Genomic DNA, 41,033 nt, shown 5'->3' with positions numbered 1-41,033 from the left:
GTGCGCCACCTGGTCTTCGGGTTGGGCGGCATGATCAGCTGGTCATCTCCGCCCACACGAATCCGGCCAGCTCGCGAGCGACCGCGACCACGGTGACGGCGGGAGACTTGCCGGCCTTGGCCATGCGCCGGAACTTGCCGCATAACCGCTGCTGGGCTTTCCAGGAACGAGCGAGAGTCTCAGCTGTGGCGTCCTGCTGGCGTCGCCGTAACGGGGCGCCGATCGTGGGCCGATGCTGGTAGGACCACGCCGATTCGGTCAGCGCGGTGCGCACCGGCTCCGAGCCGGCCTTGGTGATACCGCCACGGCGGATGCGGTCGCCGCTGGAGTATTCGGTGGGGATCAGTCCGCTGTAACTCATGAACGCCCGTGCTGAGGCGAAGCGGTGCCAGTCCACCACCTCGGCGGCCAACGTCAGTGCGGTCAGTTCCGCGATTCCTCGGTAGCAGCCGAGCCGGCTCACCGCCGCGTGTAGCGGCTCGCACTGCGCCAGCTCGTGCAGCTGTGCCTCCAGCGCCGCCAGCTCGGCCTCCCGCGCCATCAGAGCGGCTCGGTAGGTCGCCAGCGTCGCGGTCAGTGCAGGTTCGTCGAACACCTGGCTCGCCACCCACTGGCGATGGATCTTCGTCCATCGAACACCACCGCGCCAGACGCGTCCGTGCCGCAACAGGAACGCGTTGATCCGCTGCTGGGCGCGTCTGCGGTCATCGAGCAGATCAGCCCGGGTGCGTACCAGGTCCCGGACTGCCTCTTCGGCGATCGTGGGGACGCGGATCGCGGTCAGTTCCCCAGCGCGGTGCAACCTGGCCAGGCGGATCGCGTCCCGCCGGTCGGTCTTCACCCGCTCACCCGCGCCCTTGGGGATCAAGGACGGGGCGACCACGTCACAGGCCACCCCCATAGAGGTCAGCAGCCGATGCAGCTCATAGCCACCCGGCCCGGCCTCGTAGCAGGCCGCCAGCCGCGACCGGTCCCGGAACCGCCCGACCAGCCGGCGCAACGACGCCTCGTCATTGAAGATCCGGTCGACTACCGGGACCTCTTCGCCGGGGTGCAACACCCCGACCACGATCGCGTCTTTGGAGACGTCCATCCCTAGATGGATCCACTCCGCTCCCGATGTCACACTCGGCATAACGGTCGGCTCCCTTCTGCCTGCTGGCTCCGTCCGCCGCGGGATGCTTGTCACTGCCAGCGTCGGATGACCCACGACACCGGCCAAGTGCCATTACGGACAGAACCGGAGTCGGCCGTTTCATGCTGACTTGCCTGGGTCGATGGCGGGCGAGGTGATCAGGGTCCCCCGCCACCCACGAACCTCGGCTTGCGCACCTTGATCACCTCGGGGCCGGAGATCCCCCGCCGGAGGCAAAGAAAGACCGCAGCCCGCTACGGCGCGTCCGCGTGGTCGCGACGGTCGGCTTCCCGCGGGTGTCATGCGTCTGCCTGGGATCGGGCGCGGCTGGCGTCGGCGCGGACGGGACCGGCCCGAAGAGGCCGCACGCCCGGCCGCGTCCGAACGCGCCGCGCCACCGCCGCCCGGCACGGGCGGCGGCTTGATGGCCGCAGCGACGAGGGCGTCATCCCGCCTCCGGCCTGGGCCACCGTCGACCTGCTCACTGCCGCGATCCGCACCGCTGTCAAGGCCGTACGGCTGGATGCTCCCGACCTCGGCCAGCCGACCCGGCACCTGGTGTGGGGCGAGCAGGTCGACGTACGGCCCATCGACCCCGGCGACCTCCACGACGGACCACACCTGTCCGAACGCGCCGTGGCGGCCTACGTCGCCAAGTACGCCACCAAGGCCGCAGAGAACTCCGGCACCCTCGACCGGCGGATCAAGCCGCGGGACCTGCCCACGCTCCACGCACAGGGCGTCTCCGAGCACGCGGCCCGGCTCATCCGCACCGCCTGGACCCTCGGCGACCCCGACACCCACCCGGGCCTCACCGGGCTGCGGCTGCGCGACTGGGCGCACATGCTCGGCTTCCGCGGCCACTTCTCCACCAAGAGCCGCACCTACTCGACCACCCTGACCAGGCTGCGCCAGGCCCGGGCCGACTTCCGCCTGCGCATGACCTTCGCCCGGCTGCCCTACGACCCCGACAGCACGCTCGTCGTCGGCTCCTGGGCCTATGCCGGCCAAGGCATCACTCCCGGCGAGGCGGCGCTCGCCATGCAGCTCACTGACGACACAGCAGGAGGTAACTCGTCATGAACAACGTGATCTCGCTCGTTCCCCGGCAGGACGCTCCTGCCGCCCAGGCCGCCGAGGACGACCGGGCCGTCTACACGGTGCCGGAGGTCGCGCGGCTCCTGTCGCTGTCGCGGGGCAGCGCCTACGCCCTCGTCCGGGAGGGCACGATTCCGGCCCTGCGGATGGGCGGCCGGTGGATCATCCCCAAGCGGCGGTTCCACGCCTGGCTGGACGGCCTGACCGAGGAGGGGCGCCGCTGAGATGGGGCACATCGTGAAGACCAAGGCGGGCACCTACCGGGCCAACTGGCGCGACCACACCGACCGCCAGCGGTCCAAGACCTTCGCCACGAAGAAGGAGGCCACCGCGTTCCTCGCCGAGATCAGTAGCTCGCTCAACCGCGGCACCTACGTCGACCCCCACGCGGGGAAGGCCAAGTTCGGCCCGTACGCGACCAAGTGGATGCTGTCGCGCAACCACGAGATCACCACCGTTGCCCGCGACGACTCGATCATGCGGACGCACGTGCTGCCGCGTTGGCGGGACGTCCCCCTCGGGCGCATCGACCACAGCGCGGTACAGACGTGGGTCAGCGACCTGAGCAAGCGCCTCGCCCCCGCGACCGTGGCCGAGTGCCACCGGCTGCTGTCGACCGTGCTCAAGTCGGCCGTACGTGACCGGATCGTCGGGCCAACCCGTGCGAGGGCGTACGGCTGCCCAAGCGGCGGCGCAAGGCGGGCGACGACCGGATCATCAGCCGTGAGGACCTGGCCGTGCTGCTCCCCCACGTCCCCGGCCGCTACCGGGCGCTCGTCGGCCTGGCCGCCGGCACCGGCCTCCGCTGGGGTGAGTGCGTGGGCCTGCGCTGGGATGCCGTCGACCTCGACGCCGGAACCGTACGGGTGGAGCGGGTGGCCGTCGAGGTGGCGGGCACGGTGACGCAAAAGCCCTATCCCAAGTCCAAGGCCGGACGGCGGGAAGTCCCCCTTCCGCCCTTCGTCGTCGAGCTGCTCGCCGCGCACCGCGAGCGCTACCCGACCGGACCGGTCGGAGAGGTGTTCACCAACGCGGCGGGCGGTCCTCTCCGCCGCACGCTCTTCCGGTCTCGGGACTGGCGCCCGTCGCTCGTCCGGGCCGGGCTGCTGGGCGAGGTGGTGGAGGTCCGGCCGGGTGCCTTCCTCGGCGTCTGGCAGGACAAGGAGGGCCTGGAGCACCGCCAGGAGTTCCCGACCCACCGGGAGGCCGTGATGCACGTCGCCAAGCACGCGGCAGAGGGGCTGAGGTTCCACGATCTGCGGCACTGCTACGCCACCTGGCTCGTCTCCGACGGCGTCCCCGTGAACGACGTGGCGCGCCTCCTCGGGCACGAGCAGATGTCCACGACGCTCAACCGTTACACGCACTCCTCGCGCGACCGCTACGGCAGGGCTGGGGCGGTGTTCGCTGACTTTTCGCTGACTCCTGCTCCAGATCGGCCCCGGGAGCCGGACGCAGCCAGCACCGTTGACCTAGATCGGGAGGAGGACAACAGCTAACGCCAAAGCTTTGAACAGCGAAAAGGCCCGTTGGAGTGGTGGACTCCGACGGGCCTTGATCGTGTGGGCGATACTGGGATCGAACCAGTGACCTCTTCGGTGTGAACGAAGCGCTCTCCCGCTGAGCTAATCGCCCGGGTTCGTCTGCGCCTCGCGGCGCCGACGGGGAAAACCATACCGCACTCGAGGGGGTGATGGCGAAAGCGCGGCCCGGTCGGCTCGATCGTCCCGCCTTCGTCAACACCTTCGAAAGGTTCGCCAGAGCGTCCCCGGCGTGGGGGTGTGGTGTCATAGCATCGTGATGCTCCATGCTCGACCTATACGCACGACCTGAGATCATTCGCCCGCAATGGCATCGCCGACGCGGCCCCGCCGACACGCAAAGCAGAGGTAAGGACAAGCCTGTTGGTGATGTTTGAGCTGGTAGATGACCGAATGTCAAGCTGTGATGTGCGTTACAGAAGGGCCTGGAGGCGGAATCTTTCCTACGGGTCTCTTCGTTCGTCTCGTAGCACGAGCGCCCGGCGAGGCCCGACCGCACAGTGAAGACGCAGTGAAAGCCCCTGACAGGGGACCCGACGACGAAAAGGTTTGGCTGACGATGAACAGCACCACCGTCTCTGCCGAGCTAGGCCTTCGGCTTGTGGTCCCCGACCGTACGACCGTCCCCCTGCTCGCCGGCCTGAGTTATACGGCCGAGGATCCGTATGCCATCCGGATGGCGTTTCACGTGGGGAATGACGAGCCGGTCGAGTGGATCTTCGCCCGCGAGCTGCTGACCGTGGGCATCGTGCGGCGCGTTGGTGACGGCGACGTACAGGTCTGGCCTGCCCGTTCGGACGGCGAGCGGACGCTCAACATCAGCCTCACCTCGCCCTTCGGCCAGGCCCTGTTCGAGGTGCCCCTGGCCCCCCTCACCGAGTTCCTGCATCGGACCTACGAGCTCGTCCCCGCCGGTCGTGAGACCGACTTCATGGACCTGGACGAGGAGCTCACCAACATGCTCTGGAGCTCCTAGAACAACTGCCCCAGCCTCCGCTGGATCCCTCGCATCCGGGCGATCTCGATCTGCTGGCCGCTGAGGACGTCCTGGGCCATCGTCCGCATGGCCCGGTCGCGTCCCCGGCGCAGTTCCTGCGCCGCCATGGTCACCGCGCCCTCGTGGTGCCGGATCATCAGCGTGAGGAACAGCGTGTCGAAGTCGCGCCCGCGTGCCGTACGCAGCCGGTTGAGCTCCTCCTCGCCGGCCATTCCGTAGCCGCCCGGCCCGTGGTCGTGCGCGGGCGGCGCGGTGCGGCCGAGGCCCCGCAGCCACGACTCCATGACGGCGATCTCCGGGCGCTGCGCGTCCAGCACGCGTTCGGCCACCGCCGTCACCAGCGGGTCGCCGGTCCGCGCCGCGGCCAGCCCCGCCATCTCCAGCGCCTGCCGGTGGTGCGGGATCATCGCCTCGGCGAACCGTACGTCGGCCGCCACGGGCCCCGCCTGCGCCGGTGAGCGGGCCGGGGCGGACCCGGACTGCCCGGGAGCGCCGGGGACGATCACCGGGGCGTCGGCGTGCGCCGGCGGGGCGACCTCGGACGAGCAGGCCGCCAGCACCGGCGCAACTGCCAGCACAACCGTTACCAATCCGGTCAACAGCGGCCGCGGGCTCGACATAACTTCCATAGTGGGCGATGATCCACCGACATGGGGGCGACGTGAGCAGACCGAGGCTGAAGACCGCGCTGGTGGCGTCCGCCCTCCTCCTGGCCGCGGCCTGCTCCTCCGGCGAATCCGCGCCGTCCCCGCAGGCCGCTCCGACCGGCATCCCGGGCCGGGACGAGATCCGGCACAGCCCCAACATGACGCTGGTCGCCAACGTCCCCCTGGCGGCGCCGTTCGACGGCCCGGAGGACTGGGGCACCGACATGGCGTTCCAGGGCCGCTACGCGTTCGTGGGCAACTACAAGGGCTTCACGGTGCACGACATCGGCGACCCCGAGCACCCCAAGGCGGTCGCCCGGGTCGAGTGCCCCGGCGGGCAGAACGACATCTCGGTCTCCGGCGACCTGCTGTTCCTGTCGGTGGACGAGCCCCGTACGGACGACACCTGCGCGAGCGACGCCGGGGACCCGTCGGCATCGGGAGAGTGGGAGGGCATCCGCGTCTTCGACATCTCCGACAAGACCCATCCGCGCTACCTGAAGTCCGTACGCACGGAGTGCGGCTCCCACACGCACGCCATCGTGCCGGGGGAGGACGCCGGCACGCTCTACCTGTACGTCTCCTCCCCCGGCCCGGCGTCGGAAACGACGGGCTGCCCGCCACCCCATCAGAACATCTCGATCGTGGAGGTTCCCGTCGCCGAACCCGGCAAGGCGCGGGTCGTGGCCAAGCCGGAGCTGTTCGCGGGCAGGCCGCAGGGCGAGACCTCGGCGGGCGGCTGCCACGACATCACCGTCTACCCGGAGAAGAACCTGGCCGCGGGCGCCTGCTTCGGCGACGGCGTCCTGCTGGACATCTCCGACCCGGTGCGCCCCAGGCTGCTGCAGACCGTACGCGACGAGAAGAACTTCTCGATCTGGCACTCGGCCACGTTCAGCAACGACGGCACGAAGGTCGTCTTCAGCGACGAGCTGGGCGGCGGGATGGCCGCCACCTGCCTGCCCTCGGTCAGCGCGACCAAGGGCGCGGACGCGATCTACGCGCTGACGCCGGAGCGCAAGCTCGTCCGGCAGGGCTACTTCAAGATCCCCCGGGCCCAGAGCGACGAGGAGAACTGCGTGGCCCACAACGGCGCGCTGGTGCCCGTGCCGGGCCGCGACGTGATGGTGCAGGGCTGGTACATGGGCGGAGTCTCGGTCTGGGACTTCACCGACTCCGCCCACCCGCAGGAGATCGCCTACTTCGAGCGCGGGCCGCTGGCGCCGGATCTGCATCTCGGCGGCTCATGGTCGGCCTACTACTACAACGGCTACATCTACTCCAGCGACATCACCAAGGGCCTCGACGTGCTGCGTCTGGACGATCCCCGCACCGACCCCGCCAAGGCCGTCCGCCTCGACGAGTTCAACGCCCAGAGCCAGCACTCCTACTGACCGATCACGGGTCGAGGTCGGAGGCCGAACGCTCGGCGAAGACCTTCATGGCCGCCAGCGTGACCGGTCCGGGCGCCTGCGGCAGCGCCTTCCCGTCCACGGCCCTGATCGGCTGGATGTCGCGGGTCGTGGAGGTGAGGAAGGCCTCCTCGGCCTCGTACAGCGCCGAGAGGGGCACGTCGGCCTCCTCGCCGCCGCACCATTCGAGGGTGAGCGCGCGGGTGATCCCGGCCAGGCAGCCGGAGGCGAGCGTCGGGGTGATCAGCCGCCCGCCGGTGACGATGAAGATGTTGCTGCCGGTGCCCTCGCACAGGTTCCCGGCGAGGTTCTCGAAGATCGCCTCGGCGCCGCCGCGCTCCTTGGCGTACGCCAGGGCCTTGGCGTTGTCGCCGTAGGAGGTGCTCTTGACGCCGGCCAGCGCGCCGCGCTCGTTGCGGGGCCAGGGCACGACGGTGACGTCGGCCGTGGCGGGGAACGGCGCCTGCTCGCCCACGATGACGATGGCGTTCGTGCCCGCCGCGCCCCGGTCGGAGCCGAGCGGGCCCGGGCCGCTGGTGTAGGTGATCCTGATGCGCGCCAGCGGCCACTTCGGCGCGGCCTCCAGGCAGCGGCCCACGCCGTCGGCGATCGCGGCGAGATCGGGCTCGGGCAGGTCCATGCGCTTGGCCGACAGCGCCAGCCGCTCGAGGTGGCGGGTCAGCGCGAAGGACTCCCCGTTCACCGCCTTGACCGTCTCGAACACGCCGTCGCCGACCATCAGCCCGTGGTCGTACACCGAGATCACGGCCTTGTCGGGCTCGTACAGCTCCCCGTTCACCCAGATGGGTACAGACATCCTCTGCTCCGTTCCTTACCGATGTCGCGGCCCGTCCTCGGACCGTCCTCCGGAAGCGAGGCCGATGAGCCGGGCGGCCTTGAGCTCGGTTTCGCGCCATTCCCTCCCGGGGTCGGAGCCCCAGGTGATGCCCGCGCCCGTACCGAACCGGATCGTGTCGTGCTCGATCCAGAAGGTGCGGATGCCGACCGCCAGCGCCCCCTCGCGCCGGTCGGCGTCGACCCAGCCCACGGCCCCACAGTACGGCCCGCGGGGCTCCGGTTCGAGCTCGTTGATGATCCGCAGCGCCGACGACTTCGGCGCTCCGGTCACCGATCCCGGAGGGAAGGTGGCGGCGAACAGCTCCGGCCAGCCGGCGCCGCCGTCCAGCCGCGCCCGCACCGTGGACACCAGGTGCACGAGCCCGGGGTGCTCCTCGACCGCGAACAGCGAGGGCACGGTCACAGAGCCTACCTCCGCCACGCGGCCGAGGTCGTTGCGGACCAGGTCGACGATCATGAGGTTTTCGGCGTAGTCCTTGTCGAGGAGATCGTCCGCCGTCACGCCGGTGCCCTTGATCGGCCGCGACTCGATCACCTCGCCGCGCCTGGACAGGTACAGCTCCGGCGAGGCCGACACGACCGTCAGCCCCGGCACGTCCACGACGGCCGCGTACGGCGCGGGGTTGCCCTCGGCCAGCCGTACGGCGAGGGCGAGGGGGTCCGCGTCCGGCGAGGGCAGCGGCGCGGACAGGACGCGGCAGAGGTTGGCCTGGTAGACCTCCCCCTGCTCGATGTAGTCCCTGATCCGCTGGACGCCCCGCTCGTATCCCTCCCGGTCGAGGGACGTGGCCCAGGCGTCGCGGCCGGGTCCCCGCCACGGGCCGCGCGGCCGGGGCAGCGGAGCGCGCCGCACGTCGTCGAAGCGCGCGCAGACGACCTTCCCCTCGTACGACACCACCACGGCCCACCAGCCGGAGCCGTCGAGGGCGGCCAGATCGGTGGTCACCTCCCGCAGGCCGGTGGCCAGGTGACCTCCGATATGGGCGAACGCGTCGTACACGTGTCCATTGTCGCGCCCCCGGGCCGTCCCGTGCGCGGCCGGCCGGACGCCGCGAAACAGGCGGCCGGCCGATGCCGTGACGCGGACGCCGTCGCTCAGGCCGCTCCGCGGGCCAGCAGGCCGAGCAGCGCGCGGGCGGCGGGGAGCGGAGCCGTACGCGGCAGGGCCGCGTAAACGGTGCGGCGCGGCGCGAACTCGCCGAGCGACCGCAGCGCCACGTCCCCGCGTACGGCGGGCGCGGCCATGGCGGGCACCAGCGTGACCCCGAGCCCGGCGGCCACGTAGCCGAGCTTGCCGGTCCACTCCCCGATCCGGAGGTCGACCCTCGGAGCGAAGCCGGCCCGGGCGCAGGCGGCGCCGAGCATGGTCACGGTGCCGGGAGGGGCGCCCTCGATCCAGCTCTCGTCGCGCAGGTCGCGCAGGTCCACCCGGTCTTTCCCGGCCTGCGGGTGGTCGGCGGGGAGGGCGACGAGCAGCTCGTCCTCCATCAGGCGGGTGACCTCGACCTCGGGACCCGCGCCCAGCCCGGAGGGGTAGTCGCTCACGACCGCGATGTCGATCTCCGCGCGGCCGAGCCCGTCCATGAGCGCGGTGCTCAGGCCCTCCACCATGCTGACCGACACCTCCGGGCGGGAGGCCCGCAGCTCGCGCAGAGCGGCGGGGACCAGCACGGCGTTGGCCGTGGCGAACGCGCCGACCCGCAGCCGCCCGCCGCTGCCCTTGTGGATGGCGGCGAGCTCCTCCCCCGCCCGGCCGAGCCGCTCCAGCACCTCGCGGGCGTAACGGTGGAGCGTGCGGCCCGCGGGCGTCAGCCGCACGCCTCGCGGCAGCCGTGCGAACAGCGGGCCGCCCGCCTGGGCCTCCAGGGACGCGATGCGCCGGGACACGGCCGACTGGGTGTAGTTGAGCTGTATCGCGGCGGCCGTGAACGATCCCGTACGGGCCACGACGTCGAGCAGCACAAGCGCGTCGGTGTCGAACATGCTCCGATCCATGAGGGAGGGGAATGGTCGCCATGCAATCTAGTCGCTGGTGGAATGGTTTTTTCCTCCAATAGTGTCCAGGACATGATTGCTTTTCTTGGTTTGGGGCGTATGGGTGTCCCGATGGCCGGCCGCCTCGTCGCGGCCGGTCACAAGGTGACCGTGTGGAACCGTACGCCACGGGACGTGCCGGGCGCCGAGGCGGCCCCCTCCGCCGCAGAGGCCGCCACCGGAGCGGACATCGTGATCACCATGCTGAGCGATCCGGACGCGGTGTCCGAGGTCGTGCGGGCGGCGCTGCCGGGGCTGCGGCCGGGGTCGGTGCTGGTGGAGATGTCCACGATCGGGCCCGACGCGGTGCGGAGCCTGAGCGGCCTGCTGCCCGAGGGCGTGGGCCTGGTCGACGCCCCCGTGCTCGGCAGCGTGGGCCCGGCCGCCGAGGGAACGCTGGTCGTGCTCGCCGGGGGCCGCCCGGCGGACCTCGCCCGGGTGTCGGACGTGCTGCGCGTCTTCGGGACGGTCCACGAGGCGGGCGGGCCGGGATCGGGCGCCGCGACCAAGCTCGCCGTGATGAGCGCGCTGGTGACCGCCCAGGTGGGGCTGGCGGAGACGATGGCCTACGCGGACGAGCTCGGAGTCGGCCGCACCGCGCTCCTCGACGTCCTCGGGGCGACGCCGCTGGCGGGGCTCGCGGAGCGGCTGCGGCCGGTGGCCGAGTCGGGCCCGTTCGAGACGAGGTACGCCCTCGGCCTGGCCGCCAAGGACCTGCGGCTGGCCACCGAGGGGCCGGGGATGCACCAGACGGTGACCGCCGCCGCCCGTGACCTGCTCGCGGGGGCGGTCGCGGCCGGGCTGGCGGGGCACGACCTCACCGCGGTCGTCCCGTTCGCGGCCTCCCGGGCGGCGGAAGCCCCCGGCGGTTCCGGCACATCAGGACGTTCCTGACCGACATGGAGGCATCGGCCCGAAGAACTCGGTCCGGGAGACCCAGCCCAGGAGACGACCCAGCCCAGGAGACTCAGTCCAGCGGGCCGACGGCGGACTCGGCGGCGGCGACCACGGCGCCGCTCTCCACGAGCCGGACGACGGCCTCGATCTCCGGCGCGAGGAAGCGGTCCTGCCCCGGCCCCGCGACAGACTCGCGCAGCGCCGCCACGACCGCGCCGGTGCCCGGCGCGGGCACGTGCGGCGCGCGTAGGTCGAGCGCCCTGGCGGCGGTCAGCAGTTCGATCGCCAGCACCCGGGTGAGGCCGTCGACGGCGCGGCGCAGCTTGCGGCCCGCCGACCAGCCCATCGAGACGTGGTCCTCCTGCATCGCGGAGCTCGGGATCGAGTCCACACTGGCCGGCACCGCCAGCCGCTTGAGCTCGGACACGATCGCCGCCTGGGTGTACTGCGCGATCATGTGCCCGGAGTCCACGCCCGGGTCGTCGGCGAGGAACGCCGGGAGGCCGTGGCTGCGGGCCACGTCCAGCATGCGGTCGGTGCGCCGCTCGGCGATCGACGCGAGGTCGGCCACCGCGATGGCCAGGAAGTCCAGGACGTACGCCACCGGGGCGCCGTGGAAGTTGCCGTTCGACTCCACACGCCCGTCGGCGAGCACGACGGGGTTGTCGATGGCGCTGGCGATCTCGCGGGCCGCGACGGCCGACGCGTGCGCGAGGGTGTCCCTGGCGGCGCCGGCGACCTGGGGGGCGCAGCGCAGCGAGTAGGCGTCCTGCACCCGGGTGCAGGAGCCGTCGCGGTGGGAGGCCATCACGCCCGAGTCCGCGAGCAGCGTCCGCATGTTGGCCGCCGCGAGGGCCTGGCCGGGATGGGGCCGCAGCGCCTGCAGGTCGGCCGCGAACACGTAGTCGGTGCCGAGCAGCGCCTCCACGCTCATCGCGGCGCTGATGTCGGCGGTGGTGAGGAGCCGCGACAGGTCGTGCAGCGCGAGCACCAGCATGCCGAGCATGCCGTCGGTGCCGTTGATCAGCGCGAGCCCCTCCTTGGCGGCCAGCTCGACGGGCTCGACGCCGTGCTCCTTGAGCGCCTCCGCGGCGGGCCGCAGGCGTCCCTCGGCGTCCCGCACGACGCCCTCGCCCATGATCGTCAGGGCGACGTGGGAGAGCGGGGCGAGGTCGCCCGAGCAGCCGAGGCTGCCGTACTCGTGGACGACCGGGGTGAGCCGGGCGTTCAGCAGGGACTCCAGCACCCGGGCCGTGGCCGGGCGTACGCCGGTGTGGCCGGTGGCGAGCGTACGCAGCCGCAGCAGCATCATCGCCCGCACGACCTCGGTCTCCACCTCGGGCCCGGAACCGGCCGCGTGGGAGCGGATGAGGCTGCGCTGGAGCTGGGCGCGCAGCGAGGGGTCGATGTGGCGGGTGGCGAGGGCGCCGAAACCGGTGGAGACGCCGTAGGCCGGGGTGTCGGACTCCGCGAGCTCCTCAACCCGCCCGCGCGACGCGGACATCTCGGCGATCGCGTCGTCGGTCAGGCGGACCTGGGCGCCGTACCTGGCGACCCGGACCACGTCGTCGAAGGCGAGCGGTCCCGGGCCGACGGCCACGACCTCGTTGTCGCGCATGTCCCACTCTTTCACGTCGTGCCGCTCGCGCCCTCTGCGCGTAGCGAGTAACCAGCGTATCTCAGCTTAGGTCCTTACATCCGAAGATCCTCTCCAGTCCCTCCCGCCCCGCGCCGGTCAGCCGCAGGGCGCGCGGCACGGTGCCCCGGACCAGCCATTCCCGCGCCAGGAGCCGGTCCAGCACCGCGGCGCCGAGCGCCCCGCCCAGGTGCGGGCGGCGCTCCAGCCAGTCGAGGCAGTCGGGGGCGAACCTGCGGCGGGCGCGGCGCACCCGCTCCACATCCACGCCAAGCTCCGCCAGCGCGTCCGCGCCGCTCGCGGTCAGCAGGCAGCCGCCGTCCGCCTCGATCAGACGCCCCTCGCGCACCAGCGCGTCGTACAGTTCGACCCCGACGCGGCCGGCCAGGTGGTCGTAGCAGCTGCGCGCCTCACGCAGCAGCCGGGCCTGCCGCGACTGCCGCAGGGACCGTACGGCGACGCGCCCGCTGATCCGGGCCAGCACCTCCAGGGTGCGGGCGACGTCGGGACCGGCGAGGCGGTAGTAGCGATGCCGCCCCTGCTTGACCACGGTCACCAGGCCGCCGTCGAGGAGCCGGGCCAGGTGCGAACTCGCGGTGGGGGCGCTCACACCGGCGATCGCTGCCAGCTCCCCCGCCGCCAGCGCCCTGCCGTCGAGCAGCGCGGTGAGCATGGCGGCCCGGGCGGCGTCCGCGATCAGGGCCGCGACGGGGGCGATGTCGGCGTCCCCCTCGGCCTCGGCTACTCCCAGGACCTCAGCGGTCCCCGGGATCTCGGCGTTCCGCGCGGTCTCGGCAGCGCCGGGCTTCAGCGCGGTCCCGGCGGCGGCGCGTGTGCGGTCATGTGTCACGGACATGCTTCGACGCTAACGCGGGGACGGTTCGACGGGGCTCGAAGCATCGGCCCGAACTCGCGGCCTGAGCAGGGGGAACGCGGTTGATTTGGGGAGTCGGCGGGAGATTCGATAAAGTCTTCCCCGTGAGCCCGGCCGGACAGAGCCGGGGACGCGGAAGTGGCTCAGTGGTAGAGCATCACCTTGCCAAGGTGAGGGTCGCGGGTTCGAATCCCGTCTTCCGCTCGGATCTGAACACTGTGCAGCTTGTCACGGTGGAGTGGCCGAGAGGCGAGGCAGCGGCCTGCAAAGCCGCGTACACGGGTTCAAATCCCGTCTCCACCTCTTGGTTCGTCCAAGGGCGATTAGCTCAGCGGGAGAGCGCTTCCCTGACACGGAAGAGGTCACTGGTTCAATCCCAGTATCGCCCACCACCACGCAGCATCCGAAGGCCGGACCCGAGATCGCGGGACCGGCCTTCTTCGCGCTGCGGCCATCCCTCGCAGGCAGACCATGGCCCCGTTCACTTGGCAGGGTGCACGGTTCTCTTGGCAGGGTGCACGGCAGGGCGCGGCCGAGAACCGGACGGCGCCCGGCGAAGGCGGCGGATTCTGTCGGGGGCGTCTGTGAGGATGCGGGCATGCGCATCCGCATCGAGGCAACTGATCTGCCCGGCCGCACCTGCCCGCCGGGCGACGGGTTTCCGGGATACTCCGGCATTCACGTGGGCGTGCAGCGGCGGGACCGCCCCGGCGAGATCCTCGATCTCCAGCCCGGTGACGCCGCGACCGCGCAGTGGACGCTCGACTGCACGGTGACCACGACCGCCGAGGGCGCGGCGGACATCCGCGGCCCGTACGTCCAGGGCAGGCCGGGCGGCCGGTTCGTCTACCTGTGCTGGGGCACGCTCGACGCGGCCGGCGGCTTCACGATGTTCCGCCGGGCCAAGCTCATGCTCGACCGGCTCGAACCGGATCTCATCGAGGCCGCGATCGGCTCCGGCACGCTGGTCGGGCGGCTCGGGCTCACCGACGCGCAGGGGCGTCCCCTGTGCGCGGCCGTCCGGCCGCCCGTCATCGCCTGGTCGCCCGCGCCATAGCGAGGCAGGCACGCCGATCCTACGAGGGCGTCCTCGCGCCGCCGCCGGGGATCGGCGGGTGGCGAGCCGATCAGTCGGCGCGGGCGGAGAGCTCTTCGAAGATCTCCAGCGCGGCCTGCCGGACGTCGTCGGGCGAGATGCCGTTCAGAGTGCTGCGGGCCTGGGCGGCGTCGCGGGTGGTGGCGAAGGTGATCGCGACGGACTTGGCGGCGGCGTGGCGCAGAGATCCGGTGGGCGCGCTGTCGGCCAGTGCCTCCGCGCTCGCGGCCAGGTCGAGGTTGTCTTTGCCGAATTGAGTGGTCAAAGCGTTCTCCTGGGATGATGGCGGCTTGGCCCATTATCCGTGATGGTCCCCGTGTATGGGGCGCGACCCCGCGTTGTTCGCGTGTCCGCGTCCTGTTTCACCGTTCAGTCCCCCGATGGGCGTCCGGCGAGCCGGGTCCGTACGACGAGATCGTGCAGGGCGTCGTGGGCCGAGGGGGCGTCCGGCAGCGCGGAGGCGTCCCGGGCCTCCTCCAGGCGGGCGGTGAGCGCGTCGAGGTCGGCCGCGAGCCGTTCCGCGCCGGGCGCGCCGTCCGGCATCCCGCCGTGCTCGGCCGCCCGCTTGGCCTCCACCAGGCCGGGCAGGTACGGCGGCCCGCCGTCGAGGAGCAGCGTGAGATCGGCGACGAGCTCGCCCGTACGCATGAGATGGACGCCCGTCAGCAGCACCCGGAACGCGTAGAGCAGCGGCTTCAGCTCCCCCGTACGGTCGAACAGCCGCCGCTGGGTGCGCGCGAACCCGAGGTAGTGGTGGGCGTGGTGCCGGGTGAGGCAGCCCCGCGCGAGGGCGCGCATCTCCTCGTGCAGCGGGGAGGTGGTCACGACCAGTGGCGACAGGAGCTGCTCCAGCACATAGCCGTTGCGGCCCAGCAGCAGCCGGCAGAACTTGGCGAGGTCGTGGGTCACGAGGTCGACCTCCACGCCCTCGCGGATCCACGAGCGGGTCACGGTCTCCTCGCCCGTGCGCAGGCCGACGACCTCCTCGGCCGGCAGCACGTGCACGCCCCGCAGGTCCACGTCCGAGTCCACGGAGGGGAACCCGTACAGATGCGCGCCGCTCACGGTGGCGAACGCGAGCGGGTGCCGCTCACCCGCGGCCACCTCGGGTAGCCAGGACGGCAGGACGGCGGTCACGGCCTCTCTCCTTCGATCACGGTCATGGAACCGGCCTCCGCGACGCCAGGAGTCGTCTGCGCGACGCCGGGAGTCACAGGGCGCACCTCCCCGCACGTCGGTCAGGAACTCCTCGACGGCCGCCCGGTCGGGGCGTGCGGGCAGCGCGCTTCCGGCCGGTTCCTCCAGCTCGGCGAGCAGCCGCGCACGCCACGCCAGCACCTCGGGCCAGGGCGTCTCCCCCCGCCGTACGGCGAGCAGCCGGTCGCGGTGGGCGCCCACCTCGATCAGCGGCTCCCCGTGCCGGGCCAGATGGACGGCGCCCAGCAGCAGCCGGATCATGTGCATCGCCATCTTCCACCGCCTGCCGTCGCCGCCCGGCAAGGGCGGGTCATGCGGCCCGAGACGGCGGAACTGCCGTTCGGCCGATCCCGCGAACGCCCGCTGCGCCTTCGCCGACAGGAACGCGGGGCGCAGCGCCAGCAGCCGCTCGCCCACCGGGGTGACCAGCTCCACCAGCGGCGACCACAGGCACTCCAGCACGGTCGGGTTGCCCTCCAGCGCGAGCACGCAGAACCGCTCGACCTCCCACGAGAACTGCTCGGGCAGCGGCCCCTCCATATGGTCGGGCGGCTTGTCGAGCCGCCAGAACATCGGGGTGGGCGTCACGAACACGCCCCGCCGGTCGACGTCCGACTCCTCGGTGTCCAGCCCGTACGCGCGCGAGCCGATGACGACCGACAGGACGGTGCCACCGGGGACGGTGCGGGTCATATCGCCTTTCACGAAGGTAGGCTCCCGGTCCGAGACGCGGAAAGGTAGCGATTTAATGGCCGACTTTGGACATGAGCTGTGGTTCGGGGCGTTCCTCACGCCCGACGCGGCGGGGCATCACCGGATCGTCCGGCAGGCCGTGCTGGCCGACGATATCGGGCTCGACATCGTCGGCATCCAGGACCACCCCTATCAGCCCGCGTTCCTCGACACCTGGACGCTGCTGTCCACGCTCGCGGGGCGCACCGAGCGGGTGCGGCTGTTCCCCGACGTGGTGAACCTGCCGCTGCGCCCGCCGGCGGTGCTCGCCAGGGCCGCCGCGTCGCTCGACATCCTGAGCGGAGGCCGGGTCGAGCTGGGCCTCGGCTCCGGGGCGTTCTGGGACGGCATCGCCGCCATGGGCGGCCCCCGCCGCAGCCCCGGCGAGGCCGTGGACGCGCTGGAGGAGGCCATCACGGTCCTGCGCGCGCTGTGGACGCCGGGCGACGAGGGCGTACGGCTCGACGGCGGACACTACCGGCTGGAGGGCGCACGGCCGGGGCCGTTCCCCCCACATCCGATCGGGCTGTGGCTCGGCGCGTACAAGCGGCGCATGCTTGAGCTGACCGGGCGTCTCGGCGACGGGTGGGTGCCCTCGGCCGGGTACGCCGCGCCCGGCGAGCTGGGCGCGATGAGCGAGATCGTGGACGCCGCGGCCGAGCGGGCCGGGCGCGACCCCGGCGAGATCCGCCGCGTCTACAACATCGCGGGCCGGTTCTCCGGCGCCGCTGGCGGTGGGTTCCTGGACGGGCCGCCGACCGTGTGGGCCGAGCAGCTCGCCGAGCTCGCGCTCGGCCACGGAATGAGCGTGTTCGTGCTGGCCGTGGACGACGACAGGGACCTCAAGGTCTTCGCCGAGGAGGTCGCCCCCGCCGTACGCGAGGCCGTGGCGCGGGAGCGCGCCCGGAAGCGGCGGCCGGACGCCGAGGGCCCGATCGGGATCGCGGAGGCACCCCAGACGGAGGCACCCCAGGCGGAGGCACCCCAGGCGAACAGGGCGCAGGCGGGGGCGGTGCTCGACGAGGCCACCCGGCCGCGGCTGCCCAAGCGCGACATCTCCGCGCTCCCGCCGCGCCGGCAGGCGAACGGCCAGCGGCTCGTGCTCATCCACGACCACCTGCGGCGAGAGCTGACCCAGATCAGGGACGCCCTGGAGCAGGTCGCCGCGGGACGCTCCGACGCCGCCGCGCTCCGCTCCATGATCAACGAGCTCACCATGCGACAGAACTACTGGACACTCGGCACGTTCTGCGCGTCGTACTGCCGTCTGCTGACCACTCACCACACGATCGAGGACGAGCACATGTTCCCGATGCTGGCCGCGGCGCAGAAGTCGCTGGCGCCGGTCGTGGCCCGCCTTGAGGAGGAGCACGAGGTCATCGCCGGGGTGCTGACCCAGTTGGACGCCGCCCTCGTCGCGATGATCGAGGACCCCGACCGGCTCGACGGCGTACGCGACCAGGTGGAGCTGCTGTCCGACGTGTTGCTGTCGCACCTGCGCTACGAGGAAGAGGAGCTCGTGGAGCCCATCGCCCGCCTCAACCTCGACATCTGACGGGCGCCCACCCCGCCGTGGCCGACTTCGGCCGTGCTCGAAGCTGCCACGGCCCCCCGACCAGGGGCCCCCGACCAGGGGGCGGCGCGGCCGGCGTGCGGCGCGGCAGGCGTGCGGCGTGATCCAGGCGTGGTTCAGGCGGCCTTGACCAGCAGCCGGCGCGGCCGGTGGATCAAGCCGTCGTCGGTCCACCGCACGCCCGAAAGATCCTCCTGCGGGCGCAGCCCCGGCAGCCGCGTGACCAGGGCGCGGACCGCTTCCTGCAGCTCCATCCTGGCCAGGTTCGCCCCCAGGCAATAGTGGGGGCCGTGGCCGAACGCCAGGTGCGGATCGGGCGTGGAGCCCGCGAATCTCCGGATGTCGAAACGCCACGGATCGTCGAAGACCGAGGGATCGTGGTTGGCCGCCGCCGGGTTGGGCAGCACGACGCTCCCCGCCGGCACGGTGCCGCCGGACAGCTCGACGTCCTCCGTCACGAGCCGCAGCAGACCGTTTCCGCCCGGACCCTCGTGCCGCAGGATCTCCTCCACCGCGGCCTCCAGCAGCTCGGGGCGCGCGGCCAGCTCCGCGTACTGCCGAGGATGACACAACAGGCGGAACACGCCTCGGATGATCATCGAGGCGGTCGTCTCGTGCCCCGCCATGATCAGTGTGAAGACCATGTGGGTCAGCTCGTCCTCGCTCAGCGCGTCCTCTCCGTCGCGCGCCGAGACGAGCAGGTCGATGAGGTCGTCGCCCGGCCTGGTCCGGTGCTCCGCGATCAGGTCCCGCGCGTACGCCATGAACGCGGTGAACCCCTCGGCCCTGGCTTCCGTGCTCGCCTCGGAGGTGGACAGGAACATCTCCGTCCAGCCGCGGAACTGCTCGAACCGGTCCATCGGCACGCCGAGCACCTCGCAGATCACCCGGGCGGGCAGCGGCAGCGCGAAGTCGGCGACCACATCGAACTCCTCCCCCGCCGCGTCGAGCAGCTCCGCGGCGATGGCCGCAGCGCGGGGCCGCCAGCGCTCGATCTGCCGGGGAGTGAACGTGCTCTGCATGATGCGCCGATAGCGGGTGTGCTCGGGCGCATCCTGGTTGATCAGAGCCGCCGGGTCGTCCTCCAGGCTCGTGCCGCCGACCATCCTGGGCAGGTTCGCCGCCCGCAGATTGCGGCTGCTCGCCGGGGACGTGAGCACGGTCCGGACGTCCTCATACCTGACGATCATCGGAACCCGGTCCCCGCTCGGCATCGTGACCCGCTCCATGGGGCCTTCCGCGCATCTGCGGGCGAGATCGGGCGAGGGGGTTCCGAGAGGGCCGGGCGGAAGATCGGGCCAGGGCCATGTGGTGCCGGACTGCTCTGTCATCGTCGCCTCCGGGCGATGCCTGTCCTCCACGCTGCCTGGAACGTACGTAGCGGTCACCGGCCGGTCAATGTCCCCCCGCGGCGACACTCCCGTTGAACCGGCGGCGACGGCGTGTTCACGGAGAGGCGTGTTTCGCACCAAAGGGCGACGCGATTCTGGGATGATCTCGAGGAAAACCATCGGACGTCGAGAGACCGTGACTGATGCCCCCCATTGACCAAATCACCGCCTTCGTGTCGGCCAATCCGGTCGAAACGATCATCATCAGCGTCATCTCCTTGGTCTTACTGGTCCTTGCCTTCTTCGCCCTGCGCGCCCTGATCCGCCTGTTCCGCCGCTGGGCGGCCGGCCGGCCCACCGAGGACGTTCTCACCATCGTCGCCGCCAGCATCGCCACGGGCGTCTCCGCCCAGGGCATGTGGCGCTTCTCCGGCGACGTCCTCGGGTTCGACGGGCCGCTGCGGCTCCTGCTGTTCGCCTTCATCGAGGTCGCCGTCATCACCAGCGCCGTACGGGCGCGCCGCAACATGCGGGAGAACTACTCGGCCGGCATCGACGGCCTGGCCGTGTGGGTGCTGACGTCCCTGTCGGCCGTCCTGTCGAGCATGGACGCCCGCAGCGTCGCCGAGGCCGTCTTCCGTCTCGCCGCCCCGCTCGTGGCCGCCTGGCTGTGGGAGCGCGGCATGGCCATCGAACGGGTCCGCATCACCGGCCGGGGCCGCATCAACTGGCGGCTCACCCCGGAGCGCGTGCTGGTCCGGATCGGACTGGCCGAGGCGAGCGACCGTACGGCGAGCGAGGTGGACGCCCACCGCAGGCTGACCAGGGTGGCGCTGGCCGCCAAGCGGGTCCGAGCGCTGCGCGAGGCCGGAGCGTCCGACCGCAAGCTGCGCGTCGCGATGGCCAAGCTCGACAAGGCGATGGACCAGGCCGTGGAATACACCGGCCTGGCCGTGGACGAGAAGCGGCAGGAAGCCCTGCTGTCCCAGATCGGCGCGCTCTACAACACCTCCGCGCTGATCGACCTCGCTCCGCCGGTCCCCTGGGCGCCCGAGCCCGAGCCGCCCGCTCCCCCGGCGCTGCCCGCTCCCACCGCCCCCACCATCGCCGAGCTGATCGACGACGAGGAGGAGGACATCCCGGCCGAGCCGGCGCCGCCCGTCGACACCGCCCAGCGCGCGGCCCAGCTCCGGGCCGCCCGGCAGTACTGGGACCAGCAGATCGCCCGCAAGTACGTCCCCCGGGCCGCCGACATCGCCCAGGAGGTGGGCATCCCGCTCATGGTGGCGAAGGAGTGGCGGGCGCTGTGGAAGCTCGAACCCCAGGCGTACGCGCTGATCGAGGCGGCGTTCCGGGAGCACGGGATCGTCGACACCGGCACGTTCCCGGCCATAGAGGTGCCCGAGCGCGCACGCGTGCTCGTCGTGAACGGCTCCGCCCCAGGATCGGCGGCGCACGACTCCTGACGCGGAAAGCCACACGACTCCTGTGACGCGCGAAGCCACGCGCGACTCCTGACGAGGGAAGCCGCGCACGACTCCAGACGGAGAGAGCCACACGCGGCTCCTCACGAGGGAGGCCACAGGCGGCTTCCGGCGAGGGAAGCCGCGCACGGCTCCTGAGGGGGAGCGCCGCGGGGCTACCGACATAAACGGGGCGGCGGGACCGGACGAGCCGGTCCCGCCGCCCTGTCGTTTTCGGGCCCCGCCCCGGTTTTTCCGTCCCCCGCTCGTCACTTCCCGCCCTCGCCCTGTCGCTTCCCGGCTCCGTCCCGTCGCCTCCCGGTCCCCGCTCCGTCGTCCTCACCGGCCCCGCTCCGTCGTTGTCACCAGCCCCGGCCTCGGCTGCCGGGCTCCGCTACCGCGTCCCCACCGCCCGCCGCGGCGGGTACCCGGGTCGCTCGATGCCGCGTCACAAGCCCGGGCAAAGGTTGCGACCAGAGTTATCCGCGCCGGTGCGACCCCTCGTCCGGGCCGGGGAGTGGACGAGGAGAGGCGAGACGATCGGCCTGCCTGCGACCGCCCGCGTTCCGGCAACCCGCTGGGGAGCAGCATGTCCTCGATGCCAGGAGGTCTGGTGCGTGCGGCGGTCGCCTGGGCCGCACGGTGGGTGATCGGTGCCGTGGGAGGCCCGGCCCGCTTCCGGATCATCGCCGTCCTCGCCGGCGTGCTCGCGCTCGACGCGGCGGACAAGGGAACCGTGGGGGCGGTCGCGCCGGAGCTCAAGGAGAGCCTCGGCATCAGCAACACCGAGCTCGGCTCCTTGACCGCGGTGTCGTCGGCCTCGGCCGCCTTGGCCGTCATACCCGTGGGCGTACTGGCCGATCGGGTGCGCAGGGTCAGGCTCCTGGCCGCCAGCATCGTGCTGTGGGTGCTGGCGATGCTCGCCGGGGGCCTGGCGGATTCGTACCAGTGGCTCCTGCTGTCGCGGCTGGCGCTGGGCGCGGTGTCGGCCACGGCCGGTCCCACGCTCAGCTCCCTCATCGGCGACTTCTTCCCACCGGGTGAACGGGCCCGTGTCTACGGGTTCATCCTCAGCGGGGAGATGCTCGGCGTCGGATTCGGCCTGCTGGTGGGCGGCAATCTGGCCAACCTGCTGTCGTGGCGTGCCGCGTTCTTCGTGCTCGCGGTGTTCGGGATGCTCCTCACGATCGTGATCGCGCGCAAGCTGCCCGAGCCGGCGCGCGGCGGCCAGGGACGGCCGCGTCCGGCGGGGCAGCGTCTGGACTCAGGGCAAGGTCCGGACTCAGGGCAAGGTCCGGGCTCAGGGGAAGGTCCGGCCGCAGGGTGGGACGAGACGGCGCCGAGCCGCGGCGACGCGGTGCACTTCGCCCTGCGGGGCCGCGGCATCGAGCCCGATTTCGCGCTGATCCTGCGGCGCGACCCGGCGCGGATGTCGATGTGGGAGGCGGCGCTCTACGTCCTGCGGATACGCACGAACGTCGTGTTGATCATCGCGTCCGCGGTCGGATACTTCTTCTTCGCCGGCCTGCGCAGCTTCGGCGTGCTCTTCCTCGACCGGCAGTACGGTCTCGCCGCGGCGGCGGTCACGGGACCGGCGCTGCTCGTCGGTCTCGGCGCCCTGGCGGGCGTCCTGAGCGGCGGGCGGGTCGCCGACCACCTGATCCGGCGTGGTCGCCTCGACGCGCGCATGACCGTCCCCGCGGTCGCCTACCTGACCACCGCCGTGTTCTTCGTCCCGGCTCTGCTGACGACGTCGACCGCGACGGCGTTGCCGTTCTTCCTCGTCGCCGCCGGATGTCTCGCCGCCGCCAATCCCCCGCTGGACGCCGCGCGCCTCGACGTCGTCCACTTCCGGCTCTGGGGTCGCGCGGAGAGCATCCGTACGTCCCTCCGGATGGGCGCGGAGGCGGTCGCCCCCGTGACCTTCGGATTCCTGGCCGATCTCCTCGGATCGGACGGCCCCAGGAGCGCGCAGGGCCTGCAGTACACCTTCCTGATCATGCTCGGGCCTCTGGTGGCGAACGCGGTCATCCTGCTCCACGGCAGGCACTCCTATCCTCGCGACGTCGCCACGGCGACCGCCTCCGAGAGGCCGCGCGTACGGTGACCCGTCCAGCCAGGAGCGCCCGCTCCCGGCCCGAGAACGAGGGGCGGGGTGCTTTTCCGGCATAGCGGGGCAAGGACACTCCTACTTTCCCGTGACATCGCGGGCGCGGGGGCGGACGTCCTCTCCTGCGGCGGCCACATGGTCACGCGTTGGGAGGAGCTCATGGAGATCTCGGGGGACGGCGCGGGGAACCGCGTGGCCCGGCTCGCGGGTGGGCGCGACCAGGTGGGGCGGGCGCGCAGGCTCGTGTCCGCCGCACTCGGACGCGGCCATCCGCGGCACGACGACTGCGTGCTGCTGACCAGCGAGATCGCGACGAACGCGGTCGTCCACTCCCGATCAGGAGACGGCGGCACCTTCACCGTCACCGTCTCGTGCCTGCCCGACCGGGTGCGGATCTGCGTGGAGGACGACGGGTCGGCCGCGCCGCCGTGCGCCGGGCATCCGCTCCCCAACGGATCGAGCCAGGGCGGCCGGGGCCTGCCGCTGCTGGACCTGCTGGCCGACCGGTGGGGGCTGGTCCGCGAGGCCGGGCGCAACGAGGTGTGGTTCGAGGTCTGGTCCGACGGCGAGCGGCACGCCGCCGCACTCACCCGCCGCCGGCCGGCCGCGCGGGTGCGACCGGCCGTCGCGGCGCGCGGCGCGACCTCCGGCTGAAACAGGCCCTCCCCCACCGCTTCCCGGTCGGTCATGGGCGCGGGCAGGCGGGAAGCCGCGGCGCGGCGCGACCTCCGGCTGAAACAGGCCCTCCCCCACCGCTTCCTGGTCGGTCATGGGCGTGGACAGGCGGGAAGCCGCGGCGCGGGGCGACTCCCGGGTGGAACAGGTCCTCCGCACCGTCCCGGTCGGCCCTGGGTGCCCGGCTGAACCGTCCTCCCAGCTCACGAGCGCTTCCCGGTCGCGGCCCTGGTTCGCCGGGCGGGGAGCCGCGCGCTCAGATCGGTGGCCGTGACACGGCATTGGCGCCCGTTTCGGTGGTACTACACCGACGTCGGGTGATTTTTCCGGGCAAGGAAGGGGCAATACCAACCTATTTAATCGGGAAAGTAGGAGGACTCCCATGGCCCTGCCCGACTTCCTGGTCATCGGGGTGCCGAAGGCCGGCACCACGGCCCTGCACGCGGCGCTGGCACGCCATCCCCGGCTCTTCATGTCTTCCGTCAAGGAGCCGAAGTTCTTCCTCACCGACGGTCCGCCCCCGCTGAAAGGCGGGCCGGGGGACGCGGAGACCTACCGCGAGCACGTATGGCGGCGCACCGACTACGAGGCGCTGTTCGCGGACGCGCCGCCGGGGGCGCTGCGCGGCGAGTCCACCCCCTTCTACCTCTACGACCGCGCTGCCCAGCGGCGGATCAAGGAGACGATCCCGGACGCGAAACTCATCGTCTCGCTGCGCGACCCGGTGGAGCGCGCCCACTCGAACTGGACCCACCTGTGGTCGGCCGGGCTGGAGCCGATCGGCGACGTCATCGAGGCGTGCGCGGCCGAGAAGCGGCGGATCGCCGACGGCTGGTCGCCGTTCTGGCACTACGTCGGCCTCGGCCGGTACGGCGAGCAGCTCGCGCACCTGTTCACGCTGTTCCCCCGGGAGCAGGTGCTGGTCTTCCGCTATCGGGATCTGGTGGACCGCCCCGCCGCCACCCTCGATCGCATCTGCGCGTTCCTCGGGGTGGAGCAGGGGCTGGTCGGCGAGGTGCCCAGGGAGAACGTCACGGCCCATCCGCGGCACAGCCGCAGGCACCGCATCCTGGCCCGGCTCGCCCGGCTCGGCGACCCGGTGCTGGGCCAGCGGCTCACCACGCCGCTGGAGCGGGTGCTGCAGCGCGACGGCCAGCCCCGGCGGCCGCTCACCTGGGCGCAGCGCCAGGAGCTGCTCGCCTACTTCGCCGCCGACATCGCGCTGCTGCGCGACGTGCTCGGCCGCGACTCCGGCGACGACTTCGGCGACTGGCTGCGCCCCCGTGAGCGGTCGGGCGGCCTCGTCGGAGCCCGGCCGTCCGGCCAGCGGCAGGCCCGCAACGGCCGCGCCAGGAGCGTCTCCGACCCGGCCGGCCGGCGGCAGGGCATGAACGGCCCGCCCGGAGGCGATCCCACGGGGGCGTGACCCCGGGACTCGGCCGCCGTCACCCCCGTGCCCGCTCCCGCCTCAGCTGTCCACGGCGGTGCCGCCCGCGGGCGTCGCAACCGCCCGCCGGAGCGGTCGGCGCAGCGTGGTCGGCGCAGCGTGGTCGGCGCAGCGTGGTCGGCGCGGCGGGGTCGGTGCAGCGTGGTCGGTGCAGCGTGGTCAGCGGGGCGAGGCCGGTGCGGCGGGTCTCAGCGCGGCGGGGCCGGTACAGCAGGGTCAGTGCAGCTCGGTGCGCAGTTCGTGGGCCCCGTCGGCGCGGGTCAGCTCGTAGTAGAGGCGGTGGCCCCCCTCCACGGGCACGATCGACAGGTAGCGCAGCCCTCCCCCGGCGTGCTCCGACTGGGCGACGGGGGCGGTTCCGGTAGCGGTGAGCGTGGACGGGCCGGGGCCGATGGCCACGCCGGTGCGCTCCTCGTAGTTCTCCTCCGCCGACGCGCGGCCGTCGTAGTAGGCGATGACGGTGCCGCCGCTGAACGTGACCGCGGTCACCCGCACACCACGCGAGTCCCACTCGCCGGGCCGCCGGTCGAGCGCGGTCCCCTGCCAGGTCCACTCGACGCCGTCGGTGCTGGTGGCGTACTCGGTCACCATCTGGTCGGCCTCGTCGGGGTCCTCCAGGGGGTGGCAGGACGCCCACAGGTGCCACACGCCACCGTGGTGGAGGATCACGGGGTCCTTGACACCGGTCTTGAGGTCGCCGGGCAGCACCACCCGCGCGTCGGCGGGGTCGAACTCCGCCGGCCCGGCGGCCTCGATCATCTCGACCCGCCAGTGCTTGGTGCCGTACGTGGCGCAGCTCAGGTAGAGGCGCCACCTGCCCTCCGGCGTCACCACGAGCGTCGGGCGCTCCAGCGACTCGGTCTTCATCTCGTCCTTGGTGATGGTGAGGAGCTTCTCGAACCGCTCCCCGTCGGCCGAGCGGGCGATCTCAACGGCGTACCCCCGCCCGTCACCGAGCGGCCGGCGCAGCCGGTAAGCCAGATAGATCCATCCGTCCCTGGCCACGGCACTGGGCGCGCCCGCCCAGAATCCTGGCCCGTCTCCGGGCGGAGGAACCGCGACGACTGACCGTTCCGGCTTCGGTGCGAACACGTCTCTTCTCCGTACTGAGCGACGACGGTGGACGGGGCCGGCTCCCACCGGCCCTTCTTGGCTGTAGTGAATTACCAGCGGCCCGCCGCGAGGCCAAGTGTCCTCGCCATCGGACGACCATGTCTATACAAAACCCGCTTGCTTTGCGGGTTTTGTCAGGATAGGGCAGACCCGCCACTGCTCGCGCCCGCTACCTGCGGAAAAGTCAGGTGAACCCGGAACGGGAGGGCGGCGTATCTCCGGGCGTAAGGGCATGCCGACACAGTTCTGACCACTCTCAGGAGGCCCCATGCGGGCACGTATCGTCACGCTCTGCGCCGCGCCGCTCGCGCTGGCGCTGGCCGGAGCCGCACCGGCCCACCCCGCTTCGTCCCCCCACGCCTCCCGTTCCTGGCAGGGCTCCGGCCACCAGGTCCACACCGCGGCGAACCGGTCCGCGAGCACGGCACGCACCCCCGCCCGGTTCGCCAGGGTCGACCTGGTCTCCGACGTGGCGGGCCGGGCGGCGCTCACCGATCCCAAGCTGGTCAACCCCTGGGGCCTCGCGATGGGCGCCACCCTCTGGGTGTCCAACGCGGGGACCGGCACGGCGACCGTCTACACCGGAGGCGCCGGGACGGTCAGGAAGGCACCCACCACGGTGGCGATCCCCGGCGGCATCCCCACCGGCCAGGTGGCGTACACGGGCGACGCCTTCACGATCAAGGGCAAGGCCGGCACCGCGCCCGCCTCGTTCATCTTCTCCAGCCCCAGCGGCGCCATCACCGCCTGGAGCGCCAAGGCCGATCCGCACAACGCGGTCATCGCCGCGTTCACCCGCGGCGCCGACTACAAGGGCCTGGCGCTGATGACCACCGACCGGGGCACGTTCCTGCTCGCGCCGTCCTTCTCCCACGGCGCCGTCCACGTCTTCGACGACGACTTCCGGCGGGTGCGGCTGTCGCGCCGCGCGTTCCGCGATCCGTTCCTGCCCGCGCACTACTCCCCCTTCAACGTCGAGATCGCCGGGAGCTCGGTCGTCGTCGCGTACGCCAAGCGGGACCCCGCGACCGGCAGGCCGGTGGCGGGCCGGGGCAACGGGTTCGTCAGCCAGTTCACCGCGAGCGGCCGCTTCGTGCGGCGTCTCGCCTCCCGCGGCCCGCTGAACGCTCCGTGGGCGCTGACGCTCGCCCCCGCCGGGTTCGGCGCGTACGCCGGTGCGCTGCTGGTGGGCAACTTCGGCGACGGATGGATCAACGCGTACAACCCGAAGACCGGCCGCTACCTCGGCCCGCTGCGCGGGGCGGACGGCAGGGCGATCGCCGTCGAGGGGCTGTGGGACCTCGAACCCGGCACGGCGGCCAACGGCGGCGCCGACGCGGTGTGGTTCTCGGCCGGCATCTCGGGGGCGCGGCACGGCCTGCTCGGCCTGATCCGCCCGGCCACGGCCGCGGGCACCGCCTCGCCCACGCCGGCGTCCCCGCCGACCTCCAGGCCGACCTTCAGGCCGACCTCCAGGCCGGCGTCCACGACCTCGGCCAGACCTGCGCCGTCACACTCCCACCCATCAGGCGGCTACGGCTACTGAGCGGCCGCTCAGCGGCTGTGAATCGGCACCGATCAACCACTGAGCGTCGCCGAGCGGCGGACCGGTCCCGGGACACGCCCACCCGCGGCCGATCCCACACCCCGGGGAGCGGTATGACTGTAGACATGGACAAGGCAGACATCGGAGTGACGGGCCTGGCGACCATGGGCCGCAACCTCGCCCGGAACTTCGCCCACCACGGTCACGTGGTCGCGGTGCACAACCGCACGGAGAGCCGTACCACCCGCTTCATGGAGGAGCACCGCGACGAGGGCGCGTTCCTGCCGGCGGGCACGATCGAGGAGTTCGTGGCCTCCCTCGAACGGCCACGCAAGGCGATCATCATGGTCAAGGCCGGGGCCCCCACCGACGCCGTGATCGAGGAGCTCGCCGCCGTCATGGAGCCGGGCGACATGATCATCGACGGCGGCAACGCCCACTACCTGGACACCCGCCGGCGGGAGGCCGCGCTGCGCGAGCGGGGCATCCACTTCGTCGGCACCGGAATCTCGGGCGGCGAGGAGGGCGCGCTCAACGGCCCGAGCATCATGCCGGGCGGCGACGCCGCGGCGTACGAGACGCTCGGCCCCCTGCTGGAGGACATCGCGGCGAAGGTCGACGGGGTGCCGTGCTGCGTGCACGTGGGCCCCGACGGCGCGGGCCACTTCGTCAAGATGGTGCACAACGGCATCGAATACGCGGACATGCAGCTCATCGCGGAGTCGTACGACCTGCTCCGGCAGGCTCTCGGGCTGAGCCCCAAGGAGCTGTCCGACGTCTTCCGCGAGTGGAACCGGGGCGACCTGGAGTCGTACCTGATCGAGATCACCGCCGAGGTGCTCGGTCACACCGACGCCGCCACGGGCAAGCCGTTCGTCGACGTCGTGCAGGACCAGGCCGAGCAGAAGGGCACCGGCCGCTGGACCGTGCAGAGCGCGCTCGACCTCGGCGTCCCGGTCACCGGAATCGCCGAGGCGGTGTTCGCCCGGGCGCTGTCGGGCCACCCCGAGCAGCGGGCCGCCGCCCGCTCCCTCACCGGCCCCTCGGGGACGGCCGGCGACTCCGGCCTCGTCGAGGACGTGCGGCGGGCGCTGTACGCCTCCAAGATCGTGGCGTACGCCCAGGGGTTCGACCAGATGGCCGCCGCGAGCGCGGAGTACGGCTGGAGCCTGAACCTGGGCGCGATGGCCACGATCTGGCGCGGCGGCTGCATCATCAGGGCCCGCTTCCTCGACCGGATCCGGGCGGCGTACGACGCGGACCCGAACCTGCCGACGCTGCTGGTGGACCCGACGTTCGCCCAGGCCCTGGAGGACGCCCAGGAGTCGTGGCGGCGGGTCGTGGCGACGGCGGCGACGATCGGGGTGCCCACGCCGGGCTTCTCCTCGGCGCTGGCCTATTACGACGGGCTGCGCCGTGACCGGCTCCCCGCCGCGCTGCTGCAGGGGCTGCGCGACTTCTTCGGCGCGCACACCTACCGGAGGGTCGACCGGGAGGGCTCCTTCCACACCGACTGGTCGGGCGACCGGGCCGAGCGGCCCGCCTGACCACCCCGCAGAACGCGATACGGCGCACGTCCGCGCGGGGACGTGCGCCGTATCGTCATCGGCTCCGGATCAGGTCATCCGGGCCGGGTCATCCGGGCCGGGTCATCCGGGCCGGGTCATCCGGGCCGGGTCACTCGAAGGCGGCGGCCGCCATCGGCTCCGCCTTCTCGCCGGGGGCGGCGCTGGGAGCGCCGCTGCGCAGCGGGACGTGCTTGATGAAGGCCGCGATGATCGGGACGACCGCGGCGAACACGACCGACCACAGGAAGACCGTTCCGATCGTGTTGGCGAGCGCCTCCAGGAAGCCCGACTTGATCGTCGGCGGGAGAGCGTCGAGCACCTTGTGGTCGATCGGCCCGCCGCCGGAGCCCGCCAGTGCTGCGGCCTGCGGGCCGAGCTTGGCGCTGATCTCGTCGACCAGCCGGCTGTTGAAGATGGCGCCGAACAGCGAGATGCCGAACGAACCGCCGATCGAGCGGAAGAACGTCGAGGCGCTGCTGGCGACGCCGATGTCCTTCTGCTCGACGCTGTTCTGCGCGATCAGCATGGTCGTCTGCATCAGGAAGCCCATGCCGAGGCCGAGGACGGCGATGTAGACGCCGGTCCGCCAGGCGGGGGTGTGGACGTCCTGCGTCGACAGCAGCCACATCCCGATGGCCATGATCACGCCACCGATCACCGGGAAGCTCTTGTACTTGCCCGTCTTGGTGATCGCCCGGCCGACGAACAGCGACACGACCATCGACGAGGCCATCATCGGCAGCAGGAGCAGACCGGAGTTGGTGGCCGTCGAGCCCTGCACGATCTGCTGGAACATCGGCAGGAAGGTGATCGCGCCGAACATCGCGAAGCCGAGCAGGAAGCCGAGCAGGTTGATCAGCGTGAAGTTCCGGTTGGCGAACACGTGCAGCGGCAGAATCGGCTCGGCCGCCTTGCGCTCGATCGGGATGAACACCGCCAGCGCGACGACCGCCAGGGCGGCCAGCCCCAGGATCTGCCACGAGCCCCACGGGTAGCCGTGCTCCTGACCACCCCACGAGGTGATCAGCACGATCGCCGTGATCGCCACGGTGAGGACGGCCGCGCCGGCCCAGTCGATGCGGTGCTCGGTGCGGTGCTTGGGCAGGTGCAGCTTGAGCACCAGCCAGAGCAGCGCCACGCCGCCGAGCGGCAGGTTCACGTAGAACGCCCAGCGCCAGTTGAGGTTGTCGGTGATGAACCCGCCGACGAGAGGCCCCGCGATCATGGCCAGCGACATGATCGCCGCCATGATGCCCTGGTACTGACCCCGCTCACGGGGCGGGACCAGGTCACCGATGATGGACATCACGCCCACGATGAGCCCGCCGGCGCCGAGGCCCTGCAGCGCGCGGAAGGCGATCAGCTCGATCATGCCGTCGCCGGTGCCGCCGAACAGCGACGAGCCCGCCATGCCGCAGAGCGCGGAACCGACCAGGAAGATGATGATCGAGCTCAGGAAGATGTTCTTGCGCCCATAGAGGTCGCCGAGCTTGCCCCAGATCGGCGTGGAGACCGTGGTGCCGAGCACGTACGCGGTGGTGACCCAGGTGAAGTAGTCCAGGCCGTTGAGTTCCCCGACGATCCTCGGCATCGCCGTACCGACGATCATGTTGTCCAGCATCGCCAGCATCATCGCCAGCATCAGGCCAGGTAAAACGATCATCACTTCCCGGGACCGGCCGGGCGCGGCCGCGGTCTCCGTCGTCATGGGTGCCCCCTTTGGAGAAAATTACTTACTTGCCGACAGGCTAGTGCCCGAGGCACGGTATTGTCCTTACTTGCCGGCCGTCAAGTTAATTAGGAACCGTTGGAATGGGTGCTCAAACCGACACGCGCAGCCGCATCCAGGAGGTCGCGATCAGGCTCTTCACCGAGCAGGGGTACGAGGCGACGTCGCTCCGGGAGATAGCCGAGGCCCTCGGCGTGACCAAAGCGGCACTCTACTACCACTTCCGCACCAAGGAAGACATCGTCGCCAGCCTGATCGAAGACCGCGTCAAGGCGCTGGACGAGCTGATCGCGTGGGCGAACGGGCACCCGCGCACCCCGGAGACCCGGGGGGAGCTCATCCGCCGCTACTCGGCGCAGATGTCCGAGGGACGCCACCACGAGATCATGCAGTTCATGGACCGCAACAAGACGGCGTTGCAGGGCCACGCCCAGGTCGACCTGATGCGCGAACGCCTGGGCGAGCTGATGCAGGCGCTGTGCGGCCCGGACGACCCGCTGCCGGTCCGGCTGCGGCGCTCGATGGCGCTGTTCGCGATGCACGCGGCCTGGTTCTTCCTCCGCGACGAATCCTCGACCGAGGAGGAGCGGACCGCTGCGGGGCTGCAGGTCGCACTGGAATTGGCCGACGCCTCGGGTAGTTGATCCCTCTCTCGTGGGAAGGTGATCGACATGCTCTTCGGACAGGAACACGTCAAGCGTTACATCGAGACCGACGGCGAGGAAGGCCACGACTGGCAGGGCACCACGGTGGCCATCCTCACCACCAAGGGCCGCAAGTCGGGCCTGCCTCGCAGCACTCCTTTGATCTATCAGCCGTACGGCGACGCCTATCTGGTGGTGGCCTCCAAGGGCGGTGCGCCCGAGCACCCGCTCTGGTATCGCAACCTCCAGGCCGATCCCGAGGTGGAGTTCCAGATCAAGGGAGACAGGTTCAAGGCGCACGCCCGTACGGCGACCCCGGAGGAACGCCCGGACATGTGGCGGACGATGACCGCCGCGTGGCCCGCGTACGACGAGTACGCGACCAAGACCGACCGGGAGATCCCGATCGTCGTCATCGAACGCGTGTAGTTCGCCGGGCGGGCCGGGCGGCCGGTGGTCAGGAACCGCCGGCTCCCGGCTCGCCTCGTCGTCCGCACGCGGCGTCTCGTCGGCGGCGTGCAGATGGGTGCGCTCCCCGTCGTGGTCGAAGATGCTGAGGATCTCGACCGGCCCCTCGTGGGCGTCGACGCTGTGCGGGGTCATGCTCATCGGGGGCCCCTCCCGGCGAACCCGGTGACTCGTGCGGCCGGCGGCGGTATCTTTCCCGCGTGATCCTCAGTGACGGGGGAGGTTCCGTGAGCGACGGCCGCACCGCCGAAATCATGATCGCCGAGGCCCGCAAGGCATTCTGGGTCATGGTCGGCTTCCTGGCGCTGATCTGGGTCGTGCAGGTGGCCAACTGGGCCTCGGCCTACTCGCTCAGCTACAGCTACGGGATCAGGCCGTGGGACCTCGGGCGACTGCCCGGGATCGTGTCCGCTCCGCTCCTCCACTGGAGCTGGGAGCACATCGAGGGCAATTCCGGGCCGCTGTTCATCTTCGGGTTCCTCGCCGCCTACCGGGGCGTGCGGCGCTTCCTCGGCGTGACCGCGCTCATCGCCGTCGCCAGCGGGCTCGGCTCGTGGTTCACCGCCGACTCCTCCACGGTCGGCGCGGGCGCGAGCGGGCTGGTGTTCGGCTACTTCGGGTACGTGCTCGTACGCGGAGCCTTCGACCGGCATCTGATCGACATCGTCATCGGCCTGGTCATGGGCCTGTGCTTCGCCTACCAGTTCGCCGGCCTGCTGCCCGCCGAGGGCATCGGCTGGCAGGCCCACGTCTTCGGTTTCGCCGGCGGCATCCTCGGCGGCTACCTGTTCCGCGACCGGAAGGCCAAGCACATCGGCAAGGGCACGACCGGGAGCGCGGCCCCCGGCACGAACGCCCCTCCCGGCTCCAGGGCGGCCCTGCTCAAGGAGATCGAGGACCTCGGCCTGTGACGCGTACGGGTCAGACCTCGCACGGGTCGGGCGGGTAGAGGGGGATGGTGGCGGTGAGCGCGAACCCGCCCTCGCGGGTCAGGCCGTACGTGAGCCGCCCGCCCAGCTGGGCGACGCGCTCACGCAGGCCCGGCAGCCCGTAGCCGCCTCCGGCGTCGGCGGGCACCCGGACCGGCACCGCCCGGCCCTTGCCGCTGTTGACGACCGACACGTTCAGCACGTCGCCGTGTGCCTCGCAGACCACCTGCACGTCTGCCCCGGGCGCGTGTTTGCGCACGTTGTTGAGGCCCTCCTGGACGACGCGGTAGCAGGCGTGACCGGCCTGCCGCGACAGCGTCTCCTCCGGCACGTCGTAGTGCAGGGCGACGCGCAGGCCGGTGGCCCTGCTCTCCTCGACCAGGCGGGGTATCCCCTCGACGCTCTCCGCCGAGGGAGGCAGGTCCCTGCGCCGCAGCGCCGTGAGCAGCTCGCGCAGCTCGGTCAGCGCCCGCACGCCCTTGTCCTCGATGTTCCTGGCCAGCTTGCGGATCTCCTCCAGCTCGTCGGTGTCCTGGATGAGCCCGGCGTTCAGCACCATCACGGTCACCGCGTGCGTCACCGTGTCGTGCAGCTCACCGGCGATGCGGCGGCGTTCCTGGGCGGCGGCGCGCTCCTCGCGCGCCCGCACGCCCGCGCGCAGCTCCCGGATCATCGTGCGGTAGCGCCACACCCACGTGCCCACCAGCGCGGGCAGGAAGATCAGTGTGATCGCCCGCACCGCCAGGGCGACCGGCAGCCGGTCGGTGTAGGGGCTCGCCCAGTCGGCCAGCATGTAGACCCCGGCGAGCGCGGCGGCCACCCACGGCCATCGGCGCACCGTGTTCTGCGCCGTCATCGAGTACGCCGCCAGCATCAGCGGGATGGTCTCGCCCGCGAGCAGGGCGCAGGCGACCGTGGCCCCGATCATCGGCCAGGCCACGCTGCGCCGCACCAGCATGGACAGGGCCGCCGCGCACACGGCGGCGACCTGCGCCCACCACGGCACGGCGAGGAACGGCAGGTCCGGGAAGGAGTGGCCGAACAACACCGGCGGCAGCCCGAAGGCGAGCACCGCGACGGCGAGCAGCACGTCAGCCGCCGCCTCCCGGCGCTCGGCGAGCCCGGCCCACTTCTCCCCCATACCGCTAGTTTGTGGGTTTGACCTGCGGCTTCGTGCAGCGCCACACCCCTTTGACGTAGCTGTGCCACACCTTGCCGTACGCCGGGCCGGTCGAAACAGTCATGCGTCTTGGGCAGGATAAGAGCGTGAGCGACAGCATGAGCCTCCTCCGCCGTCTTCCGTCCGGCCCAGAAGCCGGAGCCGACCCGGACGCGCTGTTCGACGCGTTCGCGTCCTGGAACGCCGATCGGGGGCTCACGCTCTACCCGGCACAGGAGGAGGCGCTGATCGAGGTCGTCTCCGGCAACAACGTGATCGTGTCCACGCCCACGGGCTCGGGCAAGAGCCTGATCGCGGCAGGGGCGCACTTCGCGGCGCTGGCCCGCGACGAGATCAGCTTCTACACCGCGCCGATCAAGGCGCTGGTGTCGGAGAAGTTCTTCGACCTGTGCGCGCTGTTCGGCACCGAGAACGTCGGCATGATGACCGGCGACGCCACCGTGAACGCCGACGCGCCCGTCATCTGCTGCACCGCCGAGATCCTCGCCCAGATCGCGCTGCGCGACGGAGCGGACGCCGACGTCGGCACCGTGATCATGGACGAGTTCCACTTCTACGCCGAGCCCGACCGCGGCTGGGCCTGGCAGGTGCCGCTGCTGGAGCTGCCGCAGGCGCAGTTCGTGCTCATGTCGGCCACGCTCGGCGACGTCGAGCGCTTCCAGACCGACCTCACCCGCCGCACGGGCCGTCCCACCAGCGTGGTCAAGCACGCCGAGCGCCCGGTGCCGCTGATCTACTCCTACCGCACCACTCCCCTGCACGAGACGCTGGAGGAGCTGCTGTCCACCCAGCAGGCCCCGGTCTACGTCGTGCACTTCACGCAGGCCGCGGCGATGGAGCGGGCCCAGGCGCTCATGAGCATCAACATGTGCACCAAGGCCGAGAAGGAGGCCATCGCCGCCCTCATCGGCAACTTCCGCTTCACGACCCGCTTCGGCCGGGCCCTGTCCCGGCTCGTACGGCATGGCATCGGCGTGCACCACGCGGGCATGCTGCCGAAATACCGCCGCCTGGTGGAGCGGCTGGCCCAGGCGGGCCTGCTGAAGGTCATCTGCGGCACCGACACGCTCGGCGTTGGGGTCAACGTCCCGATCCGCACCGTGCTGTTCACGGCGCTGTCGAAGTTCGACGGCACCAAGGTGCGGCGGCTGCGGGCGCGGGAGTTCCACCAGATCGCCGGGCGGGCCGGGCGGGCCGGTTTCGACACGGTCGGATACGTCGTCTGCCAGGCGCCCGACCACGTGATCGAGAACGAGCGGGCGCTGGCGAAGATCGGCGACGACCCCAAGCGGCGCCGCGGCTACGCGCGCAAGAAGCCCCCGGAGGGGTTCGTCGGCTGGAGCGAGGACACGTTCGAGAAGCTCCAGACGGCCGAGCCCGAGCCGCTGACCTCCCGGTTCAAGGTCAGCAACGCCATGCTGCTGTCGATCATCAACCGGCCCGGCGACTGCTTCCAGGCGATGAAGCGGCTGCTCACCGACAACCACGAGGACCGCAAGGCGCAGCGCCGCCACATCAGCCACGCCATCGCGATCTACCGCTCGCTGCTGGCCGGCGGCATCGTGGAGAAGCTCGCCGAGCCCGACGAGCACGGCCGGATGGCCCGGCTCACCGTCGACCTCCAGGAGGACTTCGCGCTCAACCAGGCGCTGTCCACCTTCGCGCTGGCCTCCTTCGAGCTGCTCGACCGCGCCTCCCCGACGTACGCGCTCGACATGGTCTCGATCGTCGAGTCCACGCTCGACGACCCCCGGCAGATCCTGCACGCCCAGCTCAACAAGGCCAGGGCCGAGGCGGTCGCGCAGATGAAGGCCGACGGCATCGAGTATGAGGAGCGGATGGAGCGCCTCGCCGAGATCACCCATCCGATGCCGCTGGCCGACCTGCTCTTCGGCGCGTACGAGACCTACCGGCGCGGCCACCCGTGGGTCGGCGACCACGTCGTCAGCCCCAAGACGATCGTGCGCGACATGTACGAGCGGGCCATGACCTTCACCGAGTACATCCAGTTCTACGAGCTGGCCCGCTCGGAGGGCACGGTGCTGCGCTACCTGGCCGACGCCTACCGGACGCTGTCGAAGACGGTGCCCGAGCACCTGAAGACCGACGACCTGGTGGACCTCATCGAATGGCTCGGCGAGCTGGTGCGCCAGGTCGACTCCAGCCTGATCGACGAGTGGGAGAAGCTGGCCAACCCCGCCGAGGCGCTGGCGGCCGGGGAGGAGCTGGAGACCAAGACCCGCCCGGTCACCGCCAACGCCCGCGCCTTCCGGGTGCTGGTCCGCAACGCGATGTTCCGGCTGGTGGAGCTCGCCGCGCTCGACCGAGAGGAGGAGCTGGTCGAGCTCTACCCGGACGTCGACTGGGCCGCGGGCCTCGACGCCTACTACGAGGAGCACGACGAGATCCTCACCGGCCCGGCCGCCCGCGGCCCGGCCCTGCTGCTCATCGAGGAGGAGAAGGAGCTGTGGCGGGTGCGTCAGATCATCGACGACCCGGCAGGCGACCACGACTGGGGCATCGGCGCCGAGGTCGACCTGGCCGCCTCCGACGAGGAGGGCCACGCCGTGCTCCACGTCACCGGCCTCACCCGCCTCTGAGCCGCGTCCACCTCTGAGGGGCGGCGTACGGCGCCCGCTCAGCCGTAGAACTTCCTGGCGCCCTCATGGAGCGGCACGGGGTCGGTCTTCGGCGCGTCGCCAAGGTGATCTCCTTGGCCGCCGCGTGCACTGCGGGCGTCCATCTCGATCGCGAGGAAGACGCCCAGGTAGTAGAGGACGGTCGGGATCGTGGCGTAGACGAGCACGGTCAGGTAGCTCACGCGCAGGTATTCGGCGATGATGAACGCCGCCGCGCCCAGCGTGGGAGGCGAGAGGATCGCGCCGATGCCGGCCGCCGCCAGCACTCCCCCGGCCTGCTCGCGCGGGTAGCCGGCGCGGCGCAGGATGGGCCAGGCCACGCTGCCCACGCTCACCGTCGTCGCCACGCCGGAGCCGCTCACCGTGCCGAGCAGGAACCCCGCGAGCGTGACCGTGCGCCCCGGCGCGGAGCGCGAGCGGCGGAACGCGGCGAAGAACCGGCCCGCCCTGGAGGCGTCCAGCACGGCGCGAGGGGCTCCGGCTGTCAAAGCCCGATCGGGCATGGCCCGTTCGGGGGAACACCACGCGCCGCCCCGCCGGTCTCGGCACGATAGCCAGCACCACCACGATCCCCGTCCGCGAATGTCGGTGGCGGCGCGTACGTTCACGCCGGAAGCACATCCGAGTTGGTGATGAGCATGACCACGATCCAGGAGCAGGCGGCCGTCCTCGCCCTGACCAGGGCCACGCACGGCGCGCCCTGGTTCCACACCGCACGCGTCATCCTCGACGCCGGCAGCGCGCTGAAGCTGCTCGACGGCGGGTGCGCGAGCCGGGACGAGGACGACCGGGCGCACGCCGCCGCCGTCGCCGCCCGTGTCGGGCCCGCCGACCTCGCGTGGGGGCGTGAGCTCGTCGCCGCCATGCGGGCCGAGGGCGTCCGCCTCGTCACCGTGCTCGACGCCGATTACCCCGGCAACCTGCTCTGGGCGTACGACCGGCCGCCGTTCCTCTGGGTGCGCGGCGGGTTCCGATCCGGAGACCATCGGGCCGTCGCCGTGATCGCCGAGCGCGACGCCGGCCACGCCGCCGACGCGGCACGGTCCCTGGCCGAGGCCGGGCTGGTCGTCGTCTCGCCTCTCCGCACTCCGGTGGACGCCGCCGTCCACCGGGCCGCGCCGGCCGCCGGTGGACGGACCCTGGGCGTCCCCGAGGGCGGCGTCGGCGGCCCGGCAGCCCTCGGGGAGTACGCCAGTGTGGCCGGGCGGATAGCCGAGCGCGGCGCGGTCGTCTCCTCCTGCTGGCCCGGCACCGCCCCCGGCGGCCGCGCCGCCGACCACGCATGCGTCGTGACCTGCGGACTGGCCGACTGCCTGTACGTCGTGGACGGCGCCGACGGCGGCCCTTCCTCCCGGCACGTCGAGGAGGCGCTGAACACCGGCAAGCATGTGTTCGTGTCACAGCGGCTCCACCAGGAACAGCCGTGGGCGCGGCGAGCGGGCGCACGGGGAGGCATGACTGCCGTTCAGGACATTGACGACCTGTGCGCGCAGGCGGTGAATCTCGTAGATATGGCCCCCCGAACGAACACCTGCTGATGATGGGTGACGCCGAGGCGTTCACTCGTGATTTCCTGCCGCTGTTCCGTGCCGTCCCGCCCGCCCGGCCGGGTGTCTGCCGAATCTGCCATTCCGGGCCGAACGACCGCGCGGACGGCCGGCCGTGGCCCATCTGCGCCAGTTGCAAACGCACGACGGAGCGCCTGACCGGCCACACCGAGCACGTCGTGCCGATCTCGCTGACCATCAAGGACACGCAGTTGTACGACGTCCTGGTGCGCAGGCGAGAACCCGCCATCGGCACGGCACGGCGCAACCGGCTCGATTTCCTGGCCGCGACCCTGACCCACTTCTTCCGCGAACACGCCGCCTGCCTCCAGGGGCTGGCCGGCGGGCCCTTCACGACGGTGGCCACGATCCCGAGCACGCGCACCGAGCGCCCCATCGAGGCGTTCCACTACATGGAGAAGGTCATCGGCAAGGTCGGCGCGTGGGCCCGCCTTCACCGGCCCCTCCTGCTCCAGGCGGTGGACGCGTACGCTCCGGTGCTCGCCGCGCGCGACTCCCACCCGGCCGCGTTCCGGGTGCTGGGCGACAGGGGGCAGGGCGACGGGGTGCATGGCGCCCGGGTGCTGCTGGTGGACGACCTGTTCGTGTCCGGAGCCCACGTGCAGAGCGCCGCGTCCGCGCTCATCGGCCGAGGCGCCAGGGCGGTCGTGGCCCTCGTGATCGCCAGGTTGGTGAACCCGGCGTCGACGGACCCCTACAGCGCCGGGATCTGGCAGGAGTCGGGCGACCGGCGCTTTGGCTTCGACCGCTGCTGCGTCTGCGACCGCGACCGCGACCACCCGGCGGCGCGGCAGCCGGTGCGGCGGGCCCGGGGGTGATCCGGGCCCGGGTTCACGGGCGGCTGCCGCGGGCGGACCGCAAGACGTAGGCGGTGAGCACCGCGGCCCCGATGACGGCCTGGGCCGCGAGATACGGCGCCACCGAGGCGGGCCGCGACGCCAGCGCGGCGAGCGCGGGCAGCGACCCGGCCAGCGCGAGGTCCACGCCGGTGAACGCCCACAACAGCGGTCCGGTGGGCACCGCGCCGCCCGGGGTGTCGATGACCGGCATGGAGTGGTCGACGGGACGCCGCCGGGCCATCCGCAGCGCGCCCGCGGCGAGCGCGGGGGCGGCCGCAGGACCGAGCGCCCACCAGGCTCCCGGCGGCAGCTCGCCCACGGCCTGGAGCACTCCCAGGGCGAGCGCCGACCAGGCGGCGGCCAGCAGCGCGGGCAGCACGGCCCGGGCGGCCATCACGGCCCTGCCGTCCACGGCCAGCATGCGGGCCAGGGCCGGGTCGCCGCCGTCGCGCCGGACCCCCGCCGTGCACATCGCGGCGGCGGTCAGCGCCCCGCACAGCAGCAGCCCGGCGGCCGGTCCGAGCCCGTCTCCTGTGGCGTTCGCGCAGACGGCGGGCAGGGCCGCGGCGCCGAGCAGCGCCGCCAGGCGGCCGGGCCGCCTGCCCACCCGCAGCCATTCCTGCCAGGCCGGCGCGGACGCCGGGCCGAGCCGCGACACCAGGCGGGGCCAGGGACGCGAACGCAGGGCACGGCCGCGCCAGTGGGCGTCCTCCGCGACCCAGGTGAGCATCCCGGGATCAAGGGTGGTCGCCGCCGAGGTCACCCGCGCCGTCCTGGTCGAGGAGGCCAGGATCCGGTGGGCGGGGATGCGGTCGAGCGCCGCCCAGGCCCGCCGTACGAGGAAGGCGGCCACGACGGAGGCGACGCCCGCGACCGCCGCGCCCAGGGACGCGGGCGCCTCGGCGACGGCGGCGAGCATCCGGCGGGCGGGGCCCGCGCCGAGCACGGCCGCGAGCACGGCCACGGAGAGAGCCCCGCCGATCAGGAGCTGCAGCCGGGTGTCGGCGGCCGGGGACTGCTGGCCGAGCACCGCCGTGGCCATGCCGCCCGCGCCCGCGGCGGCGCCGAGCACCAGCGCCGCCGCGAGCCGCACCCCGAGCTGACCGGGGGCTCCGAACAGCCACAGCGCGGTCAGCCCGAGCGCCGCCCCCGCGAGCACCGCCGCCACCAGCAGGAGCAGCGCCGTACGGCCGAGCACGGCCCGGCGGGGCAGCGGCGACGTCACCAGCCACGACGCGTCGGCGGCGGGCAGCACGACGGGCCCGAGGGCCCGGGCCAGGGCGAGGAATCCCGCGTAGGCCGCGGCGACCAGCGCCAGCCCGGGGCCGAGCCGTGCGGGGTCGGCCTGACGGGCCAGCCCGGCGAGCGCCTCCGCGACCGGGTGGCCGAGCACCGCGGCGGCGACGAGCAGGACGAACACGCTGGTGTAGCGGTCCGACCAGGACGCCGGCCGCCTCCGGCGGGCGCGGAGGTAGGCGAAGGCGGGGTGCGTCCGCGCGGTCGCCGGGATCACGACGCCGCCCGCAGCGTGATCACACGGGCTCCCGTCTCCCGCGCCAGCAGCTCGTCGTGGGTGGCCATCACGACCGTGCCGCCCTCGGCGGCGTAACCGCGCAGGATCCCCGCGAGGCGCTGCCTGAACCCGGCGTCCAGGCCGCGCTCCGGCTCGTCCAGCAGGAGCAGGCTGCTCGGCCGCAGCAGCGCCATCGCCAGCGACAGCCGCTGCCGCTGGCCGGTGGACAGCGACAACGGGGCGAGATCGGCCCGGGCGGTCAGCTCGAACGTCTCCAGCGCCTCGTCGACCGTCAGGCGGGCGTCCTGGTGGACGGCGCTCATCAGCTCAAGATGTTCGCGGACGCTCAGGCCCGGATACCAGGCGGGTTCGTCGCCGGCCTGCACGACCCGCCGCCAGAAGTCCGGGAGGTCCGCCGGGGGCCCGCCGAGCACGTCGATCTCGCCGCGCGGCGAGGGGTGCAGACCGGCCAGGCAGCGCAGCAGCGTCGACTTGCCGACGCCGTTCTCCCCCATGACCGCGACGATCTCGCCCGGAGCGGCGG

37 protein-coding genes and 4 tRNA genes (1 of these 41 running past the window's edge) are annotated in these 41,033 nt (G+C 72.1%); 24 read left to right on the top strand and 17 right to left on the bottom strand.

The window, feature by feature from the left end; all coding sequences use genetic code 11:
• Positions 1-34 precede the first annotated feature (34 nt).
• Positions 35-1,093, bottom strand: coding sequence for an IS110 family transposase (locus tag HCK04_RS28315; RefSeq protein WP_168066332.1), 1,059 nt, complete (start codon positions 1,091-1,093; stop codon positions 35-37).
• A 231-nt stretch (positions 1,094-1,324) separates the two neighbouring features.
• Here HCK04_RS28315 and HCK04_RS28310 point away from each other — a divergent pair, with 231 nt between their 5' ends.
• From HCK04_RS28310 to HCK04_RS41425, 4 genes are read left to right on the top strand one after another with little or no spacing between them, the layout of a single operon-like run.
• Complete coding sequence (locus HCK04_RS28310; RefSeq protein ID WP_142650430.1) at positions 1,325-2,218, top strand: replication initiator; 894 nt, start codon at positions 1,325-1,327, stop codon at positions 2,216-2,218.
• On the top strand, positions 2,215-2,457 hold the full coding sequence (locus HCK04_RS28305) for a helix-turn-helix domain-containing protein (RefSeq protein ID WP_142650429.1): 243 nt from the start codon (positions 2,215-2,217) through the stop codon (positions 2,455-2,457). Before HCK04_RS28310 ends, HCK04_RS28305 begins: the two co-directional genes overlap by 4 nt.
• Position 2,458: 1 nt before the next feature.
• Positions 2,459-3,136: a hypothetical protein gene (locus HCK04_RS44355; protein ID WP_328854581.1), complete on the top strand. Its 678-nt coding sequence runs from the start codon at positions 2,459-2,461 to the stop codon at positions 3,134-3,136.
• Positions 3,052-3,732, top strand: coding sequence for a tyrosine-type recombinase/integrase (locus tag HCK04_RS41425; RefSeq protein ID WP_346776136.1), 681 nt, complete (start codon positions 3,052-3,054; stop codon positions 3,730-3,732). Before HCK04_RS44355 ends, HCK04_RS41425 begins: the two co-directional genes overlap by 85 nt.
• A 64-nt stretch (positions 3,733-3,796) precedes the next feature.
• Here the strand turns inward: HCK04_RS41425 and HCK04_RS28295 are convergent.
• Positions 3,797-3,868: transfer RNA gene (locus HCK04_RS28295), tRNA-Val, on the bottom strand.
• A gap of 465 nt (positions 3,869-4,333) precedes the next feature.
• On the opposite strand from HCK04_RS28295, the gene HCK04_RS28290 reads away from it, so the two are divergent.
• Positions 4,334-4,750 (top strand): SsgA family sporulation/cell division regulator, encoded by a 417-nt coding sequence (locus tag HCK04_RS28290; RefSeq protein ID WP_036329836.1) that lies wholly within the window; start codon positions 4,334-4,336, stop codon positions 4,748-4,750.
• Here HCK04_RS28290 and HCK04_RS28285 read toward each other — a convergent pair.
• The gene (locus tag HCK04_RS28285) at positions 4,747-5,349 is read right to left on the bottom strand and encodes a DUF305 domain-containing protein (RefSeq protein ID WP_260617434.1); all 603 of its coding nucleotides are present in this window, start codon (positions 5,347-5,349) and stop codon (positions 4,747-4,749) included. The genes HCK04_RS28290 and HCK04_RS28285 overlap by 4 nt on opposite strands.
• An 83-nt stretch (positions 5,350-5,432) precedes the next feature.
• On the opposite strand from HCK04_RS28285, the gene HCK04_RS28280 reads away from it, so the two are divergent.
• Complete coding sequence (locus HCK04_RS28280; RefSeq protein ID WP_221889985.1) at positions 5,433-6,812, top strand: hypothetical protein; 1,380 nt, start codon at positions 5,433-5,435, stop codon at positions 6,810-6,812.
• A gap of 4 nt (positions 6,813-6,816) precedes the next feature.
• On the opposite strand, the gene HCK04_RS28275 is transcribed toward HCK04_RS28280, so the two are convergent.
• The 3 genes from HCK04_RS28275 to HCK04_RS28265 all read right to left on the bottom strand — a co-directional run bounded on the left by HCK04_RS28275 (position 6,817) and on the right by HCK04_RS28265 (position 9,671).
• Positions 6,817-7,647, bottom strand: coding sequence for an aminotransferase class IV (locus HCK04_RS28275; protein WP_142650426.1), 831 nt, complete (start codon positions 7,645-7,647; stop codon positions 6,817-6,819).
• A gap of 15 nt (positions 7,648-7,662) precedes the next feature.
• Complete coding sequence (locus HCK04_RS28270) at positions 7,663-8,688, bottom strand: chorismate-binding protein (RefSeq protein WP_142650425.1); 1,026 nt, start codon at positions 8,686-8,688, stop codon at positions 7,663-7,665.
• A gap of 95 nt (positions 8,689-8,783) precedes the next feature.
• Positions 8,784-9,671, bottom strand: coding sequence for a LysR family transcriptional regulator (locus HCK04_RS28265; protein ID WP_142650424.1), 888 nt, complete (start codon positions 9,669-9,671; stop codon positions 8,784-8,786).
• A gap of 54 nt (positions 9,672-9,725) precedes the next feature.
• On the opposite strand from HCK04_RS28265, the gene HCK04_RS28260 reads away from it, so the two are divergent.
• The gene (locus HCK04_RS28260; protein WP_260617433.1) at positions 9,726-10,616 is read left to right on the top strand and encodes an NAD(P)-dependent oxidoreductase; all 891 of its coding nucleotides are present in this window, start codon (positions 9,726-9,728) and stop codon (positions 10,614-10,616) included.
• A gap of 73 nt (positions 10,617-10,689) precedes the next feature.
• On the opposite strand, the gene hutH is transcribed toward HCK04_RS28260, so the two are convergent.
• Entirely contained in the window at positions 10,690-12,237 is a 1,548-nt protein-coding gene (gene hutH, locus HCK04_RS28255) for a histidine ammonia-lyase (protein ID WP_142650422.1), read from the bottom strand.
• Positions 12,238-12,298: 61 nt separating this feature from the next.
• Complete coding sequence (locus tag HCK04_RS28250; protein ID WP_142650421.1) at positions 12,299-13,111, bottom strand: helix-turn-helix domain-containing protein; 813 nt, start codon at positions 13,109-13,111, stop codon at positions 12,299-12,301.
• 150 nt (positions 13,112-13,261) lie between these two features.
• Between HCK04_RS28250 and HCK04_RS28245 the strand changes: the two genes are divergently transcribed.
• The 4 genes from HCK04_RS28245 (at position 13,262) to HCK04_RS28230 (ending at position 14,186) form a co-directional block, all read left to right on the top strand.
• Positions 13,262-13,333 (top strand) — tRNA-Gly (locus HCK04_RS28245).
• A gap of 28 nt (positions 13,334-13,361) precedes the next feature.
• Positions 13,362-13,432 (top strand) — tRNA-Cys (locus tag HCK04_RS28240).
• A gap of 14 nt (positions 13,433-13,446) precedes the next feature.
• Positions 13,447-13,521, top strand: a tRNA-Val gene (locus HCK04_RS28235).
• A gap of 206 nt (positions 13,522-13,727) precedes the next feature.
• Complete coding sequence (locus HCK04_RS28230; RefSeq protein WP_142650420.1) at positions 13,728-14,186, top strand: DUF5990 family protein; 459 nt, start codon at positions 13,728-13,730, stop codon at positions 14,184-14,186.
• 70 nt (positions 14,187-14,256) lie between these two features.
• Here HCK04_RS28230 and HCK04_RS28225 read toward each other — a convergent pair whose 3' ends face one another.
• Complete coding sequence (locus tag HCK04_RS28225; protein ID WP_142650419.1) at positions 14,257-14,490, bottom strand: hypothetical protein; 234 nt, start codon at positions 14,488-14,490, stop codon at positions 14,257-14,259.
• A 104-nt stretch (positions 14,491-14,594) separates the two neighbouring features.
• The gene (locus HCK04_RS42805; protein WP_240971887.1) at positions 14,595-16,115 is read right to left on the bottom strand and encodes a nucleotidyltransferase domain-containing protein; all 1,521 of its coding nucleotides are present in this window, start codon (positions 16,113-16,115) and stop codon (positions 14,595-14,597) included.
• A gap of 55 nt (positions 16,116-16,170) precedes the next feature.
• On the opposite strand from HCK04_RS42805, the gene HCK04_RS28210 reads away from it, so the two are divergent.
• A complete protein-coding gene (locus HCK04_RS28210) occupies positions 16,171-17,709 on the top strand; it encodes an LLM class flavin-dependent oxidoreductase (RefSeq protein WP_142650418.1) in 1,539 nt (512 codons plus the stop codon).
• Positions 17,710-17,843: 134 nt separating this feature from the next.
• On the opposite strand, the gene HCK04_RS28205 is transcribed toward HCK04_RS28210, so the two are convergent.
• Positions 17,844-19,058 (bottom strand): cytochrome P450, encoded by a 1,215-nt coding sequence (locus HCK04_RS28205; protein ID WP_142650417.1) that lies wholly within the window; start codon positions 19,056-19,058, stop codon positions 17,844-17,846.
• 203 nt (positions 19,059-19,261) lie between these two features.
• Between HCK04_RS28205 and HCK04_RS28200 the strand changes: the two genes are divergently transcribed.
• The 4 genes from HCK04_RS28200 (at position 19,262) to HCK04_RS28185 (ending at position 24,732) form a co-directional block, all read left to right on the top strand.
• A complete protein-coding gene (locus HCK04_RS28200; protein WP_142650416.1) occupies positions 19,262-20,524 on the top strand; it encodes a hypothetical protein in 1,263 nt (420 codons plus the stop codon).
• A gap of 595 nt (positions 20,525-21,119) precedes the next feature.
• On the top strand, positions 21,120-22,628 hold the full coding sequence (locus HCK04_RS28195; protein ID WP_168066330.1) for an MFS transporter: 1,509 nt from the start codon (positions 21,120-21,122) through the stop codon (positions 22,626-22,628).
• Positions 22,629-22,766: 138 nt separating this feature from the next.
• A complete protein-coding gene (locus tag HCK04_RS28190) occupies positions 22,767-23,285 on the top strand; it encodes an ATP-binding protein (RefSeq protein ID WP_240971886.1) in 519 nt (172 codons plus the stop codon).
• Positions 23,286-23,688: 403 nt separating this feature from the next.
• Positions 23,689-24,732: a sulfotransferase gene (locus HCK04_RS28185; RefSeq protein WP_142650414.1), complete on the top strand. Its 1,044-nt coding sequence runs from the start codon at positions 23,689-23,691 to the stop codon at positions 24,730-24,732.
• A 237-nt stretch (positions 24,733-24,969) separates the two neighbouring features.
• Here the strand turns inward: HCK04_RS28185 and HCK04_RS28180 are convergent, their stop codons facing one another.
• On the bottom strand, positions 24,970-25,845 hold the full coding sequence (locus tag HCK04_RS28180; protein WP_142650413.1) for a hypothetical protein: 876 nt from the start codon (positions 25,843-25,845) through the stop codon (positions 24,970-24,972).
• 289 nt (positions 25,846-26,134) lie between these two features.
• On the opposite strand from HCK04_RS28180, the gene HCK04_RS28175 reads away from it, so the two are divergent.
• Positions 26,135-27,412 (top strand): TIGR03118 family protein, encoded by a 1,278-nt coding sequence (locus tag HCK04_RS28175; RefSeq protein WP_142650412.1) that lies wholly within the window; start codon positions 26,135-26,137, stop codon positions 27,410-27,412.
• A 125-nt stretch (positions 27,413-27,537) separates the two neighbouring features.
• A complete protein-coding gene (gene gndA / locus HCK04_RS28170; RefSeq protein ID WP_142650411.1) occupies positions 27,538-28,959 on the top strand; it encodes an NADP-dependent phosphogluconate dehydrogenase in 1,422 nt (473 codons plus the stop codon).
• Between the two features lie 130 nt (positions 28,960-29,089).
• Here the strand turns inward: gndA and HCK04_RS28165 are convergent, their stop codons facing one another.
• Positions 29,090-30,688 carry an MDR family MFS transporter gene (locus tag HCK04_RS28165; protein WP_142650410.1) on the bottom strand — a complete coding sequence of 533 codons (1,599 nt, stop codon included), beginning with the start codon at positions 30,686-30,688 and terminating at the stop codon, positions 29,090-29,092.
• A gap of 104 nt (positions 30,689-30,792) precedes the next feature.
• Here HCK04_RS28165 and HCK04_RS28160 point away from each other — a divergent pair, with 104 nt between their 5' ends.
• The 3 genes from HCK04_RS28160 (at position 30,793) to HCK04_RS28150 (ending at position 32,732) form a co-directional block, all read left to right on the top strand.
• Positions 30,793-31,353 carry a TetR/AcrR family transcriptional regulator gene (locus tag HCK04_RS28160; protein ID WP_142650409.1) on the top strand — a complete coding sequence of 187 codons (561 nt, stop codon included), beginning with the start codon at positions 30,793-30,795 and terminating at the stop codon, positions 31,351-31,353.
• A gap of 27 nt (positions 31,354-31,380) precedes the next feature.
• Positions 31,381-31,782: a nitroreductase family deazaflavin-dependent oxidoreductase gene (locus HCK04_RS28155; RefSeq protein ID WP_142650408.1), complete on the top strand. Its 402-nt coding sequence runs from the start codon at positions 31,381-31,383 to the stop codon at positions 31,780-31,782.
• Positions 31,783-32,048: 266 nt separating this feature from the next.
• Positions 32,049-32,732, top strand: a complete 684-nt coding sequence (locus HCK04_RS28150; protein ID WP_205830806.1) for a rhomboid family intramembrane serine protease — start codon at positions 32,049-32,051, stop codon at positions 32,730-32,732.
• 10 nt (positions 32,733-32,742) lie between these two features.
• Here the strand turns inward: HCK04_RS28150 and HCK04_RS28145 are convergent, their stop codons facing one another.
• Positions 32,743-33,891, bottom strand: coding sequence for a histidine kinase (locus tag HCK04_RS28145; RefSeq protein ID WP_142650407.1), 1,149 nt, complete (start codon positions 33,889-33,891; stop codon positions 32,743-32,745).
• 137 nt (positions 33,892-34,028) lie between these two features.
• Here HCK04_RS28145 and HCK04_RS28140 point away from each other — a divergent pair, with 137 nt between their 5' ends.
• Positions 34,029-36,530, top strand: a complete 2,502-nt coding sequence (locus HCK04_RS28140; RefSeq protein WP_142650440.1) for a DEAD/DEAH box helicase — start codon at positions 34,029-34,031, stop codon at positions 36,528-36,530.
• A gap of 38 nt (positions 36,531-36,568) precedes the next feature.
• On the opposite strand, the gene HCK04_RS28135 is transcribed toward HCK04_RS28140, so the two are convergent.
• Positions 36,569-37,057, bottom strand: a complete 489-nt coding sequence (locus HCK04_RS28135) for a TRAP transporter large permease subunit (RefSeq protein ID WP_205830805.1) — start codon at positions 37,055-37,057, stop codon at positions 36,569-36,571.
• Positions 37,058-37,207: 150 nt separating this feature from the next.
• Between HCK04_RS28135 and HCK04_RS28130 the strand changes: the two genes are divergently transcribed.
• Positions 37,208-38,107 carry a DNA-processing protein DprA gene (locus HCK04_RS28130; RefSeq protein WP_168066326.1) on the top strand — a complete coding sequence of 300 codons (900 nt, stop codon included), beginning with the start codon at positions 37,208-37,210 and terminating at the stop codon, positions 38,105-38,107.
• Positions 38,107-38,955, top strand: coding sequence for a phosphoribosyltransferase (locus HCK04_RS28125; RefSeq protein WP_142650405.1), 849 nt, complete (start codon positions 38,107-38,109; stop codon positions 38,953-38,955). Before HCK04_RS28130 ends, HCK04_RS28125 begins: the two co-directional genes overlap by 1 nt.
• 13 nt (positions 38,956-38,968) lie before the next feature.
• Here HCK04_RS28125 and HCK04_RS28120 read toward each other — a convergent pair whose 3' ends face one another.
• Together HCK04_RS28120 and ccmA are read right to left on the bottom strand one after the other, a co-directional pair.
• Positions 38,969-40,489: a DUF6297 family protein gene (locus HCK04_RS28120; RefSeq protein WP_260617432.1), complete on the bottom strand. Its 1,521-nt coding sequence runs from the start codon at positions 40,487-40,489 to the stop codon at positions 38,969-38,971.
• On the bottom strand, positions 40,486-41,033 hold the 3' portion of the coding sequence (gene ccmA / locus HCK04_RS28115; protein ID WP_142650404.1) for a heme ABC exporter ATP-binding protein CcmA. 79 nt of this gene lie beyond the right edge of the window; the window shows 548 of its 627 coding nt (coding positions 80-627); its start codon lies off the right edge, out of view; it ends in the stop codon at positions 40,486-40,488. Before ccmA ends, HCK04_RS28120 begins: the two co-directional genes overlap by 4 nt.

The organism is Microbispora sp. CL1-1, assembly GCF_012034195.1.
In the GTDB taxonomy this organism is placed as follows: Bacteria; Actinomycetota; Actinomycetes; order Streptosporangiales; family Streptosporangiaceae; genus Microbispora.
This window is presented reverse-complemented; position numbering and strand designations above follow the sequence as displayed.

What these genes read in the sequence shown, in the direction of transcription:
- HCK04_RS28125 (WP_142650405.1), top strand. Translation starts at nt 38,107, where the DNA reads ATGATGGGTGACGCCGAGGCGTTCACTCGTGATTTCCTGCCGCTGTTC.
- HCK04_RS28265 (WP_142650424.1), bottom strand. Translation starts at nt 9,671, where the DNA reads ATGTTCGACACCGACGCGCTTGTGCTGCTCGACGTCGTGGCCCGTACG.
- HCK04_RS28160 (WP_142650409.1), top strand. Translation starts at nt 30,793, where the DNA reads ATGGGTGCTCAAACCGACACGCGCAGCCGCATCCAGGAGGTCGCGATC.
- HCK04_RS28305 (WP_142650429.1), top strand. Translation starts at nt 2,215, where the DNA reads ATGAACAACGTGATCTCGCTCGTTCCCCGGCAGGACGCTCCTGCCGCC.
- HCK04_RS28250 (WP_142650421.1), bottom strand. Translation starts at nt 13,111, where the DNA reads ATGTCCGTGACACATGACCGCACACGCGCCGCCGCCGGGACCGCGCTG.
- HCK04_RS28155 (WP_142650408.1), top strand. Translation starts at nt 31,381, where the DNA reads ATGCTCTTCGGACAGGAACACGTCAAGCGTTACATCGAGACCGACGGC.
- HCK04_RS28230 (WP_142650420.1), top strand. Translation starts at nt 13,728, where the DNA reads ATGCGCATCCGCATCGAGGCAACTGATCTGCCCGGCCGCACCTGCCCG.
- HCK04_RS28145 (WP_142650407.1), bottom strand. Translation starts at nt 33,891, where the DNA reads ATGGGGGAGAAGTGGGCCGGGCTCGCCGAGCGCCGGGAGGCGGCGGCT.
- HCK04_RS28165 (WP_142650410.1), bottom strand. Translation starts at nt 30,688, where the DNA reads ATGACGACGGAGACCGCGGCCGCGCCCGGCCGGTCCCGGGAAGTGATG.
- HCK04_RS28140 (WP_142650440.1), top strand. Translation starts at nt 34,029, where the DNA reads ATGAGCCTCCTCCGCCGTCTTCCGTCCGGCCCAGAAGCCGGAGCCGAC.
- gndA (WP_142650411.1), top strand. Translation starts at nt 27,538, where the DNA reads ATGGACAAGGCAGACATCGGAGTGACGGGCCTGGCGACCATGGGCCGC.
- HCK04_RS28275 (WP_142650426.1), bottom strand. Translation starts at nt 7,647, where the DNA reads ATGTCTGTACCCATCTGGGTGAACGGGGAGCTGTACGAGCCCGACAAG.
- HCK04_RS28175 (WP_142650412.1), top strand. Translation starts at nt 26,135, where the DNA reads ATGCGGGCACGTATCGTCACGCTCTGCGCCGCGCCGCTCGCGCTGGCG.
- HCK04_RS28190 (WP_240971886.1), top strand. Translation starts at nt 22,767, where the DNA reads ATGGTCACGCGTTGGGAGGAGCTCATGGAGATCTCGGGGGACGGCGCG.
- HCK04_RS28210 (WP_142650418.1), top strand. Translation starts at nt 16,171, where the DNA reads ATGGCCGACTTTGGACATGAGCTGTGGTTCGGGGCGTTCCTCACGCCC.
- HCK04_RS44355 (WP_328854581.1), top strand. Translation starts at nt 2,459, where the DNA reads ATGGGGCACATCGTGAAGACCAAGGCGGGCACCTACCGGGCCAACTGG.
- HCK04_RS28205 (WP_142650417.1), bottom strand. Translation starts at nt 19,058, where the DNA reads ATGACAGAGCAGTCCGGCACCACATGGCCCTGGCCCGATCTTCCGCCC.
- HCK04_RS28315 (WP_168066332.1), bottom strand. Translation starts at nt 1,093, where the DNA reads ATGGACGTCTCCAAAGACGCGATCGTGGTCGGGGTGTTGCACCCCGGC.
- HCK04_RS28130 (WP_168066326.1), top strand. Translation starts at nt 37,208, where the DNA reads ATGACCACGATCCAGGAGCAGGCGGCCGTCCTCGCCCTGACCAGGGCC.
- HCK04_RS28200 (WP_142650416.1), top strand. Translation starts at nt 19,262, where the DNA reads ATGCCCCCCATTGACCAAATCACCGCCTTCGTGTCGGCCAATCCGGTC.
- HCK04_RS42805 (WP_240971887.1), bottom strand. Translation starts at nt 16,115, where the DNA reads ATGACCCGCACCGTCCCCGGTGGCACCGTCCTGTCGGTCGTCATCGGC.
- hutH (WP_142650422.1), bottom strand. Translation starts at nt 12,237, where the DNA reads ATGCGCGACAACGAGGTCGTGGCCGTCGGCCCGGGACCGCTCGCCTTC.
- HCK04_RS28290 (WP_036329836.1), top strand. Translation starts at nt 4,334, where the DNA reads ATGAACAGCACCACCGTCTCTGCCGAGCTAGGCCTTCGGCTTGTGGTC.
- HCK04_RS28195 (WP_168066330.1), top strand. Translation starts at nt 21,120, where the DNA reads ATGCCAGGAGGTCTGGTGCGTGCGGCGGTCGCCTGGGCCGCACGGTGG.
- HCK04_RS28260 (WP_260617433.1), top strand. Translation starts at nt 9,726, where the DNA reads ATGGTTTTTTCCTCCAATAGTGTCCAGGACATGATTGCTTTTCTTGGT.
- HCK04_RS28185 (WP_142650414.1), top strand. Translation starts at nt 23,689, where the DNA reads ATGGCCCTGCCCGACTTCCTGGTCATCGGGGTGCCGAAGGCCGGCACC.